At 52.4% G+C, this 55,243-nt stretch carries 66 protein-coding genes, 2 tRNA genes and 1 pseudogene (1 of these 69 cut by a window edge); 13 read left to right on the top strand and 56 right to left on the bottom strand.

The genetic code is table 11. The features are described 5' to 3' along the window. Positions 1-119: 119 nt before the first annotated feature. Positions 120-908, bottom strand: a complete 789-nt coding sequence (locus tag EKM90_RS06210) for a GcrA family cell cycle regulator (RefSeq protein WP_125580772.1) — start codon at positions 906-908, stop codon at positions 120-122. A gap of 360 nt (positions 909-1,268) precedes the next feature. Between EKM90_RS06210 and EKM90_RS06220 the strand changes: the two genes are divergently transcribed. Next, positions 1,269-1,478: a CsbD family protein gene (locus tag EKM90_RS06220; protein ID WP_125580774.1), complete on the top strand. Its 210-nt coding sequence runs from the start codon at positions 1,269-1,271 to the stop codon at positions 1,476-1,478. Between the two features lie 95 nt (positions 1,479-1,573). On the opposite strand, the gene EKM90_RS06225 is transcribed toward EKM90_RS06220, so the two are convergent. The 20 genes and pseudogenes from EKM90_RS06225 to EKM90_RS06315 all read right to left on the bottom strand — a co-directional run bounded on the left by EKM90_RS06225 (position 1,574) and on the right by EKM90_RS06315 (position 11,371). Further along, the gene (locus tag EKM90_RS06225; RefSeq protein ID WP_125580776.1) at positions 1,574-2,206 is read right to left on the bottom strand and encodes a DUF4145 domain-containing protein; all 633 of its coding nucleotides are present in this window, start codon (positions 2,204-2,206) and stop codon (positions 1,574-1,576) included. A gap of 59 nt (positions 2,207-2,265) precedes the next feature. Next, a tRNA-Ile gene (locus EKM90_RS06230) sits at positions 2,266-2,338 on the bottom strand. A gap of 294 nt (positions 2,339-2,632) precedes the next feature. Beyond that, a tRNA-OTHER gene (locus tag EKM90_RS12795) sits at positions 2,633-2,705 on the bottom strand. Between the two features lie 493 nt (positions 2,706-3,198). Next, complete coding sequence (locus EKM90_RS06235) at positions 3,199-3,756, bottom strand: ArpU family phage packaging/lysis transcriptional regulator (protein ID WP_125580778.1); 558 nt, start codon at positions 3,754-3,756, stop codon at positions 3,199-3,201. Positions 3,757-3,862: 106 nt separating this feature from the next. Next, positions 3,863-4,231, bottom strand: coding sequence for a hypothetical protein (locus tag EKM90_RS06240; RefSeq protein ID WP_125580780.1), 369 nt, complete (start codon positions 4,229-4,231; stop codon positions 3,863-3,865). Beyond that, on the bottom strand, positions 4,218-4,667 hold the full coding sequence (locus tag EKM90_RS06245; RefSeq protein WP_125580782.1) for a YopX family protein: 450 nt from the start codon (positions 4,665-4,667) through the stop codon (positions 4,218-4,220). Before EKM90_RS06245 ends, EKM90_RS06240 begins: the two co-directional genes overlap by 14 nt. 266 nt (positions 4,668-4,933) lie before the next feature. Beyond that, positions 4,934-5,365: a hypothetical protein gene (locus EKM90_RS06255; RefSeq protein ID WP_125580784.1), complete on the bottom strand. Its 432-nt coding sequence runs from the start codon at positions 5,363-5,365 to the stop codon at positions 4,934-4,936. Next, positions 5,362-5,688, bottom strand: coding sequence for a hypothetical protein (locus EKM90_RS06260; protein WP_125580786.1), 327 nt, complete (start codon positions 5,686-5,688; stop codon positions 5,362-5,364). Before EKM90_RS06260 ends, EKM90_RS06255 begins: the two co-directional genes overlap by 4 nt. Before the next feature lie 2 nt (positions 5,689-5,690). Beyond that, positions 5,691-6,275, bottom strand: a complete 585-nt coding sequence (locus EKM90_RS06265; protein WP_164507883.1) for a DUF1642 domain-containing protein — start codon at positions 6,273-6,275, stop codon at positions 5,691-5,693. 97 nt (positions 6,276-6,372) lie between these two features. Further along, positions 6,373-6,651: a helix-turn-helix domain-containing protein gene (locus EKM90_RS06270; protein WP_164507884.1), complete on the bottom strand. Its 279-nt coding sequence runs from the start codon at positions 6,649-6,651 to the stop codon at positions 6,373-6,375. 175 nt (positions 6,652-6,826) lie between these two features. Next, positions 6,827-7,246, bottom strand: coding sequence for a RusA family crossover junction endodeoxyribonuclease (locus EKM90_RS06275; RefSeq protein WP_125580792.1), 420 nt, complete (start codon positions 7,244-7,246; stop codon positions 6,827-6,829). After that, positions 7,230-8,126, bottom strand: a complete 897-nt coding sequence (locus EKM90_RS06280) for a replication protein (RefSeq protein WP_125580794.1) — start codon at positions 8,124-8,126, stop codon at positions 7,230-7,232. Before EKM90_RS06280 ends, EKM90_RS06275 begins: the two co-directional genes overlap by 17 nt. 47 nt (positions 8,127-8,173) lie before the next feature. Next, positions 8,174-8,536, bottom strand: a pseudogene (ssb, locus tag EKM90_RS06285) (single-stranded DNA-binding protein); the annotation flags it as partial. 2 nt (positions 8,537-8,538) lie between these two features. Then, positions 8,539-9,162 (bottom strand): putative HNHc nuclease, encoded by a 624-nt coding sequence (locus EKM90_RS06290; RefSeq protein WP_164507885.1) that lies wholly within the window; start codon positions 9,160-9,162, stop codon positions 8,539-8,541. Positions 9,163-9,229: 67 nt separating this feature from the next. Beyond that, complete coding sequence (locus tag EKM90_RS06295; protein WP_225422751.1) at positions 9,230-9,901, bottom strand: ERF family protein; 672 nt, start codon at positions 9,899-9,901, stop codon at positions 9,230-9,232. Continuing rightward, a complete protein-coding gene (locus tag EKM90_RS06300; protein WP_125580800.1) occupies positions 9,902-10,387 on the bottom strand; it encodes a siphovirus Gp157 family protein in 486 nt (161 codons plus the stop codon). Between the two features lie 17 nt (positions 10,388-10,404). Next, positions 10,405-10,629 carry a hypothetical protein gene (locus EKM90_RS06305; RefSeq protein WP_125580802.1) on the bottom strand — a complete coding sequence of 75 codons (225 nt, stop codon included), beginning with the start codon at positions 10,627-10,629 and terminating at the stop codon, positions 10,405-10,407. Next, complete coding sequence (locus tag EKM90_RS13125; protein WP_263852868.1) at positions 10,626-10,760, bottom strand: hypothetical protein; 135 nt, start codon at positions 10,758-10,760, stop codon at positions 10,626-10,628. The genes EKM90_RS06305 and EKM90_RS13125 overlap by 4 nt, the downstream gene beginning before the upstream one ends. Next, a complete protein-coding gene (locus tag EKM90_RS06310) occupies positions 10,750-10,950 on the bottom strand; it encodes a hypothetical protein (protein ID WP_125580804.1) in 201 nt (66 codons plus the stop codon). Before EKM90_RS06310 ends, EKM90_RS13125 begins: the two co-directional genes overlap by 11 nt. A gap of 106 nt (positions 10,951-11,056) precedes the next feature. Next, a complete protein-coding gene (locus tag EKM90_RS06315; protein WP_125580806.1) occupies positions 11,057-11,371 on the bottom strand; it encodes a DUF771 domain-containing protein in 315 nt (104 codons plus the stop codon). A 51-nt stretch (positions 11,372-11,422) separates the two neighbouring features. On the opposite strand from EKM90_RS06315, the gene EKM90_RS06320 reads away from it, so the two are divergent. Then, entirely contained in the window at positions 11,423-11,671 is a 249-nt protein-coding gene (locus EKM90_RS06320) for a hypothetical protein (protein WP_125580808.1), read from the top strand. Between the two features lie 124 nt (positions 11,672-11,795). Here EKM90_RS06320 and EKM90_RS06325 read toward each other — a convergent pair whose 3' ends face one another. Beyond that, on the bottom strand, positions 11,796-12,242 hold the full coding sequence (locus tag EKM90_RS06325; RefSeq protein WP_125580810.1) for a hypothetical protein: 447 nt from the start codon (positions 12,240-12,242) through the stop codon (positions 11,796-11,798). 49 nt (positions 12,243-12,291) lie between these two features. Between EKM90_RS06325 and EKM90_RS06330 the strand changes: the two genes are divergently transcribed. After that, positions 12,292-12,462, top strand: a complete 171-nt coding sequence (locus tag EKM90_RS06330; RefSeq protein WP_225422758.1) for a zinc ribbon-containing protein — start codon at positions 12,292-12,294, stop codon at positions 12,460-12,462. A 143-nt stretch (positions 12,463-12,605) separates the two neighbouring features. Here EKM90_RS06330 and EKM90_RS06335 read toward each other — a convergent pair whose 3' ends face one another. Further along, complete coding sequence (locus tag EKM90_RS06335) at positions 12,606-13,385, bottom strand: phage antirepressor (RefSeq protein ID WP_125580814.1); 780 nt, start codon at positions 13,383-13,385, stop codon at positions 12,606-12,608. Positions 13,386-13,448: 63 nt separating this feature from the next. On the opposite strand from EKM90_RS06335, the gene EKM90_RS06340 reads away from it, so the two are divergent. Next, a complete protein-coding gene (locus EKM90_RS06340; protein WP_125580816.1) occupies positions 13,449-13,910 on the top strand; it encodes a hypothetical protein in 462 nt (153 codons plus the stop codon). 29 nt (positions 13,911-13,939) lie between these two features. Here EKM90_RS06340 and EKM90_RS06345 read toward each other — a convergent pair whose 3' ends face one another. Then, positions 13,940-14,299 (bottom strand): hypothetical protein, encoded by a 360-nt coding sequence (locus EKM90_RS06345; protein WP_125580818.1) that lies wholly within the window; start codon positions 14,297-14,299, stop codon positions 13,940-13,942. Positions 14,300-14,315: 16 nt separating this feature from the next. Further along, a complete protein-coding gene (locus EKM90_RS06350; protein WP_125580820.1) occupies positions 14,316-14,564 on the bottom strand; it encodes an XRE family transcriptional regulator in 249 nt (82 codons plus the stop codon). A 135-nt stretch (positions 14,565-14,699) separates the two neighbouring features. On the opposite strand from EKM90_RS06350, the gene EKM90_RS06355 reads away from it, so the two are divergent. From EKM90_RS06355 to EKM90_RS06370, 4 genes are all read left to right on the top strand, one after another. Further along, positions 14,700-15,485: a helix-turn-helix domain-containing protein gene (locus EKM90_RS06355; RefSeq protein ID WP_225422753.1), complete on the top strand. Its 786-nt coding sequence runs from the start codon at positions 14,700-14,702 to the stop codon at positions 15,483-15,485. 391 nt (positions 15,486-15,876) lie between these two features. Next, entirely contained in the window at positions 15,877-16,131 is a 255-nt protein-coding gene (locus EKM90_RS06360; RefSeq protein WP_125580824.1) for a hypothetical protein, read from the top strand. 197 nt (positions 16,132-16,328) lie between these two features. Continuing rightward, on the top strand, positions 16,329-17,477 hold the full coding sequence (locus tag EKM90_RS06365) for a site-specific integrase (protein ID WP_164507886.1): 1,149 nt from the start codon (positions 16,329-16,331) through the stop codon (positions 17,475-17,477). A gap of 276 nt (positions 17,478-17,753) precedes the next feature. After that, on the top strand, positions 17,754-18,887 hold the full coding sequence (locus tag EKM90_RS06370) for a hypothetical protein (protein WP_125580828.1): 1,134 nt from the start codon (positions 17,754-17,756) through the stop codon (positions 18,885-18,887). A gap of 52 nt (positions 18,888-18,939) precedes the next feature. On the opposite strand, the gene EKM90_RS06375 is transcribed toward EKM90_RS06370, so the two are convergent. The 15 genes from EKM90_RS06375 to EKM90_RS06445 form a co-directional block, all read right to left on the bottom strand. Then, the gene (locus EKM90_RS06375; RefSeq protein ID WP_125580830.1) at positions 18,940-20,277 is read right to left on the bottom strand and encodes an amino acid permease; all 1,338 of its coding nucleotides are present in this window, start codon (positions 20,275-20,277) and stop codon (positions 18,940-18,942) included. Further along, positions 20,274-21,641, bottom strand: a complete 1,368-nt coding sequence (locus tag EKM90_RS06380) for an amino acid permease (protein WP_373301017.1) — start codon at positions 21,639-21,641, stop codon at positions 20,274-20,276. The genes EKM90_RS06375 and EKM90_RS06380 overlap by 4 nt, the downstream gene beginning before the upstream one ends. Before the next feature lie 144 nt (positions 21,642-21,785). Further along, positions 21,786-22,241 (bottom strand): hypothetical protein, encoded by a 456-nt coding sequence (locus EKM90_RS06385; RefSeq protein WP_125580834.1) that lies wholly within the window; start codon positions 22,239-22,241, stop codon positions 21,786-21,788. 44 nt (positions 22,242-22,285) lie between these two features. Then, complete coding sequence (locus EKM90_RS06390; RefSeq protein WP_125580836.1) at positions 22,286-23,476, bottom strand: acetate/propionate family kinase; 1,191 nt, start codon at positions 23,474-23,476, stop codon at positions 22,286-22,288. A gap of 11 nt (positions 23,477-23,487) precedes the next feature. Next, complete coding sequence (locus tag EKM90_RS06395; RefSeq protein ID WP_125580838.1) at positions 23,488-24,498, bottom strand: class I SAM-dependent methyltransferase; 1,011 nt, start codon at positions 24,496-24,498, stop codon at positions 23,488-23,490. Between the two features lie 98 nt (positions 24,499-24,596). Then, complete coding sequence (locus tag EKM90_RS06400) at positions 24,597-24,779, bottom strand: hypothetical protein (protein WP_125580840.1); 183 nt, start codon at positions 24,777-24,779, stop codon at positions 24,597-24,599. Then, positions 24,763-25,227, bottom strand: coding sequence for a hypothetical protein (locus EKM90_RS06405; protein ID WP_125580842.1), 465 nt, complete (start codon positions 25,225-25,227; stop codon positions 24,763-24,765). Before EKM90_RS06405 ends, EKM90_RS06400 begins: the two co-directional genes overlap by 17 nt. Further along, positions 25,196-25,498, bottom strand: coding sequence for a hypothetical protein (locus EKM90_RS06410; RefSeq protein WP_125580844.1), 303 nt, complete (start codon positions 25,496-25,498; stop codon positions 25,196-25,198). Before EKM90_RS06410 ends, EKM90_RS06405 begins: the two co-directional genes overlap by 32 nt. Further along, positions 25,495-25,923, bottom strand: coding sequence for a hypothetical protein (locus EKM90_RS06415; protein ID WP_164507887.1), 429 nt, complete (start codon positions 25,921-25,923; stop codon positions 25,495-25,497). Before EKM90_RS06415 ends, EKM90_RS06410 begins: the two co-directional genes overlap by 4 nt. Then, positions 25,920-26,225 (bottom strand): type II secretion system protein, encoded by a 306-nt coding sequence (locus EKM90_RS06420; protein ID WP_125580848.1) that lies wholly within the window; start codon positions 26,223-26,225, stop codon positions 25,920-25,922. The genes EKM90_RS06415 and EKM90_RS06420 overlap by 4 nt, the downstream gene beginning before the upstream one ends. 1 nt (position 26,226) lies before the next feature. After that, on the bottom strand, positions 26,227-27,195 hold the full coding sequence (locus EKM90_RS06425) for a type II secretion system F family protein (RefSeq protein WP_125580850.1): 969 nt from the start codon (positions 27,193-27,195) through the stop codon (positions 26,227-26,229). Then, positions 27,185-28,039: an ATPase, T2SS/T4P/T4SS family gene (locus EKM90_RS06430; RefSeq protein ID WP_125580852.1), complete on the bottom strand. Its 855-nt coding sequence runs from the start codon at positions 28,037-28,039 to the stop codon at positions 27,185-27,187. The genes EKM90_RS06425 and EKM90_RS06430 overlap by 11 nt, the downstream gene beginning before the upstream one ends. Before the next feature lie 86 nt (positions 28,040-28,125). Continuing rightward, a complete protein-coding gene (locus EKM90_RS06435; protein ID WP_125580854.1) occupies positions 28,126-28,863 on the bottom strand; it encodes a YebC/PmpR family DNA-binding transcriptional regulator in 738 nt (245 codons plus the stop codon). Between the two features lie 94 nt (positions 28,864-28,957). Next, the gene (locus EKM90_RS06440; RefSeq protein WP_125580857.1) at positions 28,958-29,629 is read right to left on the bottom strand and encodes a hypothetical protein; all 672 of its coding nucleotides are present in this window, start codon (positions 29,627-29,629) and stop codon (positions 28,958-28,960) included. Next, a complete protein-coding gene (locus EKM90_RS06445; RefSeq protein WP_125580859.1) occupies positions 29,626-30,111 on the bottom strand; it encodes a VanZ family protein in 486 nt (161 codons plus the stop codon). The genes EKM90_RS06440 and EKM90_RS06445 overlap by 4 nt, the downstream gene beginning before the upstream one ends. A gap of 83 nt (positions 30,112-30,194) precedes the next feature. On the opposite strand from EKM90_RS06445, the gene EKM90_RS06450 reads away from it, so the two are divergent. Next, entirely contained in the window at positions 30,195-32,000 is a 1,806-nt protein-coding gene (locus EKM90_RS06450) for a M3 family oligoendopeptidase (RefSeq protein ID WP_125580861.1), read from the top strand. Between the two features lie 103 nt (positions 32,001-32,103). Here the strand turns inward: EKM90_RS06450 and glmS are convergent, their stop codons facing one another. The 4 genes from glmS to cdaA all read right to left on the bottom strand — a co-directional run bounded on the left by glmS (position 32,104) and on the right by cdaA (position 37,413). Beyond that, positions 32,104-33,909 carry a glutamine--fructose-6-phosphate transaminase (isomerizing) gene (glmS, locus tag EKM90_RS06455; protein WP_125580862.1) on the bottom strand — a complete coding sequence of 602 codons (1,806 nt, stop codon included), beginning with the start codon at positions 33,907-33,909 and terminating at the stop codon, positions 32,104-32,106. A 220-nt stretch (positions 33,910-34,129) separates the two neighbouring features. After that, positions 34,130-35,491: a phosphoglucosamine mutase gene (gene glmM / locus EKM90_RS06460; protein ID WP_125580864.1), complete on the bottom strand. Its 1,362-nt coding sequence runs from the start codon at positions 35,489-35,491 to the stop codon at positions 34,130-34,132. Positions 35,492-35,530: 39 nt separating this feature from the next. Next, positions 35,531-36,571: a CdaR family protein gene (locus EKM90_RS06465; protein WP_225422754.1), complete on the bottom strand. Its 1,041-nt coding sequence runs from the start codon at positions 36,569-36,571 to the stop codon at positions 35,531-35,533. Further along, positions 36,568-37,413: a diadenylate cyclase CdaA gene (gene cdaA, locus EKM90_RS06470; protein WP_125580866.1), complete on the bottom strand. Its 846-nt coding sequence runs from the start codon at positions 37,411-37,413 to the stop codon at positions 36,568-36,570. The genes EKM90_RS06465 and cdaA overlap by 4 nt, the downstream gene beginning before the upstream one ends. 317 nt (positions 37,414-37,730) lie before the next feature. Between cdaA and EKM90_RS06475 the strand changes: the two genes are divergently transcribed. After that, complete coding sequence (locus EKM90_RS06475; RefSeq protein ID WP_125580868.1) at positions 37,731-39,155, top strand: aldehyde dehydrogenase family protein; 1,425 nt, start codon at positions 37,731-37,733, stop codon at positions 39,153-39,155. Between the two features lie 229 nt (positions 39,156-39,384). Then, entirely contained in the window at positions 39,385-42,168 is a 2,784-nt protein-coding gene (locus tag EKM90_RS06480; RefSeq protein ID WP_125580870.1) for a cation-translocating P-type ATPase, read from the top strand. A gap of 49 nt (positions 42,169-42,217) precedes the next feature. Here EKM90_RS06480 and EKM90_RS06485 read toward each other — a convergent pair whose 3' ends face one another. The 10 genes from EKM90_RS06485 to murB all read right to left on the bottom strand — a co-directional run bounded on the left by EKM90_RS06485 (position 42,218) and on the right by murB (position 52,286). Continuing rightward, positions 42,218-42,478, bottom strand: coding sequence for a hypothetical protein (locus EKM90_RS06485; protein ID WP_125580872.1), 261 nt, complete (start codon positions 42,476-42,478; stop codon positions 42,218-42,220). Positions 42,479-42,547: 69 nt separating this feature from the next. After that, positions 42,548-43,312 (bottom strand): epoxyqueuosine reductase QueH, encoded by a 765-nt coding sequence (locus tag EKM90_RS06490; RefSeq protein ID WP_125580873.1) that lies wholly within the window; start codon positions 43,310-43,312, stop codon positions 42,548-42,550. Positions 43,313-43,421: 109 nt separating this feature from the next. Continuing rightward, the gene (locus EKM90_RS06495) at positions 43,422-44,495 is read right to left on the bottom strand and encodes an ABC transporter substrate-binding protein (protein WP_125580875.1); all 1,074 of its coding nucleotides are present in this window, start codon (positions 44,493-44,495) and stop codon (positions 43,422-43,424) included. Beyond that, the gene (locus tag EKM90_RS06500) at positions 44,479-45,315 is read right to left on the bottom strand and encodes an ABC transporter permease (RefSeq protein WP_125580876.1); all 837 of its coding nucleotides are present in this window, start codon (positions 45,313-45,315) and stop codon (positions 44,479-44,481) included. The genes EKM90_RS06495 and EKM90_RS06500 overlap by 17 nt, the downstream gene beginning before the upstream one ends. Next, a complete protein-coding gene (locus EKM90_RS06505; protein WP_125580878.1) occupies positions 45,312-46,130 on the bottom strand; it encodes an ABC transporter permease in 819 nt (272 codons plus the stop codon). Before EKM90_RS06505 ends, EKM90_RS06500 begins: the two co-directional genes overlap by 4 nt. 7 nt (positions 46,131-46,137) lie before the next feature. Next, positions 46,138-47,226: an ABC transporter ATP-binding protein gene (locus tag EKM90_RS06510; RefSeq protein ID WP_125580880.1), complete on the bottom strand. Its 1,089-nt coding sequence runs from the start codon at positions 47,224-47,226 to the stop codon at positions 46,138-46,140. 122 nt (positions 47,227-47,348) lie between these two features. Then, positions 47,349-47,888: a helix-turn-helix domain-containing protein gene (locus EKM90_RS06515; protein WP_125580882.1), complete on the bottom strand. Its 540-nt coding sequence runs from the start codon at positions 47,886-47,888 to the stop codon at positions 47,349-47,351. Positions 47,889-48,096: 208 nt separating this feature from the next. Beyond that, positions 48,097-49,263 (bottom strand): MalY/PatB family protein, encoded by a 1,167-nt coding sequence (locus EKM90_RS06520; protein WP_125580884.1) that lies wholly within the window; start codon positions 49,261-49,263, stop codon positions 48,097-48,099. A 14-nt stretch (positions 49,264-49,277) separates the two neighbouring features. After that, positions 49,278-51,374 (bottom strand): cation:proton antiporter, encoded by a 2,097-nt coding sequence (locus EKM90_RS06525; protein ID WP_125580886.1) that lies wholly within the window; start codon positions 51,372-51,374, stop codon positions 49,278-49,280. 21 nt (positions 51,375-51,395) lie between these two features. Further along, positions 51,396-52,286 carry a UDP-N-acetylmuramate dehydrogenase gene (gene murB, locus EKM90_RS06530; RefSeq protein ID WP_125580888.1) on the bottom strand — a complete coding sequence of 297 codons (891 nt, stop codon included), beginning with the start codon at positions 52,284-52,286 and terminating at the stop codon, positions 51,396-51,398. A gap of 706 nt (positions 52,287-52,992) precedes the next feature. On the opposite strand from murB, the gene EKM90_RS06535 reads away from it, so the two are divergent. Continuing rightward, positions 52,993-53,760: an exodeoxyribonuclease III gene (locus tag EKM90_RS06535; RefSeq protein WP_125580890.1), complete on the top strand. Its 768-nt coding sequence runs from the start codon at positions 52,993-52,995 to the stop codon at positions 53,758-53,760. A 1-nt stretch (position 53,761) separates the two neighbouring features. Continuing rightward, a complete protein-coding gene (locus tag EKM90_RS06540) occupies positions 53,762-54,298 on the top strand; it encodes a 3'-5' exonuclease (RefSeq protein ID WP_125580892.1) in 537 nt (178 codons plus the stop codon). 50 nt (positions 54,299-54,348) lie between these two features. Here EKM90_RS06540 and tsaE read toward each other — a convergent pair whose 3' ends face one another. Continuing rightward, a complete protein-coding gene (gene tsaE / locus EKM90_RS06545) occupies positions 54,349-54,801 on the bottom strand; it encodes a tRNA (adenosine(37)-N6)-threonylcarbamoyltransferase complex ATPase subunit type 1 TsaE (RefSeq protein ID WP_125580894.1) in 453 nt (150 codons plus the stop codon). 14 nt (positions 54,802-54,815) lie between these two features. Next, positions 54,816-55,243, bottom strand: partial view of a phosphate acetyltransferase gene (pta, locus tag EKM90_RS06550; RefSeq protein WP_125580896.1) — the end only. Its footprint extends 550 nt past the window's final position; 428 of the gene's 978 nt are visible here — the last part of the coding sequence; the start codon falls outside the window, past its right edge; the stop codon is at positions 54,816-54,818.

Below are 55,243 nucleotides of genomic sequence, written 5' to 3' on the forward strand. Positions count from 1 at the left end.
ATTCAAGCAGTCCAATCCGCACTGAACCATCGTCCCAGACGTATTCTGAACTATCTTCGCCCATGCGATTACTACCGATGCATGGCGTAACAGCCTAGACCACTATCAAGAATTCGTTATCATCGTTGCACTTGACTTGAAAATTGAGGCAGCGGAATAATCTGATCAAACAACTTCACAGCATCATGGAATGCCTGACGCATGTTTGCGTGATCTAATTGTGTTCCTCTAACCGTTTGTGTTGCATGAATCTGATCACTATGGAACAGATCTCCCAACTGCTCGATCACAATCTCGTTGTAGCCGTCCATGATGATCTCTCTAAGTTGGCTCACCATGTCTTTTAGATCGGCGAATGTTGTCCAGCCAAAATGCAGGTCAGGCAATGGGATAACTAGGTTGCGATCGCCAGATTTCTTCATGCCGTAATTGACCGGAATTATTTTGGTGTTGAACGCTTCAGCCATTTCACTTATCGATAAGCCTTGTTTCGGCTTTACGCGAATATGAATGCTGTACTGCGGAACTATGCCGTCTTCGGTACTATGCTGCTCATACACTTTGTAGTCGCCTAAGACCATCTCGAACTTATCAGGATCGTATCCACACAACTCCATCAAAGTTCGTGGGTCTTTATTTGGCTCATGCTTGAGTCTCATTAAGGCCGTGACTGTTTGGCTACCATCAGCATTAAGAGCGACTTTTCTGTCAGCGGATGTAGCCTTTGTATTTGTACCATCTGAGTCATATTCATTAGGCATGGGTGATTGAAACTCAATTCCAAGCCGCCGCGATTTCTTCTGGACTGCATCGTAGCTAATTCCTAGCTTGTCTGCTGTCTCGCGTCTGGTAAAGCCTTCAGAGGCGAGCTTCCTAATGCCACTGATTTGTTCATCTGTCCATTGCATCTACTCGCCTCCTAAAATTTAAACTAGATGTCCATTGGGTCGTCATAACACGGCCCTTCTTCCCACCATGATGCCACGCACGTGGATGAGCTGTCATCTTCCCAATAGTCCTTATCAAGCTCAATCTCGACCACATCTTCGGGGCTGACATTCCTAGAAGATACATAATCATCTAGCTTGGCTTTATCCGTGGCTGCAAATACAACGTCAACCTCTTCGGATCCGCCTTCCCATTGATCGGCGTATCAAAATTCGTGTGTCACTAAATACAGTTTCAAGTCCTCGCCTCCAAAAATAAGTTGTTTGCAATATAACTCCAAATATAGGACAATGATGGTACACCAAAAGGAGGTAATATCTATGAGCTTAGATGGTAAAGTTGATAGCACTAAGGACAAAATCTCCGGTAAAGCCAAAGAAGTTGAAGGTAAAGTTACTGGTGATAAGGCCCGTGAAGCACAAGGTAAGGCTGAAGGCATGCTTGGCAAAGTAAAAGAAAAATTAGACGATGCCAAAGATGCCGTTAAAGATACCGTTGATGATGTAAAAGAAAAGTTCGATAAAGATTAATCTCTTGGCCGGCATTTGCCGGCTATTTGTTTGCACAAAAATAGCACCTCACCGTTTGGCGGAGTGCTTGCATAAATAAAAAGACGCCTAAGCGTCTAATTGTTTTTCTGCTCATCCATTGCACCCAGCAATGCCGGATACTCGAAATTAGACTTAAGTAACATTTCGCAAAATTTGATTATCAGTTCAGCCTGCTGCTGTGTATTAATAACTAGTCGATGCGTTGCTGCATTTCCATACTTACGAATAGCATCAATCCATTTAGTACTGTTCGTAGTGACATAATTATGGTCTGCAAGATAATCTACATAAAATTGAAAGCTTTGATTATCTTTCGCCCCGAAACTAACAGCCACGTGGTCTAGTAAGGTTCTGCATAACAGAATGACACCAGTATATGCCCCAACAGAATATGCAGATCGCGCTTCTTCATAAATCTCATTTACATCTGGTTCGACGTTTTGAACAGAATTGCCGAAGTTTTTACCTGGAACCTGAATTTCCATGCCCTCCTTGTCCTTTCCTATAAAAGTTGGCAAGTTACATGATGTGCATATATAAATACCCGCTGGCTGTGATGTTTTGTAGTTACCATACTTGTCATGATATCCCAAAGACATCCCCTTCTCACTGTTTACACGTTCTCCACAATATCCACATGTAAAACTTGCACTTCGTATTGTTCCTGAGTTCCAATCATGTGCGTAATCATTTAAATCGTATTTCATTCTTATCACCTCAAAAAAATAGTACTCCAGCATGAACTGGAATACTACGTTGAGGTGAGTGTAGACGGCAGGGCTTTAACCTGCACCCACGCAATTATAAGTTGCGCGCTCTACCGATTGAGCTACATCTACGTAAGCGAGCGGACGGAGTTGCACCGCCCTGTTTCAGCATTGCTTAACCGGTACCAATGCCTTCCCTCATCGTCTGTTGCTCGCATAATGCGCCACCGGTCGTACTTCCCAGCGACGACTTCTGGCGAGATTGACCAGCCCAGATTGTGCCGGACTTTCACCGGGCTTCACTGCTGACCGAAGCAATGCAGTATGCAGGGTGCGACCCCGCTCATCATATGAAGGTGTCAATTAGTCTTGGCAAACTCACAAAGTCCCACCATCCAAAGGCTCTGTGGTTGCTATCCTTGACTATGTGAGAGGTGGGAATCGAACCCGCATATTGCCCGCCTGATGACGGGGTGCCGTACCAATTGGCTACTCTCACTCCATGCTATCCGAGGCGATGGTTTCTGAGCCCTCGGTTTCGGTGGTTCCCACATTGCCTTGAAGTGCAAGGCATGTGACCACGCTTTATATTCGCCCATTATCCGTGCTAGCAAACACGCCGGGCTTTACCGGTTCTATCGCTGGTCGGGATTTGCACCCGGCATGATGATCATCAACTAAGCGTCTACCTATTCCGCCACAGCGACACGACACGAATCCTAGATACCGCGCTAGGCCGCTAACGACAGATCTGTCATCCGGTGTAAGTGTGTCTTCTTACACTGGCCAATTGTGTTTGCTCGCTCTCCCAGTTTAGTATGGGGTCATCGCAAGCTATTCCCCGTGCCGGAATCGGACCGGCAGCCGTGCGTGGCTTCCATATCGGGGTGACCTGTCCATGGCTTTATCATCACCACAGACCGACATAAACCAAGAAAGAAGGCGTGCCTCTGGTTCCCACCTTTGGCACAATACAATAATAACATGCAATTTCAGGGCAGATGTCCAGTCTTTGTCCGCTCTTTGTCCGGTGTTTGTCCGCTGTTTGTCCGGACCAGCAATCCATGGTCACCGACCGGCCATAGTCCGGCAAAGGTATAAAGCGCGTCCTTAAGAGCATCGTAGTACCCGCTTTTCTCATATCCAGAATCCGCAATCAACATTTCTACGGCAATGGGTCGCTTAATGTAATAGTCTTTCAGTATGTTTCGCCGAGCATCATCTTCGATGCACTCGATTGTCTTTTCACAGACTTCTACGTACGTTTCATCATCCAAATGGTTGGTAATCTTTATTTCCATAACGTTGCCGATTGATGGCGACCTTGGCATGCCATCAAGCGATGGCGACTTGATCGAGGCTTTCACACGTGACCGCTGTTTTCGTCTGCGATAGTCTTCTAGCACATTGTCAGCTTCGGCCACAGATGCTTCATAATCCCACGGGCTCACAGCACTAGCTGTTGTCTTTCTCACTTGCGCATCACTCCTTTCCCAATTAGCCCAGAACCACACGCCCACCAAGGCTATGAACAGCATGACGGCAATCAACGATCATGCCACCAGTTGTAAATTAGCCAGATAGCTAGCGCGGTTAATCCAATGATTGTAGCAGCGATCTCGAACCAGAATTTGAATCCAAGATAATCATATAAGCTCATACTTCCTCCCACTCGCCGCTCAGTCCCCCGGCGTTGCCATCCAAGTAGGCTTTGTACTGCACATCTGGAATTATTTCTGAAATGTCGGGGTATGAATCTCCGATAGGCTCATCTTGTATCGCATCGTCCGCCAACGCGGCAATAAACTCGCGGCCGGTCATGAGCTGGTAGCGGTCACCATCTAGGTCTGTGTGAATGTCGTAGTCTTCCTCCAAGTGGCAGTACGCCTGCTGCAACCTGCGCTCCCACGCGAGGAGCGTCGTCCCGACAATGCGGTCAACATTCCGATTGACGTTTCCGGTTAGCCGCAGGCCTTCTGCCTCCATGTCGCATAGAACCGCACTCACGGTTTCAGTCTTCGTCATGCTCGGCCACCTCCAGTAGCTGTTTGTCCTCAAATATGTTCCCGATGACCTCGTAGGTACGATATTCCCCGCTATAATACAGCCGAAAGTCGTGGCCATCCTTATCGTGGATGGTAAACGATGGGTCAACTCGTCCGTAGTGAACAGCCCCCACAAACGATTTTTCATGCTGCCTTCTCGGTTTGCTCCGAACGATGTCGCCTTCATAGATTTCCCGCCCGTTCTTGTCGTGCAGGCCGGTGTACTGCATGATCCGCCGGAACGGTACGCCGTTCATATCTTTTTCTTCCTCGCGATTGTCGTCTGACTCTTCGTGGTCGAAGACAAACATAGTCGCATTGTCTGACTCCAGCCGGTCGGAATAGCTCATGCCGTGGCCTTTGCCATACATTTTTTCGCGCTCTGGATCCCACTCGCGAAACTTAATCTGTCTCATCTCGCACCTCCGGGATATAGTCCTTGACCTTCATATCGTCCACCCACACTTCGGCATTGATCGCATTGGTGCGCTCTCGCACAACATCTAAGACACGTTTCCGCCCCTTTTCGCTCCAAGTGCTGATGTCGGGTACAGGCATTAGGTTCGCGTCATATCACTGGAAGGCAAGCACATGGTCCTTGGTGCGTTTCTTATCAAGGAGAAGCTCATCGGTGCCAAATCCACGACCGATCGAGAAGCCACCCTTAAAGTATTCAGCTAGATTAATTCTCATCTCGCACCTTCGCCTCCAGTTTCACGATTTCGCCAGTTTCCTCAACGCGCCAGACACCGTACAGCCACGCACGGGCTATTACATCACTATGCAGGAGATAATATTTTCTAATATCTTCATGAATTGCTGAAACAACCTTTTCCACACCGATACGCCATGGTTCAACTAGATCAAACAGTAAATCCGTTAAACCTTTTTCGCTGCCATAAGTCGTCCAATAAAACTTGATTGCATCACTTACCGCTTTCGGAATCACCGGCAGATCATCTGGCAGAGCGGCATCATAACTTTTTTTAAAATACATAAAGTCCAATTCTGGAATGTGTTCATCTGGTTCATTGACGAGTTTATCAAGACGTTTTTCGTCTTCAAGGTAAGCTGCTAATAATTTATTTAATACGTCCCGCTTCGTCTCAGTCATTTCTCCACCTCAGGTAGATTGCGGCCACACATCGGGTATCGCTGAATTAGAATGCGCAAGTTGATGTGCGGTTCGTGCCCGTCATATTTGTCACGCATCAATAGCTGATCATCCACGATCCTGACCATGTAGCGTCCAGTGTCACGCAGGGGCTTAGGGTTATCGTCGCGGCAGTACGGGCAATCTGCCTGTTCTGCGTTGTCCAGTGCGGCGGCGTAACGCTGTCGTGCCTCATTCACACATTCAGCAGCTAATGGGTCTTTAAGCGCCTTTATCATGTCGAGATAATACTCGAACACGTCCCGCTTCGTCTCCTCACTCATCGTTATCCTTCTCTCCACATGTTCATCTCGCAGTCCTGCAATCCGTATTGCTGAATCTCAGCCGCGGTGAACCAGGTCAATTCAAGCTGGCGACCAATTAATCCAGTATTTCGAACTGGGAATGTGTCACTGCGATTGTGGTGTTTGAGCTTTGACTCCGGTGAATACTTCTGGAAAATCCAACCGTCAGCATATGGCACTTTAAGTTGATACCGTTTCTCCTTCGCCACCGTGTAGCCATTGGCGTAGGCGCGCATGAGGCGGTCTTGAATGTGTGTGCGGTTTAAGCTCCCATAGTCGTCCCAATGCTCATCCACATAGTCAGAGATTAAACCGGCACCGTAGTTGTCGTCTTTCAAAGCCTCTTTTAGCATCTTCGCTTCATTCTGGCTCACCACTTCTGGCTCCGGCTTCTCGACTAGCGCGACCACGTGGCCGCCGCGTTCGAAAGCAATGCGATTTGCATATTCATGGTTCCCGTTTGTAGTCCAGATGCAGGCTTCACTCGGCCAAAACTTTTCATCGTAAAAATCAAACCACTCACCCTTTTCATTCTTCACTGCATACAGCTTTGCTTTATCTGTCATGCTTGCTTCCTCCCAATCTCCCATGCTGCCCAGCCAATGATGTAAATGGCAGCTACCGTGGCAATGTCCCAATACTTCCACACCGTGACGACCAAACTCACGAAATCATCCATTGCTTGTTCTCCTCGTAGTATTCAGGCCCGATGGGACTCACAAGCTCGTCAAAAGTAATATTCATCACCTTGGCACACTCATGAAGCGCTGGCGAGCCAAGCTGGTCAAGCCTGTCTCGATTGACAAAATTGCTGACTGCCCCGGCCGAATGTCCAATTGCACGTGCGAAGTCCTTAACTTCGATATGGTGCCAGTCTAGATAGTTAAAGATCCGCACCGCCGCATTTGCTTTCGGATTATTTTTCATAATTTCGCCTTTCATGACTCGTAGCCGATTTTCGACACTATAACGGGCTCGCTCAGTGTGATGTGTACTCTTTGCTTGTCGCTCCGTGCATTACCTCGCTTTGATTGCCGGTTAATCCACTGATAGCAAAGTTCTTTGTATTTTGCCGTGAAGTAAGACTTACCGCTCTCGAAGCCAATAACTTGATAACTCATAGTTCCTCTACCTCAATTTCTACCCGCGGTGTGTCGCTGTACCACTTGCTGACGTGCATCTCAACGATTTGGTTGTCGTCTACCCATACAATCCCGGTCAGCGCATCAGACACCGCTTTGTAATAGTTGTCTGTATCCGGTTTAACAGTTGGCCTAATGATGCCGTCCTGTTTTTGCCGCTTAGTAAGCTTGCTACCGGCTTTTTGAATGCCCCTGTATACTTTCACGCTTATCCTGATAGAACCCGTCATAGGCTCAATATGGAGCTCCTGCCGTGCAATCTGCTTGACGTACTCCTTGTACGCTTTAGACTTGGGCGGATCATACGTACTTACATACTTTCCTCGCCGAGAAAACCTAGGCCGTCCTTGAGCAACCGGTTCACCGGGAATAGTTAATTTAACTGCTGGTTGCATTTCTACTCCTAAGTTGTTCTAATTCCTTGAGTTGCTCCGCCAGCTCCGCTTTAGCGTCTGCGCTGACCTCTTGCTTAGGTGCTTTGTAGCCTTCTTGCATCCATTCTGGCGTGGCCTCCTGTCTCGCAGGCGCACGTCTTGAGATGTATGGCCGGTTAGCCTGCGCCTTCATGGTGTCGTACTTCTCACGCAGCTTAGCGACACTCAAGATATTCGTTTGCCAGAACGTATCAGACTGGCACCAGTCGATCATGCGATGGATCTTGTCGAATGGTCGCTTGTCGATCTCGTGCATCTTGCGAATGTCATTTGCCCACGCTTGCAGGTTCGGCTTCCTGTGCTCTGGATTGTTGCTTTTGATTTTCTCCCAGAGGTAGGTCGCTTCGATCAGTTCCGGGGAGTCGTCGGCATATTCCCGCTTGCGGGAATGCTGACTATCTCTTTTATTAGCATTCTTTGCATTCTTAGCATTCTTGATTGTTGTCACTGGGTTGTCAGTGGATTGTCGTTGGGTTGTCATTGGGTTGTCACTGCTCTGATATTGAGGGTAGTTAACTACAGTAATGACGCTGTATTTGTTGTTTGACTTGATTGTCAACATGCCTTCATTTTCAAATCGTTTTACCCAGCGCCAGACCTTTCGCCATGCCACTTGATTGTCACGAGGTACCCCGTTGTTGAACTCAAACGCCAATGCGTGGGCTCCCGTGACCAGTTGACCGCTTGTCACGTCCACCTGCTGACCGTTAAATAGGAAACGATTGCCATCGTGAGATGCCTTCATCAAAATTAACAGCCATAGCTTTAACTGATTTGCGTCAGTCCATACGAAGGACTGGCGTATTTTCCGATATACCTTGATCCAGCCTCCGTCTGCCATGTAATCACCTCAATCTAGAAGGGAAGGCCATCATCATCTGCGACGTTTGCTGGCTGGCTACTGTTGGTTGGTGCTTGGTTAGCCGCCTGAGACCTCGGTTCAAGCAACGCGAAGTTCTCAACGACGACCTCAGTCACATACACTTTCTGGCCCTCTTTGTTGTCGTACGTGCGCGTTTGAATATGCCCCTCTACGCCAACGAGCGAACCCTTATGCGTGAATTTGGAGAAGTTTTCAGCACTCTTGCGCCAAACCACACAGTTGATGAAGTCGCTCTCTCGTTCGCCTTGTTGATTCGTAAACTGGCGGCTAACTGCCAGCGTGAACTGGGCTACAGCGGTCTCACCTTGCGTGTATTTCAATTCGGCATTACGGGTCAGACGACCCGTCAGTGATACGTTATTAATCATTACTAATTCCTCCCATCAAATTTTTCGAATTGTTTTCTCGTATTGAGCCGGAGACTGACTAACGTTTCTTCGTCCAGTTTCACCGGCTTTATCTTGTAGAAATCCATAAACCAATTGATGCCTTTTTGGTGCCGAATTGTGTGATGCACTCGGCAAAGCGGCATAAACTTGTATAGCCGGTTGTCTACGTCATTGCGGTTGCGTCCTGCTCCAAGCGGCGGCTCGTGGTCAATATCCGCATGCTTACCACAGATCACACACAGGCGATGTTTAAGACACTGCATCATCAGGGGATAGTCGTCTGGTATTGAGTCCATATGTTTGGTGCTCCATGGCAAGCCGTGGTCAAAGCCAAACGTGATAACATAGCTCAGGTACTCACTGGCTTTACTCATCGAACAATTAGACATTGAGAAATATTCGGACCCCGTTTCAGCCATGTAGAACGCCTTAGTCCAGGCCTCCATCTCAAGTGGTGAATACCCCGTGTATAGCGCATAATCGTTGATCAGTGCCCATATCTTCTTACGCTGGTCAGGGCTGATACTCCGTCCGTCTTCAACCTCAACGGCGACACTTGGCTTCTTGCCGTTCGCAAGTTGATGTAACCGCAGTGTGTCAGGCATTTTGTTTAGCCTGACAGTAAGCTCATCACCGCTCAGCTTTTCAATGCTCCCGTTGAGTAGCAAACGATCACCCCGTAATCTTGCTGAGTGCAATCTTTAACTTACCGAGTTCAGCCTCAGATAACTCAGTGAACCTTGTTGTGACTCCAGCAGAACTGGCAATACTCTTGTAGAGATCATTCGGCTGGGAACCGTCTTTCACCGCGAAGTCAGCCAGCAATTGCCTGAACGTGGCCCTATCTTGCGCAGACGCAACGGGAGCATTTGTCTTGTCTGTTGAACGTGGACTTTCGTCAGCATCTCCATCTGTTTCTTGATCGCTAATGTTAAATAACTGCTTATAGAAGTTCTTCTGCGCAGCCGTGGCGGCCTTCATCATCGCTTTCTCAGCGGTATCTTGGCCGCTGCCAAGCATTGATCCGTGCAACGTTTCGTGACCGTCTGTGATGTCATAACGGCCAAGTACGTCAACATAATGGTTGCTTCCTTTACGCCCCTGCCGATCTTCCTGATTGAGCATTTCGTATGAAGGAATGATCATTAACCCGGTTGCTTCTAGCGCCGGCTTTACCGCGGCCTTAATGGCGGCTTCAGACTGAAACCGGTAGTTATTGAATGAATTCTCGCCATCTTTGGCCACAGGTTTAATCATCTTGCTTGCCATCACAAGCTTCTGGACAATATTTAGTCCCTTCTGTTCAGACATTTCTTGAGTGGCTTCCTGCTTATCTTCTGCCATCTACCGCACCCCCAGTGACACGTTTTCGACCAGCCGTGCGTTCGGTACGTCACGGCCAGATTGCAATGCTTTCTTCAAGTCGGCTTTGTTGACCGCCAACGTGGTCTTAATGAACTCCTGCGGCAGTTGGTTCGGGTCTTCTGGTGCTTGCACGCTGACTGTCCGCCGTGTGTAGATGGTGAACAGGGGCGTCTTGATGTGTTCGTGCCCGGTTTCAACCATTGCCTGCACTAGCCGTTGCTTAATCGTATTAGCATTGTTATTGAAGCTAGATCTGCGTTCTTGCAGACGCTTGATTTCGGCGTCAATCTCTTTGACGTCCGCGTCAATTGATTTGTAAACCTTGACATAGCCGACTGCCTTGTCTTCAAAGTCACCCTCAACCATTTCCATCGTGTCAGCAATCGCTTGTGGATCAGCGTTGCCGCTTTCTGCTTGTCGTTGTAGGCTGGTCAATTTATCTGTTAGGTCGTATAATATGTTCATACCCCTTGGTTTCCTTTCTAGTCGTTGGCCTGAATGCCGGCGGCTTTTTGCGTGTCTTCAAGCAATTCACGGCGCTTGCTTTCGTTCATGTTCACAACCTGCGTATACACGCCAATCGCTTCAGAAAGCTTGCCGACTGCGTATGGATTGTCGCCATTTGACTCACCAACGTCTGCCTTAGCATTGCTGACATTGTCTAGTAGCACTTGCATGATTTCTTGCGGTGTTAAGTACACAATCATTTCGTTTCACCTTCCTTCATGGTTTCCTGCATCTTCATCCACGCTAGTTTCTCCATCCATTCGTATCCGTTGCCGCGAATAATCGCTAGGTTCCTGATGCGGCGCAGGCGTTCATATGTGCTAAGGTTCATAGTCTGTCGCCCCCAGTTCGTCGCGTACATAGTCTTCCAGTTCGTCTAGCAGAACCAGTTCGCCGTGGAAGTCGAGATAGTCGCGGCTTTCATCGATCGGGTTGCCCTTCCAGTCTTCAAACTGTTGCGGATCCCCTTCGGCTTCGTGCTGGCGTGATAGTTCAGCCTCGCGGAATTGATCGCGCATCATTCGAAGTACCCCCTTGGATCACGTATGAAGTAACCGATCATGAGCGCCATGATAACCGCCGGAATGGCCCGCGGGTATGATAATACAAATTCGATGAGTTGTTGCATCATGACTTAGCCTCCTTTGCTATGTTGCGGAACTCTTTCCGCATGAACTCGCTGAACGCCAGCGGTTCGAACCGCCAGCCCATCTGGCCATGGTAGTTGAATGCGAACCCGTCAAGTTGTCGTTGGAACCGCGGCTGGTTGAGGATGTGCTCGCTCAGCCAGGTTGGCGTGATGCCATAGCGTTCTTGCACTTCCTTCGCTGACCACCAGCGGCGGTAGTCAGGTTCGTGCTTAAGATGGTCGGCAACGGCTCTATCCACGGCTGTTTTGATTGCCTCCTGAATTAATGGCATCAGGTCTAATGTGGGTGGCATATCTGATGCCTCCTTTTTGTGAGATAATTCACCTCGAAAGGAGGTGATAAAATGAAACTCGATTCTAATAAGTTGACTGCTATCATCGAGACCATTAACGATGACATCTACGCCACAGATTTAACGACGGAGAAACTGCAAGAACGTGTGGCCGACTATACCGATGATGATGGCAAAATTGGTATAGGTGACTTCGCACAATGGATGATGCAGGAGAGCCGCGACTATACGACGATTTACACTCGCCGTCTTATAGAAGCCCTCGCCGACGCCGGTTATTTGCACGACCCTGACGCGTGATATATTTTGCCAACTTGTTTGCTTCTTCGTGCTCCTCGCTACCGTAAATAGCTTGGAGCACTTTTTTAATCTCATCTGTGGTACCTTCAATTGTCAGTTTCATCTATACGGCCTCCTTAATTGACTACTTCCACTCCTGGGCAAGCTTCGCAGCTCGATCGTCATATAGGGCCAAGAACTCATCCCTAAATTTCGAGTACGCCTCTCGTACTGTCGCGATGTCAGCGCGTGTAACCAGTCCATTCTTCGTTTCTCCGACTACCGCAAGCGCTAAGAAACGAAGCTTGTCATGCAGTTCTTTTGCACTAAATCCATCATTTCTAATAATGTTCCCGTCATCATATTGATGCCTGCTATAAACCGAACCAGGTACTCCGAATCGGTCTTTGGGCATTCCGTGGCGCTTGTTGATTGTTGCAATGTCGTTTGTGTCTACCGCAATCCCAGTAAATAACGTGTTCGCTGTGAAACCGGTGGGCTGTCGGATAGCCTCGGCAACACGTTGTCGGATAAGTTCTTCCAAGTCATGCCGCGACACAGTGATTAGGTCGCCGACGTTTTTGTCTATCATTTTTATTTTCTCCTTCTAGAATGGTTGCGCTTACTTCATTAGTGAGATAATAGTCACATCTCAAACAAAGGAGGCGAATTTCATGTATCATACTGGCGATAAACCGGGTGCCGGCAATTATAAGTGCACCAACTGTGGCGAGATCATCACTCTCGACCAGTCTTCGGACACGCTTCCACCATGTCCGTCGTGCAACGGCACTAATTGGGTAAAGCTTTAATCAGTAATGAGGTGGCCTAAGCCACCTTTTTGTGTTGGACGAATAAGCACTTACCAAAAATCATGATCCACCGGCAGGTATACTTGCCTTTGCGATTGGAATAGTTAGTCTTGAAAAATCCTGTTTTCATATTAATTGCCTCCTTAGGCTGTTTGTGGTTCGTTAGTCTGTAGAAACTTGTTGATAAAATACTGCTGACCTTTGCCGGTTACCTTTGGGGTCTTCTGAACTGTTACATGGCCGTCCGAGTGACTGATCGCCGTTTCCTTGACCTCGAACAAGCCTAGCTCCATCGCTCGTTGTGTCGGCGAGTTATAGTCAGCACCAATCCGTTTGATCAGATAACCTTTTTCACGTAACCAGGCGAACAACCGCTTGGCACCAATATCAATGCCGTTCTGTTTGAGCACCTTGGCAAGATCACCGACCAAGATAGTTGTGTGACTGGTGGCTACCGCGTCTGCGAACAACGCTTTGGGCTTCATCGTCTCGTTATCGGCCGTAAGTGCCGCCGTCTTGGCTTGCTCGTCCTTGAGCTGAGTTGCCAAGCCGATGATGAAGTCTGGATTGAGGATTGCTTTCTCAATCGTCTCAGGCGTCATATATGCACCATGCTTGCGGATTGATGGGAGGACTTCTGACGTAACCCAATGCTTGAACTCTTTTGCGTTCGGAAGCTTGCTTAAGAGAACTAAGCTATACAGGCCGGACTCGTTGATGACGGTCATCATTCGGTCCTGACCTGAGGTACTGATTTGGTACTTCAGCCTGTCTTCAGCGTCAACATGTGCATTGATGTCCCGGCTACCGTTTTGATAGCCAAGCACCTCGGCGACATCTTTGCCGACAAACATTGGTTGATTGTCGACCAACACGGTGCGAACCTGTTGCCCGTGAAAATCAAACAGTTGTGGTTCATTCAATTTGTTTCCTTCTTTCTTTTGGCCTCCCCTTGGCAGATAATCTGGTGGGAAGGAGGTGAAAAAATGGATTGGTCAAAATGGATTTCAGCAATCGCCTTAGTCATCAGTTTTCTCGCACTGTCTGTGCCGTTATATCGTTCGCGGCAATCGGCAAAAATTAAAGAAATTATCACCATTCCAACGCTTGAAAACGCCACGTGGGCATACGTTGTCGTTGCGAATTATTCAACAACATCGCTTTCAATTTATGGCGCAACGTTGAACGGGGTGCGCTTGTATCGCCACAAGCACTATTTTGCCGACAGGCCCGACGAGGGTAAACAATACTCAAGCGAGTTCCCAGTGAAAATTGCACCGCAGAGTTCTGACGGCCTTCTGTTAGAATTTGTAAATCGCGAAAAAGTTGCGTTCGATAGAACGGCTGAAATTGAATTGGTGCTCTTTGGAAATAGCGGAAACGTTAAGGCGAATTTGGTTATAAACCAAAGTAAGCTAACACCAGAGATAGCACTGAGAGAAATATAGCTATGACAGCAAGTGATATGCGTAATCGGTCATCGTTGTTCATGGAGCGCCTCCACAAACGTCTTCACGGCATCAATCTGTTGTTCGTTCAATCCAAGGCGTTGAAGGTTTTCAACCGTGCTTTGTTCAAAGAGCCATTTGGTGGCGTCCGTGCGGGGCGTCACTTTTTGCTTGTCCGTCATCGAGTCTAAGTTGAACTCAACGCCGTCAATGTGCATGAATAGATTGCCAATGGTTTGCGGGAAGTCCTTCTGGATTTTCCGTTTTTCTTCATCTCGCATTGGAATGAGCATCGCTGGGCTTGATGTTGATCCCGATAGAATCGGAACGTTCTCTCCATCGACCGCATAGGGCTTTCGCTTGCCCTTGTAGTAGATAACGTAGTCCATGGTTCTGCCCCCCTTTTTACACGGCTTCCTGCATAAGGTGCGTTTCTGCACCTTTTTCATCAAAAAAAATATCCATAATTTCTGCGGTTCCTAGATTTAGGGTAAGAATCATCGAATGAATGTCGCCAACGGTAAATGTTTCGCCGCCCTTTTTCATCTTTCGGTAGAAACTGCTACGATCGATTCCGATTTCTTTGGCAACGCCTTCTTGTGTCATTTGTCGTTCGACAATTTTACCTTTGAGCTTAAGCGTATTAACGTGCATTTTGGTGTCCTCCCTTCTGGTGCGTTCCTGCACCTTTTATGTTTTAATCATATATCGGCAAGTGCGTTTATGCAACTACAAGTTTGTTGCAATTATGCACCATTTGATATAGAATTTCCTCAAGAGGTGATCACCATGGCAAATAGATGGCCAATAGAGCGCATAAGAGCCGTACTAAAGCAACGCCGTATTAATGCCGGTCTTTCTGCCGAGGAACTAGCGAAGCGGATTGGTGTTTCTAAAACCACCATATATAGGTATGAATCCGGAGAAATAGAAAAAATGCCCGTCAACGTTTTAAATAAGTTGGCCAATGAGCTGAACATTAACCCTTTCTTTGTTCTGGGAATTGACGACGATGATTCTCGTGCAGCTTTCGATGCCGTCAATTTAAAAAATGAAATTCAGAGAACACTTTCTTCAAAAGAAGCTAATCACATTTCAACAGTAAGGAAGCTCCACCCTGAACGTCAGCAGAAAGTTTACACGTACGCAGAGAAGCAGCTTAACGAGCAGCAAAACGAGCACGTCGTCCCGTTCACTGAACAGCGTGAGATTGTGTGCGGGCGTGGCACAGCCGCCGGTGCTCCAATCGATGGCGATGCACAGGACGCTGAGGTGCGTAGGACGCGCGTCAATGTTGACGACATCCCAGCTAGTGCAGATGAAATCGTGACCGTTGAAGGCGACTCGATGGAGCCAGACTACCCGAAGTATTCGCAGATATTTGTTCGCTGGCAAGACACAATAGACGATGGCGATCTGGCCGTTGTCCGTGTGGCCGACGAGGGCGTCACATTCAAGCAGGTGTCCCGCGATTATCAACAAAAGAAAATTGTTCTACACTCACTGAATGACAAGTATCCCGACAGATACCTAGATCCCGAAGATATAAGCATCATAGGCGTTGTGCTGAACTAACCCACCAAGCAGCAGGCACGGGCAGGACGTGCCGTGGGCGTTAATCTGAAAGGAGAATCGACATGAAGATCAAGAACTTATATATGTATGCAGCATGCTTGGTTTGTCTTGTAGTTGCTTTGATTTCGCTATACACCGTTGTATCTGGTATTTCATCGCTGATCTGGTTCGACAAGTCCGCACAGCCCGGTATCTACCTCTACCAGCAGCTATTCAACGGGGCAATCATGCTAATAGTGTCTTCGTTGCTATTCATATTCCACTGGCGCCACACAGATAAGTAGCACCTGCGCAACAAAACCCGTCTAGCGGCATGGTCGTGCGAGCCGACCAACGGGCGTTGAACCACTTATCCAATCAATGCCTAAAACGATTTATTGGAGGAACGCTTATGGAAAACTCTGTAATAGTTAGCATTTATAAGTTTGAGGATAAGAAGTGGACTAATTTCGAAGCCGTGCCAGTAAAAAAGTACGAGTGTTCCGTCTTGCTCGATATTTCAAATTCACAAGAGTTTACTGCCAAAGAAAAAGTTGAGCTTAATAATTGTATTGTTGTATCAATAAAGAAAATCAAGAATAAAAGTAAGCTTTCTGAAACGCCACAATTCATTAAGCATGTGTATGGCCCAAAATCAAACCAATAATTTGCCATACATAAAGGAGGACCATATTATGAAACTCATAAAAGCTAGCATTACATCATAGCCAATGAAATTGCTGTTCCAATATAGTATAGAAAAAGCGCCTACCCCACACCATGGCCGGTCGGGTAGACGCTAGGGCAAACAGCACCACGAGTACGCTCTTTGCGTACCCCAGTATAGCACACGGAGGTGAAATCATGGCATCATTTCGGAAACGTAGCAGCAAGTGGGAATACCGAGTTTCTTACCTAGACAAAGATGGTGAGCAAAAAATCGTGTCACACGGTGGCTTCCGCACCAAGCAGCTAGCTTCCGCAGCGGCCGAAGAAGTAGAGAAAGCCAAGCGTAATGGCGGCGACCTCTCTAATCGTGACGTTACCCTAGCTGACTACTGGGATGCTTGGGTTGCCCGCTACAAGACTGGCAAGCACACTATGATAACAGAGAAGCGTTATCCCATTATTGGAAAAGAGTTGCGTGCCGGGTTCGGCAACCGGCTTCTGCGGGAAGTGAGACCTTCCGAATGGCAGGACTTCATGAACCAATTCGGTGAAACCCGCAGCCGGTCTACCGCTCAGCGGTTAAATGGCTATGTCCGATCAATGGTCAAGAACGCCATCAACGATCAACTGATTTCTGTTGACTTCACCCTAAATGTTGAGCTGTCTGGTAGTCGTGGTAAAAGTGAGGCAGATAAGTTTCTGCAAGCTGATGAACTGCAAGCTATCATGACCGATGCACTCAGCCACGCCAGCTACAATAACATCTCTAACTGCTTAATTTATCTTGGCGCGGTTAGTGGTGCCCGGTACAGCGAGCTGGTCGGTCTGACATGGGGTGATGTTGATTGGGGCACCTCCTCAATCAACATCAACAAAACGTGGGACTATCACTTTGGCCAAGGGTTCCAGCCCACCAAGACACCCTCCAGCGTGCGAACGGTCAGCCTAACTCCGGAGGCCATGATGCTACTGCACAGGATCAAGTCAGAGCAGACCGCGTACTATATTCGCACAGGGAGGCGTGATGATCTACAAATGGTGTTTCGTAATAAGCAGAACACTGTGCCGACAAATGCTGCTGCCAATAAAGCGCTCAGGGCCATTGAAGATCGGGTGGAGAAAAAAATGGACCGGCCACTGTCTGCCCGAATTACCTTTCACGGACTGCGCCATTCCCATGTGTCATTTCTGCTCAGCAGGAACGTCGATATCTACTACATCTCAAAACGGCTCGGGCATTCTGACATTACCATCACTTTGCGCGTGTATTCACACATGCTTGATGATAATCGGGAAAAAGAGAACAATCTTGCCCTGGAGGCCTTGGAAAGTCTGGAAAACTGATTGGACGTCAGTTGGACAAAACGTGATGTAACGCCTGCTATAACTTAGTTCTGCCATGGACGTCGTCTCCATCATCAAGTCCGGGTTGGTTGAGGTTTCAACCGATGCGGACTTTTTCTTTGCCAGCTGATAAGAAAATTCTGCCTGACAAGTATGACTTTTCTATGCCGAATGCCTAAACATTTCTTGCGACTCGCCGAGCTGACGCGAATTGGATTGACAAGCCAGCCGATTCTTCGCATGATGGCGATAGCGAAGCCTAATAGGAGAAAAAACGTGAAAAAAACGATTCTGATGTTGCTGACGGTCGCCGCAGCTGGCCTGCTTGCCGCCTGCAAAAAGGCGCCGTCGACCGCGGCCGTTTACCAACATACCACCGCGGTACTGGCCCAAAGTGACCAGGTTTGGCGCGAGGTGCAAACCGCCACGGCCACTCAAACCGCCAGCGCTAGTCTCGGCAGTGAAACCGCTCAGGCCGCTAAACAGCTCAGCCCCTGGGTCACAGACGCCGGCAAATTTTATCACGGGGCCGCCCAAAGCCAAACCACCTATCAGGCGGTGAAGGCAGGCGTGGCGAAGGTCAAAAATCCCAACCCCAAAATCAAAACCAAATGGGCAACGGTGAAGCAAATCAACCGCACCCTCAAGACTTTGGGCGCCACGAAACAAATCACCAGCCGTAACGACCTGGTTTACATCAAAGAAGCGGATGGCACCATTGCCCAAAGCCCAGTGGGCTATCTGATTCAAGGCGATAGTCTATACGCTGTGCAAATGGCTTACACGACTGGCGAAACCGGCGGCGTCATCAATCGCGGCAACAGGTTCACCCGCAAAATGGCCTACGCCAGCAATCAAGTGGTGAAACCCGCCGCCATTACAGGCACCTGGCAAACCAAAGCCGGCCAAACCGCTGTGGTCAAAAACGGCCAGCTCTTCGCCGCCCAAAATGGGGCCTATACTCGCGGCCAAATTGAGAACCTCGGCCAGTACAGCACCAAAACGCTTTACACCAAAATCGCCTATCAGCTGCGGCAAACCCAGCTCAGCAAGGCGCAAGTTAAACTCAGCCATCAGAGCCTAGCCAGCGGCGACGTCTACAACAACTTGTATGTCTTCTTGACCCCATCCAAAATGGTTGCGGTCAATGCCACTGGTCAGGCCGTGCTTTATACCAAGCAAAGCACCAATCAGGCCAGCTTGCCAAGTGAAATCTTCACCATTTTCAGCCAGCTAGATAAGCGCTCGTCCAGCACCCTCGCCGGTTCGCTGCGACCTCAAGGGGAACATCAATACTTGGTCGGTTTGACGGTGAACCTGCATTTCATCACCCAGAATTACGCTGGCGGCGTGAATGGCACCGAGCCGGTCAGCATTCGCAAAGGCAAGATCAGCGCCCCATCCAATTAACCCACCTCAAACCACAAAAAAGCTGACTGTTTCCGATGACGGAATCAGTCAGCTATTTTCGTGCTTGCACCCAGGCCAGGCCGGTCAAAGCCAACAGTCCACCCCCTGCCGCCAGGGTGGCCGTGGCGGTATCGCGATTGAGAAACATCAAAACAAACACAAAAGCCAAAAAGCCAATCACATACCAGTCCCCCGCCGGAAACAATGGCGCCGCGAAAGTCTGCGCCGCCGCGTGCCGGCGATAGCGCAAATGGGCAATGATAATCATCAGCCAAACGAACAGGAAGGAGACTGTGGCGGCACTGGAAACCAGCGTAAACACCGAAGCCGGTAGCACCGCATTCAGCCCTACTGCTAGCGCAATCACCAGGCTGGAAACCATCAACGCCCGCACCGGCACCTGGCGCCGTGACAATTTGGTCAAGCCTCGCAGCCGCGGTTGTTTGATGCTCAGCTCAAAGAGTAAGCGACCGGCGCTGTACAGGCACGCCATGCAGGCGGACGCCGCTGCCGTCAAGACAACAAAATTGATCAACCCCGCCGCACCGGGAATACCCAGACTGTGAAAGACCTGCACAAACGGGCTGCCGGTTTGATCAACCGCGGACCAAGGGAAAAGACTCATTAACACCACCAAAGCGCCGACGTAAAGCGTCAGCACGTTGATGGGCAGCCAGTTAATCACCTTCGGCAGGGTCTGGCGCGGATTATGGGTTTCGGCGGCGGTCAGGCCCACTTGCTCGATACTGGTGAAGCTAAAGGTCACCATCTGAAAACTAAGCAAAAAGCCGCGCACGCCGCGGGGAAACAGCCCACCATGCGCCGTCAAATTGGTCAAACTGGCGGTGCCACCAGCCGTCTGGACATGACCTGCGATCAGCACGACCCCGACACCGATCAGCGCTACAATCGCCACGACTTTAATCATGGCAAACCAGAATTCCAGCTCGCCAAACGTGCCCACTGAAGCGAGATTGACCAGTAGCAGCACCACCAACGCCACCAAGCCCGGCAACCACTGCGGCAACCCGGGCCACCAGAACCGAATGTAAACGCCAATCGCGGTTACTTGCGCCATGGCCACGGCCACCCAGCAGAACCAGTATGTCCAGCCCGCCACAAACGCGGCTTTGGGGCCCAGATGATGCTGGAGCAAGTCCAAAAACGACCGGTCCCCGCCATCAGCCAGCAGCAGTTCCCCTAACGCCCGGAGCAGGAAAAAGCACATCAGCCCAGCCAGGAGATACGCAAAAATCAAACTCGGCCCGGCAACATGAATCGACTGACCGGCGCCTAAAAAGAGCCCCGTGCCAATCGTGCCGCCAATCGCGAGCAGCTGCAAATGCCGACTGGTCAGATGCCGTGCCAATTCTGGCGCCTCGCGCCTCATTGGCCCGCCCCCTGCCGGTCATGCCACCAGCGGCCGCCACTCAAAATCAGCATCCATAACAGTGCCAACGTCGCAGGCAGCACAGTCGCTTTGTTCAGCAGCATAATCACCCCGGTACCGGCCAAAAACAGCAGCACAAAGTAATCTGCCACCGGATACCATGGCGCCACATAGCCGCTAGGGTGCTGGTTCTGCCGGCGGTACCGCAAGTGGGCTAACACAATCGCGCCCCACACAAACAGGAAGCTGGTGGTAGCAACACTAGAGATCAGCTGGAACACCGCGCCTGGTAAGAATAAATTCAGTACCACCGCCAGCGCAATCAACAGGCTGGACGCCACAATGGCGTTCGCCGGCACCTGACGCCGGGACAGTCGCCCAAAGCGCTTGAGCAGTGGATTTTTGCTTTTAAAGGTCAAGGAAAACAGCATCCGGCCGGTGGTGAAAATGCTGGAGTTGCAAGCCGAAGCCGCTGCCGTCAGCACCACAAAGTTAATGATGTCAGCCGCGGCTTTGATGCCGACGTTATTGAACACCTGGACAAACGGACTGGTGGCCGGACTCACGGCTGACCAAGGATAGATGCACATGATCACCGCCAAGGCGCCGACGTAAAATAAAATAATGCGTAGCGGTAGCTCGTTAATGGCCTCCGGAATCACTTTTTTCGGATTGGCCGTTTCGCCGGCAGTCATCCCCACCATTTCGATGCCAGCAAAGCTAAAGGTCACCATTTGAAATGAGGCCAAAAAACCGCCCAGACCGCGCGGGAAAAAGCCACCATCGTTCACTAGATTCATGACACTGGCATGGCCACTGCTGGTCGGGTAATGCACGGCAATCATCCAGCCGCCAATCACAATCAAGCCAATAATGGCGCCGACTTTGATCAGGGCAAACCAAAACTCGGTTTCCCCGAACAACCCCACTGAAATCAAATTTAGTAGCAGCAAAAGCACCAGCGCAATCAGCCCGGGCAGCCATTGCGGCAGCCCAGGCAGCCAGTAGCGAATATACATGCCAATGGCCGTCACTTCGGCCATGGCAATGGCCAGCCAGCACAACCAATACGTCCAGCCCACCACAAAGCCGGCGCGCTCGCCGAGATAACGATGGATAAAATCAACAAAGGAATGCTGTGAGAGATCCGACATCAACAACTCGCCCATGGCCCGCATCAGCAAAAAGCACATGCCTCCGGCCAGCAGATACGCCAAAATAATCGACGGCCCGGCCAGATGAATCGATTGGCCGGCGCCGAGAAATAAGCCCGTGCCAATCGTGCCGCCAATGGCGATCAACTGCACATGGCGACTTTTGAGGCTGCGCGCCAAGTCGGCTTGTTGGTGCTGTGTTTCCATCAAAATCCCTCCAGACATGTTATCTATTGTAGCCTTCTTGCTGGGGAACCAAAAGGCCGCCGCACCGGCGTTTGCCACGCAAAAACGCGGCCAGCTCCCGCTAGGCCGCGCTTTTACTCACTTATTGAACAGATAGATGAAAATTATTCACTGCACAATGACCACGCGCTTCGGCTCCATTTTCTCGCCTAAAAACGCCGCTACTGTTTCGGCGGACTGCCGCAGCTGCAACCTAGCCACTGTGACGGTGCCCACGGTGGCTTCGAGCACACAACCGCCAGCAACCGTGGTCAGTTGCACCGCGGCCAGCGTGTACAAGCCGGTCACGCGCCCGACGCCGGTAATCAGCGAATCCGCAGTGACACCGCGGCGCCATAAGGCAAACAAGGCCAGCATGCCAGCGATGAAAAAGCCGCTGATGTAATCCGCCACCGAGCGGCTTGAGGCCACGGTGAAACCGCCAATCATCACTGCCGCCACGGCATAGAAGCCCACCAAAAACCGATTTGGGCGGGCCGTGAACACCAATTGCAGGCGCACGAAAATCAAAACGCCTAGCGCCAATACAAATACTGCAAGATAAATCCAGCTCAAAAAGTCCATGGCCAGCCTCCTTCACATAAAAAAGGGCCGCAGCCCTTTTTGATTTACTTGCCTAAGCGCATGACGTCGCGGGCGATCATCAGTTCCTCGTTGGTTGGCACCAACAGGACCTTCACCTTCGAGTCATCACTGGAAATCAGCCGTTCTTTGGCCATGACATTGTTACGCTCGTCATCAATCTTGGCGCCAAAGACACTCAAGGCATCAATGATTCGCTTACGCATCACAATGTCCCCTTCGCCCATGCCAGCCGTGAAGACCAAGGCGTCGATGCCGCCCATTTCGGCGATGTAGCCAGCCACGTACTTCACAATGCGGTTGACGAAAATATCAATGGCGAGCTGAGATTCCGGCCGTTCATGGCGCGTTTGTTCCAGTTCTCGCATGTCAGGCGACAAGCCTGACAAGGCATAAATCCCCGATTCCTTATTCAGGATATTCACCATGTCTTCAGGATCGGTGATGTGCAGCTTTTGCATCAGGAAAGCGACCAAGGAAGCGTCGATATCCCCACTGCGCGTGCTCATCGTTACCCCAGCCAGTGGGGTGAAGCCCATTGAGGTATCGAAGGACACGCCGTCTTTTTCGGCGGTGATGGAAACCCCAGAACCCAGATGCATGGTGACCATCTTCAAATCCTTGAGATCCTTGCCCAGCATTTCAGCTGCGCGGTGGGAGACATAACGATGGCTGGTACCATGGGCACCGTACTTCCGAGCGCCATACTTTTCATAGTATTCGGGCTTGATGGAGTACAAGTAGTTCATCTTCGGCATCGTGCTGTGGAACGAGGTATCAAAGACCCCGATTTCTGGCACGCCAGGCAGCAGCTTCATGAACGCTTTGATGCCTTCCGCTTCGGCTGGGTTATGCAACGGGGCATATTCGGCCAAGGCTTCGACTTCCTTGAGCGACTTTTCGTCGAGTCGTTCGGATTTCTTGAAGCGCTCGCCACCTGCGACGATGCGGTGACCGACCCCTTGGATTTCCTTGTAGTCGGTAATGATTTTTAATTCGATCAAGGCTTTCAGCAGCATATCAACGGCCATTTCTGCCGTTGGAATATCCTGGTTCACGACGTATTTTTGACCGTCGCCATACTTGACCTTGAATTCGGAATTGGACAATCCCATCCGATCGACCATGCCGCTGGCGATCACATGCTCTTCAGGCATCTGGAATAATTTCCACTTAAGCGTTGAACTACCGGCGTTGATTGCTAGAATTTTGGGCATTTTGACATCTCCTACGCTAAATTTTGCTTGGCCCAATCATGAACCGAAGCGATGAACTGGCGAAAAGCCGCTTGGTCAGTCAAGGCTGGGAACGCGCCCAGCAACACTTGTTTGACCTGATGCGTCTTGGAACCAGGGTTTTGCAAAATCAACAGGGACTTTTGGGCTTTGCTATCGGCAAATAAGTTTTGCGGTAGGTTCAAAAGCCCTTGAAAATGAACCGAACGCGTTAACCAGGCGGTCAAGCTCTTGGCCTCATCAGATTGAAAGACACTGCTTGGCACAAAGAACAGGCCTAACCCACCAGGCTTCAAGGCGCGCAAGCTTTGTTCAATCAGCAAATGATGCGCATATGAATGGCCTTTAGGCGCAGCCGTTTCAAACTGTTTGGCCCGGTCATCCAAGGGATAGTACCCCACTGGCAAATCCGACACCACTAGATCCGCATCCTGAACCACCAGCGGCCCCAACGCATCTTGATGATAAAGCGCCACATCCAGTTGCTGGAGCGCACTACTCATCCCGGCGAAGGCCAGCAAAGTATCGTCGTTATCCACGCCGATGCCTTGCACCTTGAGCTTCAGTGCCGCGGCCAGTTGATTCATGGCGGCAAACAGCAAGTTGCCTGAGCCCACTGCCAAATCGGCGACTTTGACGGTTTCCGTTTGCGGCTTGATGAACACCGTGGCGATGAAGGTGGCCAGCTCGGCCATGGCATCAGGTGTCACCTGTTTATTCGGCTCCACCCCATCAATCGCAATGGCCTTCACCAGTAGTAGCTGCAGCGCTTGGCGGCATTCTTCAGCCGAAAACGTGCTCAAATCCAGTGGCGCGAATAACGCCTCCAACTTAGCCGTGGCGTCGGCATCGGGCACGCCATCTTGATGATTAATCATACCAGTTTGTAAGTCTTCGCCGGCTTCTGTGGCCGCCTCAACAAAACTAGTTTTGACTTGCTTGTGGAGCAAAGTCGCGGCCTGGTCTAAGGCCGAATATAACGATTCCATGTGCTCATTTGCCACGCCTGTGGACCCCCTTAATCGTACAGAACCATTCTACCGGTGCTTAAGGGGTTATTCAAGCAAATAAATGAGCAAGCAATCGCCGCGAAGCGCCGCGTTTACGGCAATGGAAGCCTTTTCCAGTGATTAAAGGCTTCACGCGTTGCTTGATCCTCTTTAGCCAATTGGGCCACATAATCGGCATGCCACACTGAAATCTGATACAAACTCCCTGCCCCTACCAATGTCGCTAGCGCCAGCAGCGCTAACGCAGAGATCAAAGCACTACCTCGCCGTCGCATCGACCACCACCCCCGTGTACTGGCTGCCACTTAGCATGGTCAGTTGATACCGCACCACGCCTGGCTGCAGTAATGTGAACCGGATTTTCAAGGCGCCGTATAGCAAAGGGCTGTACCCTTTCTCACTGCCGTTGGTGCCCGCCGCAGAAAACTGTAAGTAATCGCGGCCATCCACTGAAGAGGCCAGCCGCTCTAAAATCCGAATTTGCTCCACTTGCGTTCGCGGCCCAATATGTTTGACCTTGAGTTGACTCGCCGCCACTGTCAGGATTTCACTTTCGCTCACATACCGCTCAATGGCAGCGGCGGCTTGATAATAATCCAAGTCCGCCGCTGGTGGCGCGGCCGCTGTCACTTGAAAGAGCGGGCGCCACCACAACGCCAGACTCACCATCAAGCCCAAAGCCATCACGACTTCAGTCATCGTCGTTGCCGAATGTGAACGCAAACCGCTGACCTCCCTCAAGCGCCTCCACGCTGCCGTTAGTGACGGTCACCTGCCAAGTATGTTGCCCAACGTTGATGTTTTGACTGCCAGTTTCACCTGGAGCAAGCAGGAGAAGCGCCACTTTAGCCGCGTAGCGTGCTTCCAGCGCGCGTTGCACTTGGGCGACCTGGGTTTGGTAAGCCGTTTGGACCAGCACCACCCACAACACCACCATGGCGACCACGGCAATGGCGGCCAGATGTTCCGCCAGCAAACTCGCGCGCCGTCTCATTTGGCCGCCTCTTCTTTCTGGCGGAACAGGCCCCACTGCATCTGAAAACTCAGCGTCACCATTCGGCCATTACCGCGGGTCAATTTAATCGCCGTCACGCTAGAAAAGGCGCCGGCACCGCTATAGGTGATCACGCCGACACCAGCGGTCAACGCCATGCTGGCTGGCACCCGCAGGTAAGCAAAGCGGCCATCAGCGAGGGTAAAACTCAAAGCCCCTGCCGTCACGGTCAACTTGCCGGTTTGGCCGGTTTCATCCACCCGCCGGCGCAAGGTCGTCCAATTGACCGCCACGGCACGCAGAAACACTTCCTCTTGCTGATGCGCCAGCAACTGCCGACCTACCACCAGACTGCCGGCGGCCAGCAAGATAGTGACCGTTAACGCGGCCAACACTTCCATCAAGGTGAACGCTCGCCGGGTCATGGCGCGGTAAAGGCATGCGGCTGATAACTGGCCGCGCTGAGTTGCTCGACTTGTTTTTGGGTGATGATACCTGCCTTCACCAAACTAGCGGTAGTGGCAAAATCGGCCTCATTGCGGCCCGTCTGGCTGTAGGCAATCTCGATTTGGGCATTGACGGTGGCCACCATGCTTTGCAACTGCCGGGCGTTAGCCTGATCGACTTGGGTTTTGATGGTCACCACCAAGGTCAAGGTCAGCACAATAATCAGCCCCAAAGCAGCAAGCACTTCAATCAAGGTAAAAGCCCGGCGGCGTTTTTTCATGTCAGTAACCTCCTAAACCGCCATACAGCGGTAACAGCAGTTCACGATACATCAGGACGATTTGACCGCCAATCAACAAAAACATCACCGGCTGCACCACTGCCAGCCACCGCGACAAGGTCGCCTCAAAAGCCTGCAGGCGCTGGGCCGCAAACACCCGCATTCCTTCCGCTACCACTTTTTCGGACTGACCCAGGCTCATCAATTCCGCCACGGCCGGATCAATCAGCGGTTGCTGGAGGGCCGTGCTCGCCTTGGCGCCTTGGGCCAAAGCCGTTTGCACCGCCTCAGCAGTCGCATGCAACGGACTGGTCGCTAATTGACTCAGCTGGCGAAGATAATCCGGCAAGGTCAAGCCTGCCGCCAAAAATTGCGCTAAGCCGCTGGTAAAAAGATATTGATAATACTGCTTGGCCGCCCCCTGAACGCCAGGCAGGCCCAGGAGCCACTGCGCTTTTTTGGGGGCCGCGGCGCGGTGAAACTGCCAGCCCATGAGGCTGCCAAACACTGCCACCCCGGTGAGACCCAGGGCTTCTTCGGCCAACAGTGGCGACGGGCGTGAGCTTAACAACGGCAGCACACCAATCATCAAGCCTACTTGCAGCACCACCAGCAGCCCAATCAACACTGCCGGATACAAGAGCAGTAGTTGCAGTTTACGGCGACTTTGGGTTTGCACCTCCATGAATTGGCTGGCGGCGCCCAGTGCACCGGCCAAATCGCCGTGCCCAGCGGCCAGCGTCAGTTGTTGCACAATCACCGGATGAAACCCAATCATTGCCACCCCTTCGGCCAACGGCGCTCCCGCCGCCAACTTGGCGGTGAGTTGCTGCCAGTGCGGTTGATACCCGGCAAAATTTAAGCCAATGATGGTCAGTGCCACCCGCAGCGAAAAGCCGGCCATCAGGAGCTGGCGCAACTGGCTGCAGACTGCCACCTGCACGGTCAGAGGAATCTTTTTACGCGTCATGTCCTTCCTCCCGTCCAAACGCCAGCGTGACCTCGGGATGCACCACTGGCTTGAAGGCCAACTTCACCGCCGCAGCGGCTTGCACTGCGGCCTCGACTAACTGGGGCGCCACCCCAAGCGACTGTAGCCGTAGCCAGACCAAGTCGGCGCGATCGGCATGCACGGTTGTCAACACCGTGTGGCCGCTAATGGCCGCCTCACAAGCAGTCGTGGCCGTCTCCAAATCGCGAATTTCGCCAATCACCAACACATCAGGCCGGTGGCGCAGCGCTGCTTTGAGCAAAGCCGCATAGCTCATGGCCGCCTCGGGATTGACTTGGAGCTGCAAGAAAGTCGGTTGCCAAATTTCCACGGGATCTTCGATGGTCATCACCATCTGTGTTGCCGCCAGCTCAGTGGCAATCTGATACAGCAAGGTCGTTTTGCCGCTGCCAGTGGGGCCGCACAGCACCAGCATGCCAGAATGCTGCAGCGCGGCCAAGAGTTGTGTCACCACCGGCCGACTCCAGCCATCCAGCGGCGGCACCCCGTAAATCAGCCGCGCCACCAAGGTTTCTTGCGCCTGAAAATCGGCCACCGTGCTCAATCGCAGCGTTAATTGTAAGCTCGCCACCGTTACTGCCCCCAGCTGGACGCGCCGCGTTTCCGATACGTTCATCCCCGCGTCATATTTCAAAGCGTTGATCCAATTGCGGCCCTGCGCTGCGGCCACCACCTTCAGCAACGTCGGACCGCTGGGCGCGCGGAGCATAACCGCCAGGCCAGCGGGTTTGGGCAGCAAATACACATCGCTCGCCTGCTGGGCTTTAGCCTGACGAAAGATTTCAAGCAGGGCCGCATCCATTTTGACCACCTCGCATAGATATTTCGCAAAGCGGCGCATCAAAAAAGCCCTGAGCTTAAGTTCAGCTCAGGGCAACCGGTCGCCGCTTATTCAGCGTCGTCAGGCCATTGCGCGGAAGTGTAGACGTTTTGCACGTCATCGTTATCTTCAAGCGCATCAATCAAGTTTTGGAAGGTTTCAAGCTTTTCTTCTGGAATCGGCACGGTGTTTTGGGGCACCATGGTCAATTCAGAGGTGGTGAAGTGGAAACCTTGTTCTTCCAAGGAATCCCGGACTTCAGTAAAGTCCTTAGGATCGGTGTAGATCTCGAATTCGTCGTCAGACGTTTGCAAATCTTCAGCCCCTGCTTCGAGCACCGCTTCAAGCATTTGGTCCTCATCCACATCGAGCCCTTCACGGTCGATCACGAAATAACCGCGCCGGTCGAACATGTAAGAAACGGCCCCAGCCGTCGCCATGGTGCCACCATGGCGCGTGATAGCCACCCGCACATCGGAGGATGTCCGGTTTTTGTTATCGGTCAAGGCTTCGACCAAAATCGCGATGCCGGCTGGCCCATAACCTTCATAGGTCACTTCATCATAACGCGTCGCATCGCCGCCATCCGCTTTATCTAAGGCGCGTTTCACGTTGTCCTTAGGCATGTTGGCAGCGCGTGCTTTATCCATGACTAACCGAAGCGAAGGGTTGTTGTTGGGGTCAGAACCACCTTGCTTTGCTGCCATGAAAAGCTCACGGGAGATTTTCTGGAAAATTTTGCCGCGCTTGGCGTCCTGAGCGTTTTTACGGCCCTGGATGTTGTGCCATTTGGAATGTCCTGACATCGTAAACCCTCTTTTCGAATGAATGTAATATGCACATAAACGCTATAGAGTATAGCAAAAAACGCTTGCCGGTTCAATCACTAACCGCCAGCGCTTACACGACCAAATGCCGATGCTTGAGCTGCGGAAACACCCAGCGGTCTGCCAGCCCCACAATCGCCCCTTGCGCCACCAGCGAGAATAAGGTGCCAATGTTCAAGGCATACGCCTGCCGCGTCGCCAAGACACAGATAATGATCAAGGTAATTGGCGGCACATAAGACAGCGGCTGCGCCAGCGCGGCATTACCACGCAAAAAGTGAAACCGCAGAATCTGCATTAAATCATCGTTGGGGTGCAACATCACATTCAGCCGCTGATAAATCGAGACGGCTACCCCGGTGCACACAATCCCGAACAAATCCAAAACGACCCGCCAAAGTAGCGGCAACGCGACTAACGGGGTCATGCCAATCAAGCGGGCAAACCACGACACCAAAAACGAAAACGGAATCATAAAAATAAAGTTGCCCGCAATCCGCCGCCATTCCAGCCGCCGCAGCACCAAGGCGTTAAATAGCACCACCGCCACCCCTTCGGCCAGCAGCACCGTCAGCAGCGTTAAGTGCAGGGCATGGGCCAGGTTCACCGCCGAAGCCGTCCAAAGTGCCGAGCCTAGATTCATCGCGACGGTTAACCCGTTGCCAAAGCCATTCAGTAAAATCGAAAACACAAAATACCCGATTAATTGCCGCGAGCGCAGCGGCGCGTCATTTCTGGCCTTCATCCTCGCCGCCTCCTTGCCCGCACTGCCTGAATGGCCAGGGTCACCATAATACCCACCGCCGCCCCGGCCGCGTCCAACATCACATCTTGGAACAACGGCGAGCGGCCAGGCGTAAAGCCTTGATGAAATTCATCGAAAGCCGCCAGGCCGGTGCAGGCAAAAAATAGCAGTCCCGCGCGCAGCCACGTCGGCGTCACTGCTTTGCGCAGGGCCACGGTAAGCCCCGCTGCGAGTGCCAGGTAGGTGCCAAAATGCGCCAACTTCCGCAAGAAGAATTCGATCACCACCGCTGGCCCTTTCACCTGCGTGCTGATATGCTGATCAGCCCACCAAAAATCGACCCCAGCCAGCCACTTAGGCCCGCGCCGCCCAACCAACTGGGTCAGCCACGGCACCAGGGACTGCTGACGGTAAGTCATGCTCGAACTGATGAATAGTAGAATTAAGATTCCGGCAACAATCAACCAACCTCTGCGGCGCACGTGATCCCCTCATTTCCTTTCGCTAGCATAGCACACGCCATAAGCCAGCGGTATAATGAGGAAAATTATAAGGAGGTTTTCCCATGACCTATCCCCTGAACTGGCAGCTCGACAACATTTTCCCCGGTGGCATCGATTCCCCGCAGCTCAAAGCCCGGCTGGCCGATGTGGCGACCAAGTTGCCCGACTTACACACCCAGATCGCCGCGTGGCAGCCGACTGAAGATGCAGACTTCACTGCTTTCCAGACCCTCTTTGCCTTGCTAGAAGACGTGGAAAATGGCCTCGGCACAGTGGGCACGTTTGCCAACATGATTCACTCAGCCGACACGAAAAACGCTCAGGCCGGCGTGGTCAGCAACCAAGTCGCCCAACTGGCCACTGCACTCACCGCGGCCAATAATGCCCTCACCAAGAAGCTCGTGGCGATGAGCGAAGCTGATTTCAAGGCTTTGATTGCGGTACCTACCATCGCCCCCAGCGCCTTTGGGCTCACGGAACAGCGTGAGCAAGGCCAGGAACTGTTAGACGATGCGACGGAATCGCTTATCAACCAGTTGGCCATTGATGGCTTCCACGGCTGGAGCGACCATTACGATACCTTATCCGCTGATCTGCACTTTGACGTGACGCTGGATGGTGAAGCGCTCAGCTTATCGGCTGGGCAGGCGCAAAACCGCTTCGAAGGCGATCCTGAGCCGGCCCACCGCGAAGCCGTCTTCGACGCTTGGGAGAGCACTTGGGCCCAGCATGCCCAGCCGTTCGCCGACACCCTCAACCATTTGACCGGCTTCCGGTTGGCCAATTACCAAGCTCATCATTTTGACAACTATATGCATGTGCCGTTGCAGCTTAACCGCATGCAGCAAGCCACGGTGGATCAAATGTGGGCCACGGTCAGTGCGAACAAGGCCCCCTTCACTAAGTATCTGGACCAAAAGGCGCGCCTGATCGGCAAGCCGCAAATGCCGTGGCATGATCAATGGGCCCCAGTGGCGCTGGGTGGTTACCAGCCGAAAACCTACACCTTCGATGAAGCGGCGGCCTTTATCATCACGAACTTCCGCAAGTTCTCGCCGAAAATGGCGGATTTTGCGCAGCATGCCTTTGCAAACGGCTGGATCGAGGCCGAAGATCGCCCTGGTAAAATTGCCGGTGGCTACATGACCGAAGTGCCAGACGTCAAGGAAAGTCGCATTTTCATGACCTTTGATGGGTCAGCCGCCGGCGTGTCCACCATCGCCCATGAACTCGGTCATGCCTTCCATGCCAGCATTCTCAAGGACTACCCGCGGATGCGGCGCGAATATGCCATGAACGTCGCCGAAACCGCTTCGACTTTCGCCGAGCTGATCATCGCCGATGCCACGGTCAAGCAAGCGACCAGCGTGGAAGAACGCCTGAATTTACTCGATGCCAAAATGAGCAACCCGCTGGCCATGCTGCTGAACATTCACGCGCGCTACTTGTTCGAACGCAGCTTCTACGATGCTCGCACCGAAGGCACTGTGACGGTGAAGCAGCTGCAAACCTTGATGCAAGAAGCACAGGCTAAAGCCTATGCCGGCGCCCTGAGCAGCTATGAGCCAATGTACTGGGCGGACAAATTGCACTTCTTCATTGATGATGTGCCGTTCTACAACTTCCCGTACACCTTTGGCTACCTGTTCTCCAGCGGCATTTATGCCAAGGCCCAAACCCAAGGCGGAAACTTCGAAGATCATTACATTGCCCTGCTCAAGGACACGGCCAATATGACCACCGAAGCCCTGGCGCAAAAGCATCTCGGCGTCGATTTGACCAAGCCGGACTTTTGGCAGCAAGGCATTGACCTGGCCGCCAAAGATGCGCAAACCTTTATCGATCTGAGCCAGCCATTTTTAGCTTAAGGCTTCACCTGAATCACCAAAAAACACGCCTGCCAAACCCCAGCTGAGGTTTGACAGGCGTATTTAATTGGTTTGGCTTAAACTCGCTTTTGGGTTGACCACATTATTCCACAGTCACAGATTTAGCCAAGTTGCGGGGCCGATCCACATCGTAGCCGCGGTCCAAGCTGGTGTAATACGCCAGTAGCTGCGCCGGGACAATCGTCAAAAGCGGCGACAACAGCGGGTTCAGCGCCGGGACGATCAAGTCATCGCCAGGTTCAGCCAATGACTCAGCGACAATCCGGAGCACCTTGCCGCCGCGGGCTTCCACTTCCTCGGCATTGCTGCGGGTCCGAGCTGCAGTGGTGGGATCGGTAATGATGGCCACCACCGGCGTGCCCGGTTCAATCAAGGCAATCGTGCCGTGTTTGAGCTCTCCGGCGGCAAACCCTTCTGCTTGCACGTAGGAAATTTCTTTGAGCTTCAAGGCTGATTCCAAGCTAACGTAATAATCCGTGCCACGACCAATGAAAAAGGCATTGCGCGTGGTGGCAAACATTTCCTTGGCCAGCTCATGAATCACATTTTGCTGATCAATCAGGGCTTGCTGGCCAGTTGCGGCTAAACTCAGCTCATGTTCAACGTCAAAGGCCTTGGCCGCCGGTTGGCCTTTGGCTGCCCCTAAGGCCTTGGCCAACAAGGCCTCCAAGGCGACCTGCGCTGTGTAGGCTTTGGTCGAGGCCACGGCGATTTCCGGCCCGGCGGCCAAATCTAGGGCAAAGGTGGCCTCCCGCGCCAACGTCGCCGTCAGCACATTGGTCATGGTCAAACTCGGCAAACCCTTGGCGTTGATTTGCACCAGTACTTGCCGTAAATCGGCGGTTTCGCCGCTTTGCGTGAGGAAAATGAAAAACGGTTTTTGACTGAGCAACGGCTGGTGATAGGCGAATTCGGACGCGAGAAATGCCGTGGTGCGGACGCCGGCGAGTTGTTCGAACAGTGCTTGGCCCACCAAGCCGGCATGATAGCTGGTCCCAGCGGCGACAATGTAGAGTTGGTCGGCTTCCTTTAGTGCCGCCAACAACGTGGCATCAAACTGCAGCGCCGCGCCGTTGGTGTAGCGACTGAGCAGACGCCGCATCACGGCAGGCTGTTCACTGACTTCCTTGAGCATGTAATAAGGGAAAGCCCCTTTTTCCGTATCTTGGGCATCCAGTTCAATGGTGATAGGATCACGCTTCAATGGTGTCCCGGCGGCATCTTCAATGGTGACCGCCTGCGCGGTTAAGATCACCAGTTCCCCATCATTCAATTCAAGAAACTGATGGGTTTGATCGATCATGGCCATCGCATCGGAAGCAATCACATTGAAGCCATTGCCCAAGCCTACCAGCAGCGGGCTTTGTTTCTTCGCCGCGTACAAAATATCTGGCGCCGTACGGTCAGCTAACGCAAAGGCGTAAGAGCCCTCCAGCAAGCTCAAGGTTTTACGCAACGCGGCCTTGGCCGAAAGCCCCTCCTGGGCAAACAAGGCAATCAGTTGCACCACCACTTCGGTATCGGTTTGACTCGCTAGCGTCACGTTTTGCAGGTAGGTTTGCTTCAGCTTGGCGGCGTTGGTAATCACGCCGTTGTGTACCAGGTAGAACCGGCCATCTGCTGACTGGTGCGGGTGGGCATTGGCCACCGTGGGCTCGCCATTGGTCGCCCAGCGGGTATGCCCGATGCCCATTGTCCCTTGCATCTCAGGCCCAACTGCGTCCTTGAGGGCCTGAATGCGGCCGACGCGTTTAACCAAGTAATCTTGCCCAGCGCCATTCACATACAAGCCAGCAGAGTCATAACCGCGATATTCCAACTTACTCAAGCCATGCAGTAACACTGTACTTGCATCTTCGCGCCCAATAACGCCAACGATTCCACACATATTGCCACGTCCTCTATATTTTATTGGTATACATCATGAATAGATATTGGTATGCCGGTAACGATTTCAAATATAGCGCCGTGAATAGCCCTTGTCAACGAAAAATAGATAGTGGTATAGATATTCTTAATAATATTGGTATATGTCAATTTTGACGAAACCGGTTTCATTTTGGGGATAAAAAAACGTCATCGCCGAAGCCATGACGTTCATGCAACGATTAGGCGTTAGCCCCCATTTGTTCTTCAACAACGGCAACGATTTGATCCACGTACTGGTTGACCAAAGCTTCCGTTTTGGCTTCCGCCATCACCCGCAGGAGCGGTTCGGTGCCGCTGGGGCGAACCAAGACGCGGCCGTCGCCGGCCATTTCTTTTTCCACGGTATCAATGGCGGCTTGAATGGCCGGGTAACTTTGCCAGTTGTTCTTGTCGGCCACTTTGACGTTCACCAATTTTTGCGGATAGGTCTGCACCGGCGCGGCCAATTCGGAAAGTGGCTTGCCGGTTTGCTTCATGACATTCAGCAGCTGGATCCCAGTCAGCATCCCATCGCCGGTGTTGTGATAGTCAAACAAAATGACATGACCGGATTGCTCGCCGCCGATGTTGTAGCCATGGGCGCGCATTTCTTCGGACACATGCCGGTCGCCCACTGCGGTTTGCACCGACTTCATGCCGTTAGCTTCCAGCGCCTTGTACATGCCTAGATTGCTCATCACGGTGGTCACCACGGTATCCTGCTTCAGGCGGCCATGTTCTTTCATGTAATTGCCTAAAATGAACATGATCTTATCGCCATCAACGATTTGACCCTTTTCATCCACGGCAATGCAGCGATCGCCATCGCCATCAAAAGCTAACCCAGCCTGGGCGCCTTTTTCCACCACAAACTTGGCTAAAGCCTCTGGATGCGTGGAACCCACGTTTTTGTTGATGTTCAGGCCATCAGGATGGGTGGCCATGGTATCGAACTCCGTATCCAAGTCTGCAAACAAGCGGGCCACCAAATTGCTGGTGGCGCCGTTAGCCGCATCGAGGCACACATGGAGGCCAGTCAAGTCGTCGGATAAGGTCTGTTCCAAAAATTGGGTGTACTTTAACGCCCCTTCCGGATAGTCATTCACTCGGCCCAAACCTTCTGCCGCGGGCCGTGGGAGCGTGTCTTCTGGGGCATCCAGCAACGCTTCAATTTCTTCTTCGGTGGCATCGGACAGCTTGTAGCCATCAGGGCCGAAGAACTTGATACCATTGTCAGCCGCGGGGTTGTGACTCGCGGAAATCTGGATCCCGGCATCGGCACTTTGCACCTTGATCAGGTATGCCACGGCTGGCGTGGTGATCACGCCTAAGGACAAGACCTCAATCCCGACGGATAAGAGGCCTGAAATCAGCGATTCCGCCAGCATTTCACCAGAGGCCCGGGTATCGCGTGCCACCAGCACCAACGGCTTTTTGGCAGCGTCTTTGGCATGCTGCGTCAGCACATACCCACCGCAGCGACCTAGCCGAAACGCCAGCTCCGGCGTTAATTCCTGATTAGCAATGCCCCGCACCCCATCGGTACCAAAATACTTCGTCATGAAAATTTCCTCGTTTCTGTTTTTAGATTACAAATTGGCTTAATCGTTGCTCGAACTGCTACTACTGCTTGCTTCCGCACTACTGCTGGTTTCACCCGCTTGCGCAGCCGCGTCCGTGGTCATGGTGATGGTCACCTTAACCGTCTTCGGATCACTGGAGACGATCCCATCCACCACATCCGTTAGGCGCACGGTTTGCGTGGTGGTTTGGGTTAGTTTGGAAATGTCCACGGGAATCGTGACACTGTCCAGCTTCTTAAGCACTGCCGAACTGCCATACACCGTCACCGTGTCCGCACTGGTCTTAAAGCTGTAGCTCTGGCCGCGAATGCCAGTGCCGCTTTGCTTGACCGTCACGGGTAATTTTTTACTTGGTAGCGTGATTGGTAACCGTACATGCACCGTGGCTGGTGACAGCACCACGTTCAACGTGCTCCCGTCTTCCGCCAAGGCTTGCAGCAAGACTTCCTGATCGATGGTTGTTTTGGTATTGCGGCTCATCACCACATTGGCCACCACTTGATAAACCCGATTGATTTCGCCTTTACCGCCAGTGACATCGACGGTTTCGCTGCTCAGTGTCGGATCGCCGGCGCTGTAGCCAGGCGCCAGCGAGTCATGATTGTACTTCACTTGAATCGGCATCCGCTTGGATTTGCGATCCTGAATGGTGACCTTGATGGTTTTCGGTTTGATCGCATAGGTCAAATCTTTATTGAGTCCTTGCTGTTTCAAGGTGACCGTGTGCGTCCCGACTCCCAGACCACTCAGATCAGCCACCACGCGGAAGTTCAACGTGTTCGCTGTGACCGTCACTAGACTACTACTGCCTTCGACTTCCACTGTGACATGCTGCGGATAGCCAGTGATGAAGTACTTGTCCGTGTCGGCTTTGAGCTCCAGCGGCACCTTCAGGGAACGACTGGTGGTAGCAGTGATGGCCGTGTCGTTGTTGCCACTATTACGACTGCGGTTCAGGTCTTCCATGTTCACATAAGCGAACAACGCCACCGCCAAAATCAAGGCCAGGAGGCAATAAAACCATTTGCTATCCCAAATTTGATTCAATTTGAATTTCATCGCTTGTCTCCTCCTTTGTGCGTCAGATCAAAGAAGAAGTTCGCCACCGGATTACGCTTGGTTTCCTCTTTGGGAATCAGTTGCGCCCGGAATAACTTGAGATAATCCTCCCGCGTCAAGTCGCGAATCAGATGATTATTCAACGTGATCGTCACACCGCCAGTTTCTTCCGAAATGACCAGCGTTAAGGCATCAGTGACTTCACTGATCCCCACCGCCGCGCGGTGCCGGGTGCCCAGCTCCTTGGGGATCAGGCTACTTTCAGACAGCGGCAAATAGGCGGCGGCCACGGCAATCCGGTTATCGCGGATAATGACCGCCCCATCATGCAGCGGCGTGTTGGGAATGAAAATATTGATCAACAATTCCCCCGACACATCAGCGTCAATCGGAATCCCAGTTTCAATATAATCTTCCAAACCGGTATTTTGCTGAATGGTAATCAACGCCCCAATGCGGCGCTTGCTCATGTATTGAATGGCTTTATCCAGCTCTTTGACTAGGCGTTCCTCGGCCTGGTGCGCATCATTGCGCGCCCATGGGAGCACCGAGCCGCGGCCCAAGTGTTCGAGGCCGCGCCGAATTTCCGGCTGAAAGATGATGACTAACGCCGGCACTGACCAAGTGATGACCAAATCGACTAAGTAGCCCACGGTATGGAGCTGTAAATACAAAGACACCACTTTGATGACCACAATCACAAAGATGCCTTTAAGCAGCTGCACCGCCTTGGTGCCCCGCACCAGCATGATCAGGCGATAAATCACATACCAAACCACGAGGATATCGATCAGATTCGTCAACGTTGACCAATGGAAGAAATTACTCAGTAAATCCTGCATATCCGATCCTCCCAAATGTTATCGACTTATTATACCACGTGGGCGGCTGGCGTTGGGACTGGGCTGAAGTGAGCAATGGCAAGGCTGTGCCGGGAAAATATTTTTCTGTACCAATCTCGCCAGGATGTATCCGCCACCATTTTCAAGAAATTTTCGTGAAATAATGTACAAAGGCCTACCGACACACTGTTTGCTCGTTGTTCATTTGCCTGCTTTGCACACCAGTCTAAGCCTGTTACAGCACGTTTTCATGGTATTTACAACCAGGCGGGAGTTCGTTACGCTAGCCCTGTAATCTATGAATGGAGATGGCAATGATGGCTCAAGTCACAGTCCTTAAACAATCCGTTGCCGCGGCAGACCCCGCGGCGGAAGTCGATGCCCTCGTCAACCAAGCCGAGCACGCCTTCAATCTTTATCAAAGCTTCACCCAGGTCCAGGTGGATCACGTGACGCATGCCGTGGTCGCTGCGGCCCGGGCGCACGCCAAAGACCTGGCGTTTTTAGCCTGGAAGGAAACCGGCCGCGGCAACGCCGAAGACAAGGCCATTAAAAATATTTACGCCAGTCAATATATTTGGAATGCGATTAAGACCACCAAAACCGTGGGCAAAATCAGTGACGACCCGGCCAACGGGCTCACGCAATATGCCGAACCCCTTGGCATTCTGGCTGGCATTACGCCTGTGACTAATCCGACCTCGACCGTCATTTTTAAGGCCATTTTGGCCCTGAAGACCCGGAACGCGATTATTTTTGGCTTGCATCCCCAAGCACAGCAATGCGGTAGCGCCGCGGTCAAAATCATGGCTGATGCCGCCACCGCTGCTGGGGCGCCAGCCGGCCTTATTCAATGCATTGCTCACCCCAGCATCGAAGCCTCCAGTGCCCTAATGAATCACGACCGGGTAGCTTTGGTGTTGGCCACCGGTGGCCCTGGCATGGTCAAAGCGGCCTACTCTACCGGTAAACCGGCGCTGGGCGTGGGGCCAGGCAACGCGCCCGCCTACATTGAAAAAACCGCCGACATCACCGCTGCCGTGCAGGATATTCTGCTCAGCAAATCCTTCGATAACTCGATGATTTGCGCGTCAGAAAACAGCATTGTGGTCGACCGGAGCATTTACCCGGCCGTCAAGGCGGCCTTCCAAGCCGGCGGCGCCTACTTTGTTCCTGACCAAGAGGTCGCGAAACTGACCGCGGCGGTGATTGATCCGCAGCGTCGCACTGTGCGCGGTCCAGTGGCCGGACAAAGCGCGGAAAAAATCGCTCATTTAGCCGGCCTAACCGTGCCTAAAGGAACCAAGTTGCTGATTGCCAAACTCGACGGTATCGGCAAAAACTTCCTATTATCTGGTGAAAAACTGTGTCCCGTGCTGTCGCTGTATCTCGCCAACGACCATGCCTCGGCCTTCGACTTATGCCAGTCACTGCTTCACTATGGCGGCTTAGGCCATACTGCGGCGATTCACACCACTGACCAGGCTGTGATAGATGCGTTTGGGGCAGCCATGCCGGCCTGCCGCATTCTGGTGAATAGTCCAGCTAGTCTGGGTGGTATTGGCGGCCTCTTCAATCGCCTCACCCCTTCCTTGACGCTTGGCACCGGCTCTTACGGGAAGAACTCGATTTCCCACAACCTGACCGCGATGGATTTACTCAATATCAAAACCGTGGCCCGCGCCACGCGCCATCCCAATGCTTTGATTGGCGAACTGCGCGATCTCATCCACGAAAATTAGCATTTTCTCATATTCTGTTGGCCAGCCTGCGCAGTAAAACCGCGTCGGCTGGCCTTTTTGGTAGTGGCCGATTGGGTTTTGCGAATTTTACCGAGAAAAGGTGTTCAATTAAGTGCAAAGCGTTAGAATAGCTCTATATACTGGAACCATGCAAGGCTCTAGGGGGAATGGCCTGCGCTAGCAGGCCGATCTTTGATTGGGTCACCCCAATCATGTGGAGGTTAGAAAGATGACTGCAACAGATAAGCGGACGCAATATGCGACCCAGACGTCGGCCGAAGTGCTGAAGGATCTTGACAGCACGAACACCGGCCTCACTGAGGCTGAGGCGCAAAAGCGTTTAGCTCAATATGGGGAAAACACGATTACCCACACCCAAGGGGAATCGCAATTTAAAGCCTTTATCAAAAACTTTGGGAGCCTGATGGCAATTTTGCTTTGGGTGTCAGGGCTGGTCGCTATGATTAGTGGCACCATGGAACTGGGGATTGCCATTTGGCTCGTGAACATCATTAATGGGGTCTTCAGTTTCTGGCAGCAATTCCAAGCAAAAAAAGCCACTGATTCCCTGATGGCAATGTTGCCGACTTACACGCAGGTTTATCGCGACGGCAAAGTGCAACAAAAAGATGCCACGGCCTTGGTGCCCGGTGATGTCTTCCTTTTGCAAGCTGGTAACGCCATTCCCGTCGATGCGCGCTTGCTTGAAGCGACTTCCATGCAAGTCGATCAAAGTGCGCTGACCGGTGAATCCGTCCCAGAGTCCAAAGAAGTCAAATTCGACCCTGGCGAAGGCCAATTTGCCGAATCCAACCTGATTTATGCCGGGACCACCATCGGCGCTGGCACCGGGAAAGCGGTGGCGATTGCGACCGGCATGAATACCGAATTCGGGAAAATCGCCGCTTTGACCCAGCAGCAAAAGAAGGTTAAGAGTCCCCTTGCCATTGAGCTGGATCACCTAACTCGGCAGATTTCCATGATTGCCATTGCCATTGGGATTGCCTTTTTCATCTCGGCGATTTTCTTCGTTCACTACCCTGCCGCCAAGGCGTTCATTTTCGCCTTAGGGATGATCGTCGCGTTCATTCCTGAAGGCCTCTTGCCAACTGTCACCTTGAGTTTGGCCCAAGGTGTGACCCGCATGGCCAAAAAGCATGCGCTGGTGAAGGATCTGAATTCCGTTGAAACCCTGGGCGAAACCACAGTGATCTGCTCGGATAAAACCGGGACCCTGACCCAAAACCAAATGACCGTCAATCACGTCTGGACCCGGAGTAAGGAATACAAAATCACCGGCCAAGGCTATGTGAACAACGGCCACATCGAACTGGACGGCAAGCGCGTTGATCCAAGCACTGAACCGGAATTGGCCCTGCTGGTGCGGGTGGCTTCGCTGAATAACGATACCCAAGTGCAACAAGACAAAGACAGCGGCAAGCCGAAGATCCTCGGCACGCCAACCGAAGCCGCTTTGGTGATTTTAGCCGAAAAAGCCGGCTTTGATCTCGCCGCCGCGACCGCCAAAACCCCGCGGCTGAAGGAGTTCCCTTTTGACTCCGACCGCAAGCGGATGAGTACCGTGCACCGTCTCGATGATCAAACCCTGATGCTCTGCGTCAAAGGTTCCTTAAGCGATACGGTGCATCAGTGTGACACCATTCAAGTCGACGGCAAAGTGCGGCCGATCACCGAAGATGACCGCCGCGCGATCAACGCTGCGAACAACAAGTACGCCAAGTTAGGCTTACGTAGTCTGGCTGCCGCCTACCGTGAGTTCCCGGCTGAAGCCGACACCGCCAGTCAGTTGGACAAAATGACCATCGAAGACGCCGAAAACCATTTGACCTTCGTCGGCTTGACCGTCATGGCTGACCCACCGCGCCCAGAAATTTACGAAGCGGTGCGCAAGTGCCACGAAGCCAACATCAAGATCATCATGGTGACTGGTGACTCCACATTAACCGCGAAGTCGATTGCCGTTAAAATCGGCCTGACCTCGGATCAAGCCCGTGTCGTGACCGGCACGGAACTGGATGCCATGACTGAAGATCAGTTGCAAGACGCCTTGAAAGGTGAAATCATTTTCGCCCGGGTTGCGCCTGAGCAAAAGTACAAGATCGTCTCCACCTTGCAAAAGAACGGTGAAATCGTGGCTTCCACCGGCGATGGCGTGAATGATGCCCCTGCCCTCAAGAAAGCCGATATCGGCGTTGCCATGGGTGTTACTGGGACTGACGTGGCTAAGGATGCCGCAGATATGATTTTGACCGACGACAACTTCGCCTCCATCGTGGCCGCGATTGAAGAAGGCCGCACGGTGTACGCCAACTTGCAAAAGTTCCTGACTTACATCTTGACCTCCAACGTGCCTGAAGCCATTCCTTCTGCGCTGTTCCTGTTCTCTGGTGGCCTCATTCCGCTGCCGATGACCGTCATGCAGATTTTGACTGTCGACTTAGGGACGGACATGTTGCCAGCGCTGGGGCTGGGCTCTGAAAAAGCGGAACCCGGCATCATGCACCAGCCGCCGCGCGCCAAGAACGCGCACTTGCTGAGTAAGCGGGTCATCTGGAAGGCATTTGCCTGGTACGGCTTGATCTCTAGTGTGATTTCCACCGCCGCCTACTTCTTCGTCAATTACCAAAACGGTTGGCCTAACGTGGCCCTGGCTGCCAGCGGCAACGTGTACGCGCGGGCGACCACCATGGTCCTTGGGGCGATTGTCTTCTCCCAGATTGCCAATGCCTTGAACTGCCGGACCAACATGGCTTCGGTGTTCAAAGTCGGGTTGTTCAGCAACCGGCGCGTTTGGTATGGGATTGCGTTTGAAATCGTCCTGTTTGCCTTCCTGACCGTGACCCCTGGGGTGCAAGAATTGTTCAACACCACGGTGCTCAACCCTGGTGATTGGCTGTTCCTGTTCATCATTCCGTTCCCGATTGTCTTAATCGAAGAAATTCGCAAACGCTTCGCGCGGCGCAAGGATCCACTTGCCGACGCGGCCGATTAAAGCTAGCGGACAAAAAAACCCAGCCACTTGGCTGGGTTTTTGCTTGCCCTCAGTACCGGCGATCAAACGCGGCACTGGTAGAGCGTAATTGAAATTGGTCAGGAGTCAGGGTCAAGGCATGCTGCAAGCGCACCTTTAAGCTGGTCGGGCCCAGTAATGAATTGAACCGGTAGCCATCTTGATAACGCCGCAGATAAGTCACCACAGGATCGAGCGCCAGCCGCACCGAGCGTTCTGCTGGCGCGGTCGTAAAGGTCAAAAGATAATCCACGCCCAAAGCCGTTGGGGTCGAAATTGGATCTGTTGCCATGTTCTCGCCTCCTCTACTGCTCAAAGTGTAAAACGTTGAGCAAGGGAAAACAAGGTTCAACCCTTCACTTTAATTCGCCTGTTCAGCAATGTGAAATTGGATCTTCGCAAAGTCATCCGCCTCGTGGGCCGCCACATACTTGGTGGCTTCGCGGTTGATGGCGGCCAGGTCAATCCCTTGCGCCTTGGCCGCAAACAGGCAGCCGCAATAGCACTGGCGATAAACATTGTAGTCTTTGCACATCTGCACCGACCGCGCATAGCCGCCACGCTTTTTGAAGTCACTCGGCAGGTAAGCCACATTGTACAGATGCTGAATTTCCAGCCCGCCTTCATTGATCCACTGCGCATTCTTGTTCGGCGAAATGGTCAGCGTGCTACCAAAGTAATCAAAGCCTAATTCCTGCGCCTTAGCCGCCACAGCATCCAGCCGGAAATCATAGCAGACGCGGCAACGCGCGCCGCCTTCTGGCTCATTCTTCAGTGTCTTGGTTTGCGCCAACCAATCGCTGGGTTTGTAGTCGGCACTGATGAATTGAACATGGTTGTTGGTGCGGGCGTTAAAATCGAGAATAAACTGTTGCTGCACCAGCTTGCGCCGTTCATACTCCATCCGCGGGTGAATATTGGGGTTGAAGAAGAAAATCGTCACGTCAGCAAACTGCGTGAGATATTCCAGCGTGTACGTGCTACAAGGCGCGCAGCACGCGTGCATCAACAGCCGCGGGCGCAGCTTTTGCTCCTGCCAGCCCTTGATGACCTTCTGCAAAATCAGGTCAAAATTGATTTTTTGGTCTTTTTCGAATTGACTGGCAATTTCTGCATATTCCAACATCCGCCTCACCTCCGTGGCCTAAGTATACAAAAGTTGGGGTGGGATGACAATTTGAGCCCATGCAAAAACCGAGGCGCGCTGACAATGTCGGCGGGCCTCGGTTTCGATACTACTTGCGGTACATCTTAAACTCGAGGTACAAATCGTTGTACAGCCCTACTGTCTTCGGGGCTAGGTCGCTATACACTTCCGACTTCTTGATCACATTTTCATCGGGATAGAACTGCTTATCATTGCGTACCGCTTTCGGCAGCAGCTTAAGCGCGGCCACATTCGGCGTGGAATACCCAACGTAATCTGCGTTCTGCGCAGCATTTTTAGCGTTCGTGAGGAAGTTCAAGAAGGCATAAATGGCCTTGAAATGCTTCGCAGTCTTGGGAATGACCAAGTTGTCAAACCACAAGTTCGAGCCTTCACTCGGGACCACATAGTGCAGATGCGAGTTATTGGCCATCATATCCGCCGCTTCCCCCGACCAGTCCACTGCCAGCGCCGATTCATCGGCGGCCATGTACATCTTGATTTCATCGGCCACCACGGCTTTAACATTCGGTGACATCTGATCAAGCTTCGCCTTGGCCAAAGCCAAGGTATTGGGGTCGGTGGTGTTCATCGACTTACCCATCGACCGCAGGGAAAAGCCCATGATGTCGCGCGCCGAGTCAATCAGCATGATGTTATCGCGATATTTACTCTTCCACAGGTCATTCCAATGCTGAATTTCACCCGGCTTAACGAACTTGTCGTTGTAGATGATTCCCAAGGTGCCCCAGAAATACGGCAGGCTGTACTTATTGCCAGGATCAAAGGAGCGATTCATGTACAGCGAGCCGAAATTGCTAAGACCTTTGAGCTTGCTTTTATCCAGTGGCACCAGCATCTTGGCGTTACGCATTTTTTCGACCATGTATTCAGAAGGCACCGTCAAGTCATAGGAAGTCCCGCCTTGCTGAATCTTGGTGTACATCGCCTCGTTGGAGTCGAAGGTTTCCAAGTTGACATGATAGCCAGTCTGCTTTTCAAACTTTTTGATCAAAGCCGGGTCGATGTAATCGCCCCAGTTGGCCAGGTTCAACGTGTTATCGCCGGTGGCCCCTTGCGCTTTGGCCAAGGAGTGGCTCCAAAAAGCCAAGCCAAGCACCGCAGCCAAGATAATGGCGGCCATACTAATGAGTCGCTTCATTGGTGACTGCCCCCTTTGCTTTCAGCTTCGCCTTGTGGGACTTGGTGCCGCGCTGGATGAAGTAATAGCCCACCACCAGCACCAAGGAGAACAGGAACATCACGCCAGACAGCGCATTGATTTCCAGGCTGATGCCTTGCCGTGCCCGCGCGTATATTTCGACCGACAGCGTTTCAAAGCCATTTCCAGTGACGAAGAAGGTCACGGCAAAATCATCCAGCGAGTAAGTGAACGCCATGAAGAACCCGCTTAAAATCCCTGGCGTGATGAACGGCATAATGACGCGGGTCAACACCTGCAGGTTGGTGGAGCCCAAATCGCGCGCCGCATCCAGCATCGTGTTGCTCATTTCCTGCAGCCGCGGCAGCACCATCAACACCACAATCGGAATGGAAAAGGCGATATGGCTCAGCAGGACTGACAAGAACCCTAACGGAATGTGCAGCGCGGTGAAGAAGATCAGAAAACTGGCACCGATGATGACATCCGGTGACACCATCAAGATGTTGTTCAGCGAGAGAATCGAGTTTTTGACCACTGGCCGGCTGGTACGGCTAATCGCCAGCGCCCCTAGCGTGCCAACAATCGTCGCAATCAGGCTGGCGAGCAAGGCCAGCATCAACGTATCCACCACAATTTGAATCATCCGGGTATCGGCGAACAGTTCCTGGTAATGGGTCCAGGTGAAGCCATGAAAGTTGCTCATGGTATCTCCTGCCGAGAAGGAGTAGAAAATCAGGTACGCAATTGGGACGTACAACATGATGAAGACAAAAATCAAATAGAGATTAGTCCATTTCCATTTTTTCAGTGACTTCATGCCCGGCGGCCTCCTTTCTTCTTCCGTTCACCCGTCAGGAACATGATGACCACCATCGCAATGATCAAGATGACCCCGATGGTTGAGCCCATCCCCCAGTTCATGGTGGTCAGGAAGTGTTCTTCAATCGCGGTCCCCAAGGTGATGACCCGATTACCACCAATCAGACGCGTCAGCATGAATAAGCTCAGGCTGGGAATGAACACCGCTTGCACCCCGCTTTTGACGCCACTCATGGTTAGCGGCAGAATCACGCGCGTGAACGTCTGCCACCACTTGGCCCCGAGGTCGCGGCTGGCGTTGACCAAGCCCTCATTCAGTTCCTCAATGCCGTTGAAAATCGGCAAAATCATAAACGGAATTTCGATGTAACTCGCCACGAAAATGAAGGAGAAATCCGTGAACAAGAACTGGTGCGTGCCCAGCCCCATCATCTGGAGGAAAGTATTGATGCCGCCATCTTGGCTGAAGATACCGATGAAGGCATAAGCTTTCAGCAACAAGTTGATCCAGGTCGGCAAAATAATCAGCAGCAACCACAGCTCTTTATGCTTCGCGTAGTGCAGCAGGTACGCCGCCGGATAGGAAATCACCAACGTCAGCGCGGTAATCAAGAAGGCGTACCACACTGAGTTGATGGTCATCATGATATAGGTGCTGGAATGAAAATAAGTCGCATAATTGCTGAAGGTGAACTGGCCTTCAATGTTGAAGAAGGATTGATAAACAATCAGCAGCATCGGCGCTATGACAAACAGTAGAATCCAGAGGATATACGGCACATAGAAGGCCATATTGGTGGTTTTTTTCATCAGCGGCCTCCTATTCCCCTTCGTAGCTTTCCAGCCGCGCGTCGAAGTCCTCCTCCGATTCGTTCAAGCGCATAACGTGAATGTCTTCAGGATCAAAGGTCAAGTCGACGCGTTCGCCGTCTTTGGCTGGGTTGGTGGAGTGAATCAGCCATTCATTTTTGGCATCATCGTAGGCCACGATTTCGTAATAATCCCCGCGGAACAACTGGGTGTCCACATCCACCGTCACCTTGCCGCCGCCCAGGGCCGTGATGTCAAGGTCTTCCGGCCGGAGCACGACCTCAACGGATTCGTTCGGGCGCATGCCGGCATCAGCACATTCAAACTGCTTGCCGTTGAATTCCACTAGGTAGTCCTGCACCATGTGACCGGCCACGATATTACTTTCGCCAATAAAGTCGGCAACAAAATGGTTGACCGGTTCATCGTAAATGTCCACTGGTGTGCCCGATTGCTGCACTTCGCCGTCATTCATGACGAAGATTTCGTCTGACAGCGCCAGCGCTTCTTCCTGGTCATGCGTCACGAACAAGAAAGTGATGCCGAGGCGCTGCTGCAATTCGCGCAATTCATATTGCATATCCTTGCGCAACTTGGCATCCAGCGCTGACAGCGGTTCGTCCAGCAGGAGCACCTCTGGCTCCAATACAATCGCCCGAGCAATCGCGACCCGCTGCTGTTGGCCGCCAGATAATTCGGAAATTTCCCGATCAGCTAAGCCGTTGAGCCGCACCATTTTCAGCGCTGCGTCCACACGAGTTTCGATGTCGGCTTTGGCGATTTTTTGCACCCGCAAGCCGTAAGCGACGTTTTCAAACACATTCAAATGCGGGAACAGTGCGTAGTCCTGGAACACGGTGTTCACCTTACGCTCGTTGGCCGGGATATCATTGATGCGCTGACCATTGAACAGCACATCCCCTTTGGTCGGATCCAAAAAGCCGGCAATCGCCCGCAAAATCGTGGTTTTACCGGAGCCACTCGGACCCAGCAAGGTGTAGAACTTGCCTTGTTCGATTTCGATATTGATATCTTTTAAAACCTCAGTGTCACCATATTGTTTGCTGACATGTTGCAGTTCGATGATGGTATTGCTCAATCTGATTCCCCCTAATCCTCGATGCATCCCCTGATGTGTGCTGGTGATGGCCTACGAGCGGACCTGCTCCGCAGCCTGTAGTTGCGCTGCGACGGGCTAAAGACGTCCCGCTCCGCAGCCTGTTATAAATACGATGCAGTTGCGACCAGCAGAATCGTCGACGGGCCTTTGGCGGCGTTGACGATGCGGTGCTGCTGGGTAGCGTGAAAGTAAATGGTTTCTCCGCGCTTGGCGCTATAGGTGTGGTGACCTAGCTGGAGCGTCACGCGCCCTTTTATGACATAAATAAACGTTTCCGCCGGCGAGGGTTCGAAGGTTTTGAATTCCCCGCCTTCGTTGAATTCAATGCGCACCGGTTCCATTTCGTTTTCATTGGATTCCGGGACCAGCCAGCGCAATAGATAGCCGCGCTCTTCGTCCTCATATTCAACCTGATCAGCCACTGGGTATACCAGCTGCTGCGTTTGGTCTTCGGTGAAAAATTCAGCCGGCGTTTGCCCCAAGACATTGAGAAGGTCGAAGAAGGTTTCCATCGACGGTGAGCTTTGATTATGTTCCAACTGTGAGATGTATCCCTTGGTTAGATCAGTGCGCTCGCCTAGTTCCTCTTGAGTCAAATTCTTCTGAATTCGCAGATCCCGGATTTTTTGGCCTATATCCATCTAGTCACCTCCACAGTGCAAGTTTCGTTAAACTAAACTAAAAGTTTAGTACGCTTTGCTAATTATACTGAGTATGAAGTGAATTTCAAGCGTCACTGTCAACTTTTTACAAGAAAAATTGTGACCGGTTTCACATGATCAACTGCCGCATGCAAAAACACCGCCCCACCTTGCCAGCACAAGCAAGGTGAAGCGGTGCGCTGAAGCCTTATGAAGCGTGCGAATACTTGGTCACGCCAGCGACTAGGCGCTGCAAGCCATCATCCAGCATCTGCGGTGGGCAGGCCAGATTCAGGCGCAGGAAGTGATTGCCATTGCCGTGGTACCCAGCCCCGGCCGCCAGGATCAAACCGGTTTCGGCACGCAGCCACTGGCAAAAAGCGGCGCTATCCTCACTCACTTGACTGATATCGAGCCAGGCCAAGTAAGTGGCATTTTCTGAGGCCAACCGCACACTCGGTAGCGCCGTCGCCAGAACGGTGGCCAAGGTCTGGCGATTAGTCGTCAACTGCGCCTTCAAGGCGTCCAGCCACTGGCCGCCTTGGGTGTACGCCGCAATGGTCGCCGTGGTGGCCAAGGCATTAGGCTCGGCCACTTGCGTTGTGGCCAGCGCCCGGTCCACCTGGGCATGCAAGGCGGCATCTGGCACGATCACCGTGGCGGCATGAATGCCAGCCAAGTTGAAGGTTTTGGACGGTGAGACACAGACGATGCTGTTAGCGCGCAGTTCATCAGGCAAACTGAAAACTGGCGTGTACGCCGGCTCCCCGAAAACCAAATCGCCGTGAATTTCATCGGCAATCAGCCGGACATGATGCTTCACGCACAGCGTGGCAATCTGGGTTAACTCGGCCTTAGACCAAGCCTTACCGATGGGATTGTGCGGGTTGCACAGTAGCATCAGCGTGCTCGCCGGCTGGGCCAGCACCGACTCGAGCCGGTCAAAGTCAATCGCGTAGCGGGCGGTTTGCGGATCATAGCTTAAGTCCGCCGAGGCAGCGGTGCGGCCATTTTCAGCAATGGTTGAGAAAAACATGTTGTACACTGGCGCCTGCACCACGATTTGATCGCCGGGCTGGGTCAGCTGGCGAATCATCGCCCCAATCGCTGGCATCACCCCGCTGGCAAAACTCATCCAAGCCGGGTCTGGGCGCTTTTGGTGCCGTGCCCCATACCAATCAGCGACAGCCGTGAAATACGCCGCGGGTACCTCTTCATAGCCAAAAACACCGCTGTTAATTTTGGCTTGCATCGCCGCGACCACTGCTGGCGCCGTGGCAAAATCCATATCGGCAATCCACATCGGTAATTCGCCGGGTTGCACCTGCCATTTGATGGCGTTGCTCCCCCGACGATTGATTATTTTGTCAAACATGCCTGCATGCCTCCTTATGAGTCTGCCAATTCAGCCATGGCGGCCGCATTCTCGGTGTAATTCACACCTTGAATGAGGCGCTGGGCCAAACTGGTATTGATATAGCCCTGTTCCCGCAATTCATGAATCGCTGCGCGTTCCGCCGCCAAGGCCAGCGTCCGCAAACGCGCCATTTCCTTTTCGTACTGCACACTTTTATGCGTGGTTTTGGCTTTCACTGTGGCGATCCGGCTGCGATATTGAACAATCAAGGCATAAATCACCTGGCGATTGTAATGATGCGCGCGGTTTTCCGGTTGGCGCAGGAAGGCACTGACCGCCTTCAAGCCGCCTTTGGCCAGCGCTTTTTCCACCGCCAGCCGCTCATGGTAACGCGCCGGCTGTTTAACCCGCGAAGCGAGTATCTGTTGCCACCAGGTGGCGACAGTAAAGCGAATGCGGTCCCAGACAATATGGCTGGTCACGGTGCCTTGCTTCGCATTCATGCTTTGCAAATCGCGCTGTTTGGCTTGCAACCGGCGCTGAAAGCGCTGATAGGTGCCGGGATGAATGTCGTTTGCTTCTTTCAAGGTCGCTAATGCGGCCAGCTCGCCTGCCAAACCAACCAACCGCAGATCCACCTCGTCTTGCACAAACGGCGGCAACCCTTCACTATCATCGGCTTGCAAGTCGATCCGTCTAATCAGGTGTTGATACTCGGTGATCAAATCCAGCACAGGCTTTTGGTTGTCCTCCCGACGTTCACTTTCCAGCTTGCGCACTGCCATTTGATAGAGGTACCGCTGCGCCTGCGGCAAGGAAATCAGGCGCACCGAATCCGGGTCAGTTGCCGGCTCTTCGCTGACGCTGGAACCCCGCAGCTTCAAAGGCGCTCGGTTTTTGGTCATGATTGGCAAGAGCAGCGTCGCCACTACCATGCTCAAAATAATATACCCGGCGGCGATAAACAACATCAAACTGCGCTCAGGAAAGGCCTGACCATTGGCAAGCACCACCGGTACCGCCAGCACGCCGACCAAACTAATCGCGCCGCGCACGCCGGCAATCCCATTGAGCAAGGCCAACTTCAAACTTGGCGCTTCAGCATTGGGGCGATGGGCCGTGGCCAGCATGTAGCCATAGGTCCACAAGGTTCTAATCACGAGCATCACCAGGTAGACCAACACCACATCCAGCACGGCCTGCCAGGTCGACACTTCCCGGCTTTCGATGGTCATCCGCATCGCCACTGGCAGCTCCAGTCCCAAAATCAAGAAAATCAGTCCGTTGAGCACATACACCAGGAGCTCCCATGATTTTTCTGCCACAATCCGCAGCTCAGGCAACGCTGAAATGTACCGATTACCGACGACATTGGTCAAAAGACCGGCGACCACGACCGCAATCACGCCGCTCGCGCCGAGGCCGTCATCCACCACTAGGTAAATCACAAACGGCGTGATTAATTGGAGCACCGTATGCAAAATCGTATCGTTGATGCCTTGCTGCAGCAGCCACAGCCGGAGCAAATTGATCAGCCCCATCAGCGCCGCCCCAGCGAAGGCCCCAATAATGGCGATATACAGAAAGTCGCCCACCGCTCGCGTCAGCACAAAACTGCCGGTCATCGCGGCGGCAATACCGTATTTGAACCCAATCAAACCGCTAGCGTCATTGATCAAGCTTTCCCCGCTGATCAAATGGAGCAAGCCGCTGGGCAAATGCACGCGCTGCGCCAGGGACTGAACCGCGATGGGATCCGTTGGGGCCATGATCGCCGCCAACGCAAAGCTGGCCGCCAGCGGCATTTTCGGCACTAACCAGTGGAGGAAAAAGCCGCCCAGGAACGTAATGACAAACACCAGCACAATGGCATTCCCAATAATGGGTCCTCGCAGATTCCACAACTCTCGCCGCGGGAACCGTCGCCCATCGTTGTACAAGAGCGGTGCCGTGAACAGCACCATAAACCAGCTGGTCTGCATATCCAGCGTGACATGAAACAACAAAGCCGCGCCTAACCCCAGCGCGGCTTGAATCAGGGAGACTGGCACAGCCACTAAATAATGACTGATGACATTCGAGACAACGACCAAACTAATCAGTAACAGTCCAGCTTCAACTAGATGCACGAATGCGCCACTCCTTTCTGGTTATGAGGCAGTTTCACCAATGATCCGCACTTCCGGCTCCAGATGCACACCGAACTTGGCAAACACATTAGTTTGAACATATTTAATCATGTTCATGTAATCCGTCGCCGTGGCCTGGGCGATATTGACGATAAAGCCGGCATGCTTCATCGAAATCTGGGCGCCGCCAATCGTATGTCCTTGCAGCCCGGCTTGCTGAATCATGGGGCCAACGTAATGTCCCACCGGCCGCTTGAACACGGAACCGCAGGAAGGATATTCCAGCGGCTGCTTGCTCGCGCGGCGGGCATTGAGCTTGTCCATCCGGGCCCTAATATCAGGCTTAGGCGCTGGTATCAATGAGAAGGTGGCACTAAGCACCACTTCGCCAGTTTCCTGCACCAGACTATGCCGATAAGTGAAATTCATCGCCGTATTGTCGTAGGTTTTGATTTTGCCGGCCTTGGTCAGCACCGTCGCTGACGTTAGCACGTCTTTGATTTCGCCGCCATACGCCCCAGCGTTCATGTACACGGCGCCGCCGATGCTTCCGGGAATCCCGCAGGCAAATTCAAACCCGGATAAACCGCCGCGATAAGCAGCCTCGGTGGTATCGATCAGCCGCGCACCGGCTTGCGCCGTGACCGTGGTGCCATTGACTTCGATGGCTGCCATTTCGGTTAAAATCAAAGTCAGCCCGCGAATGCCACCATCCCGCACGATTAAATTCGAGGCGTTACCAATCACCGTCAGCGGCCATCCATGCTCCTGGGCCGCCACCACTAACCGCTGCACCTCCGCCACCGACTTGGGGAAGGCCAACTGATCCGCTGGGCCGCCGGTGCGCGTAAAGGTATACCGACTAAGCGGTTCGTTCGTTAAAATTCGAATACCATCAAGGGTTTCTGCCATGGTTAGCCTCCGCAAAAAGTTTACAGGTCTAGTTTAGCATACCCTTACTGAATCCGTTTAATATGTCGGGCAGGGCAACCTCCGCTGGCATGGGCTGGAACGTGGTGGCCGTCGCTTTGAGCCAAGCGTTGCTTGTCTCAAAGTCGAGGCTTGTTCTAAGCCAACCAGTTGGCAAAGAACAATTTCACCACTGAGCCCATGCCAGCTCCGGTTGCCCTGCCCTACGGTGGTTGTTCACTGCCGTACTTGAGTCTCCTTAGATAGCGAACCTTCTCAACCGCCTGGTCGGTATGCTTGCGTCCAGCAAATGAACCATTCAAAGTGGCATCCAGAACCGACAAAAAGCGCGTCTTTGTCAGCTAATTGAGCAAGACAGTATCTGAGCAGTACCACTGCCTTGCATTCAGTGTAGGCCTTTCCTTATCAGTTATACCAACAGTCGCTGAAACCACCACCCTAGGGCCGGCCGGCTGGAGCGAGCATGGGCTCAGTGGTGACATTGTTCTTAGCTGGCGGGTTTGGCCAGCTTAGAACAAGCCGCGACTTCAAGACTCGCGCAGCGAGGCTCGAAGCGCTGGCCACCACGTTCCAGCCCATGCTCGCTCCAGCCGGCCGGCCCGGCAGCCAACCGCAGTCGCCCGCGATTTGAGCCGCCTTCTCTTTTCTTATATACTAGGGGCAAATACCGAAGAAGGAAGTTGAGCTCATGAAACTCATTTCTTGGAACGTCAACGGCCTGCGCGCCGTGTTGAAACACGATTTTATGACGAGCTTCAATGACTTGGACGCCGATTGGTTCTGCATCCAGGAAACCAAGATGCAGGAAGGCCAAGCCACCTTGGACCTGCCCGGCTACCACCAATACTTTAACTATGCCGAACGCAAAGGCTACTCTGGCACCGCCATTTTCACTAAGCACGAACCACTGGCGGTGACCTATGGCATCGGCCAGCCCGAGTTTGATGATGAAGGCCGCGTCATCACTCTGGAATACCCGAAATTTTACCTGATCACGGTGTACACGCCGAATTCAGGGAGCGAATTGAAGCGCCTCGAGTATCGCCAGGCCTGGGACCAAGCCTTCCTGGCCTACACCAAAGACCTGGCCGCCAAAATGCCGTTGGTTTACTGCGGCGATTTGAATGTCGCGCATCATGAGATTGATTTGAAGAATCCGAGTTCGAATCATCACAACGCCGGCTTCACAGATGAAGAACGCAATGACTTCACCACGCAGCTTGAGGCAGGCTTTACCGACACCTTCCGTCACTTCTATCCGGACCTTGAAGACGTGTATTCCTGGTGGAGCTATCGCTTCAGCGCTCGCTCCCGCAACGCCGGTTGGCGCATCGACTATTTCGTCGCCAGCGACAATTTCGTGCCGTTCATCAAGGATGCCAAGATTCACAACGAAGTGCTCGGCTCTGACCATTGCCCAGTTGAGCTGGAAACCGTTGATTTATTAGGAGATTAAAATGGATTTTATCGCAATGGATTTTGAAACGGCCAACCGGCAGCGCGCCAGTGCCTGCTCTTTGGCTTTGGTGGTGGTGCGGCAAAGCCAAGTGGTGGATAGCTTTTACACCTTGATTGATCCAGAGGTGCCCTTCGAAAGCCAAAACGTGCGGATCCATGGCATCACGGAAGCCCAAGTCGTCGGTGAGCCGACTTTTCCGCAAGTTTGGCCTCATATTGCCAGCTTCTTCGCCCCAACCCGCCTTGTCACGGCACACAACTCGCCCTTCGATGTGTCGGTACTCAAACGGACGCTGGAGCGCTATGACATTCCCGTCCCGCGCTATCAAGTGATTGATACGGCGCGCACGGCCAAGCGGCTGATGCCAGAGCTGCCTAATCACCGACTGGACACCGTGTCGGCGGCGCTGCACATCCCCTTGGCCCATCACCACAACGCTTTGCAGGACAGTTACGCCTGCGCTCGCATTTTGCTCGCGCAGGAGCAGCAGTTCGGCGATGCTACCTTGGCTAGCATGTTAAAAATCACCGCTTAACGGATTCAAAAACGTGCTCCTCACAACAGCGTGAGGAGCACGTTTTTGCATTACGCCTGAATGGATGTCAGCAGCGCTTGGGCACGGGGCCCCACGGCTTCAAAGGTCAAGGTGCGTTTGTGATCGTCATCTGGATCTTTGAGAAAATGAATCAGCAAGTAGTCCTCAGGTGTGGCTTCACCCAGAAAATCGGGCCATTCCACCACTGACACCCCATCGCCTTCAAAATATTCCTCTAGGCCCAAATCGCCGGCGCCCCCATTTTCCAACCGGTACAGGTCCATATGATACAGCGGCAAAGCGCCATCTGGATACTCACGGATAATGGTGAAGGTCGGGCTTTTGATGTAATCCGCAATGCCAAGTCCGCGTGCTAGCCCCTTGGTAAAACTGGTTTTGCCGGCGCCCAGGTCGCCATCCAGCAGCAGAATGTCCCCTGCTTGCAGGTGGGGCGCCAAGCTTTGGGCAAAGGCTTGTAAACTTGCTTCATCGCTAAATTCCATCCAATCACGACTCCTTAGTTGATCAAGTTCTGCGCCGCCGTAATGATGGCGACTTTGTACACATCTTCTTCATTCGCGCCGCGTGACAAGTCAGACACTGGTTTGTTCAGGCCTTGCAAAATTGGCCCCATGGCTTCAAAGCCGCCGAGCCGTTGGGCAATCTTGTAACCAATATTACCAGATTGCAGGTCTGGGAAGATAAAGACGTTCGCATAACCTGCCACCTTTGAATCAGGCGCCTTGAGCTTCGCCACCGTTGGGACAAAGGCCGCGTCAAACTGTAATTCACCATCCAAAGCCAAATCTGGGGCCAATTCATGGGCAAGCTTGGTCGCCTCAATCACTTTGTCCACTTGCGGTGCCTTGGCGGAGCCTTTGGTGGAGAAGGATAACATAGCCACTTTCGGGTCGATGTCGAATAGTTTAGCCGTTTTGGCCGATT

The organism is Lacticaseibacillus suibinensis, from assembly GCF_003946175.1.
GTDB lineage: Bacteria > Bacillota > Bacilli > Lactobacillales > Lactobacillaceae > Lacticaseibacillus > Lacticaseibacillus suibinensis.

Coding starts and splice junctions, on each gene's coding strand:
- EKM90_RS06210 (WP_125580772.1), bottom strand. CDS start 908: ATGCAATGGACAGATGAACAAATCAGTGGCATTAGGAAGCTCGCCTCT.
- EKM90_RS06220 (WP_125580774.1), top strand. CDS start 1,269: ATGAGCTTAGATGGTAAAGTTGATAGCACTAAGGACAAAATCTCCGGT.
- EKM90_RS06225 (WP_125580776.1), bottom strand. CDS start 2,206: ATGAAATACGATTTAAATGATTACGCACATGATTGGAACTCAGGAACA.
- EKM90_RS06240 (WP_125580780.1), bottom strand. CDS start 4,231: ATGACGAAGACTGAAACCGTGAGTGCGGTTCTATGCGACATGGAGGCA.
- EKM90_RS06245 (WP_125580782.1), bottom strand. CDS start 4,667: ATGAGACAGATTAAGTTTCGCGAGTGGGATCCAGAGCGCGAAAAAATG.
- EKM90_RS06255 (WP_125580784.1), bottom strand. CDS start 5,365: ATGACTGAGACGAAGCGGGACGTATTAAATAAATTATTAGCAGCTTAC.
- EKM90_RS06260 (WP_125580786.1), bottom strand. CDS start 5,688: ATGAGTGAGGAGACGAAGCGGGACGTGTTCGAGTATTATCTCGACATG.
- EKM90_RS06265 (WP_164507883.1), bottom strand. CDS start 6,275: ATGACAGATAAAGCAAAGCTGTATGCAGTGAAGAATGAAAAGGGTGAG.
- EKM90_RS06270 (WP_164507884.1), bottom strand. CDS start 6,651: ATGAAAGGCGAAATTATGAAAAATAATCCGAAAGCAAATGCGGCGGTG.
- EKM90_RS06275 (WP_125580792.1), bottom strand. CDS start 7,246: ATGCAACCAGCAGTTAAATTAACTATTCCCGGTGAACCGGTTGCTCAA.
- EKM90_RS06280 (WP_125580794.1), bottom strand. CDS start 8,126: ATGGCAGACGGAGGCTGGATCAAGGTATATCGGAAAATACGCCAGTCC.
- EKM90_RS06290 (WP_164507885.1), bottom strand. CDS start 9,162: ATGCCTGACACACTGCGGTTACATCAACTTGCGAACGGCAAGAAGCCA.
- EKM90_RS06295 (WP_225422751.1), bottom strand. CDS start 9,901: ATGGCAGAAGATAAGCAGGAAGCCACTCAAGAAATGTCTGAACAGAAG.
- EKM90_RS06300 (WP_125580800.1), bottom strand. CDS start 10,387: ATGAACATATTATACGACCTAACAGATAAATTGACCAGCCTACAACGA.
- EKM90_RS06305 (WP_125580802.1), bottom strand. CDS start 10,629: ATGATTGTGTACTTAACACCGCAAGAAATCATGCAAGTGCTACTAGAC.
- EKM90_RS13125 (WP_263852868.1), bottom strand. CDS start 10,760: ATGAACCTTAGCACATATGAACGCCTGCGCCGCATCAGGAACCTAGCG.
- EKM90_RS06310 (WP_125580804.1), bottom strand. CDS start 10,950: ATGATGCGCGATCAATTCCGCGAGGCTGAACTATCACGCCAGCACGAA.
- EKM90_RS06315 (WP_125580806.1), bottom strand. CDS start 11,371: ATGCCACCCACATTAGACCTGATGCCATTAATTCAGGAGGCAATCAAA.
- EKM90_RS06320 (WP_125580808.1), top strand. CDS start 11,423: ATGAAACTCGATTCTAATAAGTTGACTGCTATCATCGAGACCATTAAC.
- EKM90_RS06325 (WP_125580810.1), bottom strand. CDS start 12,242: ATGATAGACAAAAACGTCGGCGACCTAATCACTGTGTCGCGGCATGAC.
- EKM90_RS06340 (WP_125580816.1), top strand. CDS start 13,449: ATGGATTGGTCAAAATGGATTTCAGCAATCGCCTTAGTCATCAGTTTT.
- EKM90_RS06345 (WP_125580818.1), bottom strand. CDS start 14,299: ATGGACTACGTTATCTACTACAAGGGCAAGCGAAAGCCCTATGCGGTC.
- EKM90_RS06350 (WP_125580820.1), bottom strand. CDS start 14,564: ATGCACGTTAATACGCTTAAGCTCAAAGGTAAAATTGTCGAACGACAA.
- EKM90_RS06355 (WP_225422753.1), top strand. CDS start 14,700: ATGGCAAATAGATGGCCAATAGAGCGCATAAGAGCCGTACTAAAGCAA.
- EKM90_RS06360 (WP_125580824.1), top strand. CDS start 15,877: ATGGAAAACTCTGTAATAGTTAGCATTTATAAGTTTGAGGATAAGAAG.
- EKM90_RS06365 (WP_164507886.1), top strand. CDS start 16,329: ATGGCATCATTTCGGAAACGTAGCAGCAAGTGGGAATACCGAGTTTCT.
- EKM90_RS06375 (WP_125580830.1), bottom strand. CDS start 20,277: ATGAGGCGCGAGGCGCCAGAATTGGCACGGCATCTGACCAGTCGGCAT.
- EKM90_RS06385 (WP_125580834.1), bottom strand. CDS start 22,241: ATGGACTTTTTGAGCTGGATTTATCTTGCAGTATTTGTATTGGCGCTA.
- EKM90_RS06390 (WP_125580836.1), bottom strand. CDS start 23,476: ATGCCCAAAATTCTAGCAATCAACGCCGGTAGTTCAACGCTTAAGTGG.
- EKM90_RS06400 (WP_125580840.1), bottom strand. CDS start 24,779: ATGCGACGGCGAGGTAGTGCTTTGATCTCTGCGTTAGCGCTGCTGGCG.
- EKM90_RS06410 (WP_125580844.1), bottom strand. CDS start 25,498: ATGAGACGGCGCGCGAGTTTGCTGGCGGAACATCTGGCCGCCATTGCC.
- EKM90_RS06415 (WP_164507887.1), bottom strand. CDS start 25,923: ATGACCCGGCGAGCGTTCACCTTGATGGAAGTGTTGGCCGCGTTAACG.
- EKM90_RS06420 (WP_125580848.1), bottom strand. CDS start 26,225: ATGAAAAAACGCCGCCGGGCTTTTACCTTGATTGAAGTGCTTGCTGCT.
- EKM90_RS06425 (WP_125580850.1), bottom strand. CDS start 27,195: ATGACGCGTAAAAAGATTCCTCTGACCGTGCAGGTGGCAGTCTGCAGC.
- EKM90_RS06430 (WP_125580852.1), bottom strand. CDS start 28,039: ATGGATGCGGCCCTGCTTGAAATCTTTCGTCAGGCTAAAGCCCAGCAG.
- EKM90_RS06435 (WP_125580854.1), bottom strand. CDS start 28,863: ATGTCAGGACATTCCAAATGGCACAACATCCAGGGCCGTAAAAACGCT.
- EKM90_RS06440 (WP_125580857.1), bottom strand. CDS start 29,629: ATGAAGGCCAGAAATGACGCGCCGCTGCGCTCGCGGCAATTAATCGGG.
- EKM90_RS06450 (WP_125580861.1), top strand. CDS start 30,195: ATGACCTATCCCCTGAACTGGCAGCTCGACAACATTTTCCCCGGTGGC.
- glmS (WP_125580862.1), bottom strand. CDS start 33,909: ATGTGTGGAATCGTTGGCGTTATTGGGCGCGAAGATGCAAGTACAGTG.
- glmM (WP_125580864.1), bottom strand. CDS start 35,491: ATGACGAAGTATTTTGGTACCGATGGGGTGCGGGGCATTGCTAATCAG.
- EKM90_RS06465 (WP_225422754.1), bottom strand. CDS start 36,571: ATGAAATTCAAATTGAATCAAATTTGGGATAGCAAATGGTTTTATTGC.
- cdaA (WP_125580866.1), bottom strand. CDS start 37,413: ATGCAGGATTTACTGAGTAATTTCTTCCATTGGTCAACGTTGACGAAT.
- EKM90_RS06475 (WP_125580868.1), top strand. CDS start 37,731: ATGGCTCAAGTCACAGTCCTTAAACAATCCGTTGCCGCGGCAGACCCC.
- EKM90_RS06480 (WP_125580870.1), top strand. CDS start 39,385: ATGACTGCAACAGATAAGCGGACGCAATATGCGACCCAGACGTCGGCC.
- EKM90_RS06485 (WP_125580872.1), bottom strand. CDS start 42,478: ATGGCAACAGATCCAATTTCGACCCCAACGGCTTTGGGCGTGGATTAT.
- EKM90_RS06490 (WP_125580873.1), bottom strand. CDS start 43,312: ATGTTGGAATATGCAGAAATTGCCAGTCAATTCGAAAAAGACCAAAAA.
- EKM90_RS06495 (WP_125580875.1), bottom strand. CDS start 44,495: ATGAAGCGACTCATTAGTATGGCCGCCATTATCTTGGCTGCGGTGCTT.
- EKM90_RS06500 (WP_125580876.1), bottom strand. CDS start 45,315: ATGAAGTCACTGAAAAAATGGAAATGGACTAATCTCTATTTGATTTTT.
- EKM90_RS06515 (WP_125580882.1), bottom strand. CDS start 47,888: ATGGATATAGGCCAAAAAATCCGGGATCTGCGAATTCAGAAGAATTTG.
- EKM90_RS06520 (WP_125580884.1), bottom strand. CDS start 49,263: ATGTTTGACAAAATAATCAATCGTCGGGGGAGCAACGCCATCAAATGG.
- murB (WP_125580888.1), bottom strand. CDS start 52,286: ATGGCAGAAACCCTTGATGGTATTCGAATTTTAACGAACGAACCGCTT.
- EKM90_RS06535 (WP_125580890.1), top strand. CDS start 52,993: ATGAAACTCATTTCTTGGAACGTCAACGGCCTGCGCGCCGTGTTGAAA.
- EKM90_RS06540 (WP_125580892.1), top strand. CDS start 53,762: ATGGATTTTATCGCAATGGATTTTGAAACGGCCAACCGGCAGCGCGCC.
- tsaE (WP_125580894.1), bottom strand. CDS start 54,801: ATGGAATTTAGCGATGAAGCAAGTTTACAAGCCTTTGCCCAAAGCTTG.